At 69.3% G+C, this 57,671-nt stretch carries 53 protein-coding genes and 1 tRNA gene (1 of these 54 running past the window's edge); 5 read left to right on the top strand and 49 right to left on the bottom strand.

Translation table 11 applies throughout. The features are described from left to right. Nucleotides 1-261: 261 nt before the first annotated feature. From tuf to QYS60_RS14660, 15 genes are all read right to left on the bottom strand, one after another. On the bottom strand, nt 262-1,452 hold the full coding sequence (tuf, locus tag QYS60_RS14730) for an elongation factor Tu (RefSeq protein WP_003937665.1): 1,191 nt from the start codon (nt 1,450-1,452) through the stop codon (nt 262-264). A gap of 95 nt (nt 1,453-1,547) precedes the next feature. Beyond that, entirely contained in the window at nt 1,548-3,650 is a 2,103-nt protein-coding gene (gene fusA / locus QYS60_RS14725) for an elongation factor G (RefSeq protein ID WP_003937664.1), read from the bottom strand. Between the two features lie 147 nt (nt 3,651-3,797). Next, nucleotides 3,798-4,268, bottom strand: coding sequence for a 30S ribosomal protein S7 (gene rpsG / locus QYS60_RS14720; protein WP_003937663.1), 471 nt, complete (start codon nt 4,266-4,268; stop codon nt 3,798-3,800). Beyond that, nucleotides 4,268-4,642: a 30S ribosomal protein S12 gene (gene rpsL, locus QYS60_RS14715; protein WP_003937662.1), complete on the bottom strand. Its 375-nt coding sequence runs from the start codon at nt 4,640-4,642 to the stop codon at nt 4,268-4,270. Before rpsL ends, rpsG begins: the two co-directional genes overlap by 1 nt. A gap of 310 nt (nt 4,643-4,952) precedes the next feature. Further along, a complete protein-coding gene (locus QYS60_RS14710) occupies nt 4,953-5,477 on the bottom strand; it encodes a DUF3558 domain-containing protein (RefSeq protein ID WP_371383513.1) in 525 nt (174 codons plus the stop codon). Between the two features lie 8 nt (nt 5,478-5,485). After that, nucleotides 5,486-6,028 carry a DUF3558 domain-containing protein gene (locus QYS60_RS14705; protein WP_003937660.1) on the bottom strand — a complete coding sequence of 181 codons (543 nt, stop codon included), beginning with the start codon at nt 6,026-6,028 and terminating at the stop codon, nt 5,486-5,488. A gap of 9 nt (nt 6,029-6,037) precedes the next feature. Beyond that, nucleotides 6,038-6,667, bottom strand: a complete 630-nt coding sequence (locus QYS60_RS14700; RefSeq protein ID WP_371383501.1) for a TetR/AcrR family transcriptional regulator — start codon at nt 6,665-6,667, stop codon at nt 6,038-6,040. Beyond that, nucleotides 6,664-7,320: a TetR/AcrR family transcriptional regulator gene (locus QYS60_RS14695; protein WP_003937658.1), complete on the bottom strand. Its 657-nt coding sequence runs from the start codon at nt 7,318-7,320 to the stop codon at nt 6,664-6,666. The genes QYS60_RS14700 and QYS60_RS14695 overlap by 4 nt, the downstream gene beginning before the upstream one ends. Before the next feature lie 162 nt (nt 7,321-7,482). After that, complete coding sequence (locus QYS60_RS14690; protein WP_371383500.1) at nt 7,483-8,262, bottom strand: enoyl-CoA hydratase family protein; 780 nt, start codon at nt 8,260-8,262, stop codon at nt 7,483-7,485. A gap of 10 nt (nt 8,263-8,272) precedes the next feature. Then, nucleotides 8,273-9,433, bottom strand: a complete 1,161-nt coding sequence (locus tag QYS60_RS14685; RefSeq protein WP_054373963.1) for an acyl-CoA dehydrogenase family protein — start codon at nt 9,431-9,433, stop codon at nt 8,273-8,275. A gap of 2 nt (nt 9,434-9,435) precedes the next feature. Next, nucleotides 9,436-11,571 (bottom strand): biotin carboxylase N-terminal domain-containing protein, encoded by a 2,136-nt coding sequence (locus tag QYS60_RS14680; RefSeq protein ID WP_371383499.1) that lies wholly within the window; start codon nt 11,569-11,571, stop codon nt 9,436-9,438. 7 nt (nt 11,572-11,578) lie between these two features. Beyond that, the gene (locus QYS60_RS14675) at nt 11,579-13,177 is read right to left on the bottom strand and encodes an acyl-CoA carboxylase subunit beta (RefSeq protein ID WP_371383498.1); all 1,599 of its coding nucleotides are present in this window, start codon (nt 13,175-13,177) and stop codon (nt 11,579-11,581) included. Continuing rightward, entirely contained in the window at nt 13,174-14,322 is a 1,149-nt protein-coding gene (locus tag QYS60_RS14670) for an acyl-CoA dehydrogenase family protein (RefSeq protein ID WP_003937653.1), read from the bottom strand. The genes QYS60_RS14675 and QYS60_RS14670 overlap by 4 nt, the downstream gene beginning before the upstream one ends. Beyond that, complete coding sequence (locus QYS60_RS14665; RefSeq protein WP_371383497.1) at nt 14,319-16,079, bottom strand: acyclic terpene utilization AtuA family protein; 1,761 nt, start codon at nt 16,077-16,079, stop codon at nt 14,319-14,321. Before QYS60_RS14665 ends, QYS60_RS14670 begins: the two co-directional genes overlap by 4 nt. Next, nucleotides 16,076-16,867 carry a TIGR03084 family metal-binding protein gene (locus QYS60_RS14660; protein WP_289381284.1) on the bottom strand — a complete coding sequence of 264 codons (792 nt, stop codon included), beginning with the start codon at nt 16,865-16,867 and terminating at the stop codon, nt 16,076-16,078. Before QYS60_RS14660 ends, QYS60_RS14665 begins: the two co-directional genes overlap by 4 nt. A gap of 146 nt (nt 16,868-17,013) precedes the next feature. On the opposite strand from QYS60_RS14660, the gene QYS60_RS14655 reads away from it, so the two are divergent. Next, nucleotides 17,014-17,895, top strand: coding sequence for a DMT family transporter (locus tag QYS60_RS14655; protein WP_040783030.1), 882 nt, complete (start codon nt 17,014-17,016; stop codon nt 17,893-17,895). A gap of 25 nt (nt 17,896-17,920) precedes the next feature. On the opposite strand, the gene QYS60_RS14650 is transcribed toward QYS60_RS14655, so the two are convergent. Then, nucleotides 17,921-19,567, bottom strand: a complete 1,647-nt coding sequence (locus tag QYS60_RS14650) for an MFS transporter (protein ID WP_371383512.1) — start codon at nt 19,565-19,567, stop codon at nt 17,921-17,923. A gap of 118 nt (nt 19,568-19,685) precedes the next feature. After that, nucleotides 19,686-20,603, bottom strand: coding sequence for a LysR family transcriptional regulator (locus tag QYS60_RS14645; protein WP_289381279.1), 918 nt, complete (start codon nt 20,601-20,603; stop codon nt 19,686-19,688). A 63-nt stretch (nt 20,604-20,666) separates the two neighbouring features. Here QYS60_RS14645 and QYS60_RS14640 point away from each other — a divergent pair, with 63 nt between their 5' ends. Both QYS60_RS14640 and QYS60_RS14635 read left to right on the top strand, forming a co-directional pair. Then, the gene (locus QYS60_RS14640; protein ID WP_003937647.1) at nt 20,667-21,104 is read left to right on the top strand and encodes a PaaI family thioesterase; all 438 of its coding nucleotides are present in this window, start codon (nt 20,667-20,669) and stop codon (nt 21,102-21,104) included. 56 nt (nt 21,105-21,160) lie between these two features. Continuing rightward, the gene (locus QYS60_RS14635) at nt 21,161-21,967 is read left to right on the top strand and encodes a class I SAM-dependent methyltransferase (RefSeq protein ID WP_371383496.1); all 807 of its coding nucleotides are present in this window, start codon (nt 21,161-21,163) and stop codon (nt 21,965-21,967) included. A gap of 32 nt (nt 21,968-21,999) precedes the next feature. Here QYS60_RS14635 and QYS60_RS14630 read toward each other — a convergent pair whose 3' ends face one another. The 9 genes from QYS60_RS14630 to QYS60_RS14590 form a co-directional block, all read right to left on the bottom strand. Then, nucleotides 22,000-23,304, bottom strand: coding sequence for an amidohydrolase family protein (locus tag QYS60_RS14630; protein WP_371383495.1), 1,305 nt, complete (start codon nt 23,302-23,304; stop codon nt 22,000-22,002). Between the two features lie 80 nt (nt 23,305-23,384). Then, entirely contained in the window at nt 23,385-23,705 is a 321-nt protein-coding gene (locus QYS60_RS14625) for a DUF202 domain-containing protein (RefSeq protein ID WP_371383494.1), read from the bottom strand. A 25-nt stretch (nt 23,706-23,730) separates the two neighbouring features. Then, nucleotides 23,731-24,099 carry a YidH family protein gene (locus tag QYS60_RS14620; protein WP_003937644.1) on the bottom strand — a complete coding sequence of 123 codons (369 nt, stop codon included), beginning with the start codon at nt 24,097-24,099 and terminating at the stop codon, nt 23,731-23,733. 59 nt (nt 24,100-24,158) lie between these two features. Continuing rightward, nucleotides 24,159-24,611 carry a ubiquinol-cytochrome c reductase iron-sulfur subunit gene (locus QYS60_RS14615; RefSeq protein ID WP_003937643.1) on the bottom strand — a complete coding sequence of 151 codons (453 nt, stop codon included), beginning with the start codon at nt 24,609-24,611 and terminating at the stop codon, nt 24,159-24,161. 41 nt (nt 24,612-24,652) lie between these two features. Next, nucleotides 24,653-25,216, bottom strand: coding sequence for a DUF6529 family protein (locus QYS60_RS14610; RefSeq protein ID WP_371383493.1), 564 nt, complete (start codon nt 25,214-25,216; stop codon nt 24,653-24,655). Between the two features lie 36 nt (nt 25,217-25,252). After that, entirely contained in the window at nt 25,253-25,897 is a 645-nt protein-coding gene (locus QYS60_RS14605; protein WP_371383492.1) for a hypothetical protein, read from the bottom strand. A gap of 88 nt (nt 25,898-25,985) precedes the next feature. Continuing rightward, entirely contained in the window at nt 25,986-26,459 is a 474-nt protein-coding gene (locus QYS60_RS14600) for a ubiquinol-cytochrome c reductase iron-sulfur subunit (protein ID WP_289381265.1), read from the bottom strand. A 100-nt stretch (nt 26,460-26,559) separates the two neighbouring features. Then, entirely contained in the window at nt 26,560-28,089 is a 1,530-nt protein-coding gene (locus tag QYS60_RS14595) for a DHA2 family efflux MFS transporter permease subunit (RefSeq protein ID WP_289381263.1), read from the bottom strand. Nucleotides 28,090-28,363: 274 nt separating this feature from the next. Then, nucleotides 28,364-30,058, bottom strand: a complete 1,695-nt coding sequence (locus QYS60_RS14590; RefSeq protein WP_371383491.1) for an FAD-dependent oxidoreductase — start codon at nt 30,056-30,058, stop codon at nt 28,364-28,366. A gap of 154 nt (nt 30,059-30,212) precedes the next feature. Here QYS60_RS14590 and QYS60_RS14585 point away from each other — a divergent pair, with 154 nt between their 5' ends. After that, nucleotides 30,213-31,040: an acyl-[acyl-carrier-protein] thioesterase gene (locus QYS60_RS14585; RefSeq protein ID WP_371383490.1), complete on the top strand. Its 828-nt coding sequence runs from the start codon at nt 30,213-30,215 to the stop codon at nt 31,038-31,040. Between the two features lie 23 nt (nt 31,041-31,063). Further along, on the top strand, nt 31,064-31,555 hold the full coding sequence (locus tag QYS60_RS14580; protein WP_003937636.1) for a histidine phosphatase family protein: 492 nt from the start codon (nt 31,064-31,066) through the stop codon (nt 31,553-31,555). 10 nt (nt 31,556-31,565) lie between these two features. Here QYS60_RS14580 and QYS60_RS14575 read toward each other — a convergent pair whose 3' ends face one another. From QYS60_RS14575 to hadA, 23 genes are all read right to left on the bottom strand, one after another. Continuing rightward, entirely contained in the window at nt 31,566-32,579 is a 1,014-nt protein-coding gene (locus QYS60_RS14575; protein ID WP_371383489.1) for an iron-siderophore ABC transporter substrate-binding protein, read from the bottom strand. Between the two features lie 173 nt (nt 32,580-32,752). Then, nucleotides 32,753-36,724 (bottom strand): DNA-directed RNA polymerase subunit beta', encoded by a 3,972-nt coding sequence (locus tag QYS60_RS14570; RefSeq protein ID WP_003937634.1) that lies wholly within the window; start codon nt 36,722-36,724, stop codon nt 32,753-32,755. Between the two features lie 111 nt (nt 36,725-36,835). Next, the gene (locus QYS60_RS14565; RefSeq protein WP_003937633.1) at nt 36,836-40,342 is read right to left on the bottom strand and encodes a DNA-directed RNA polymerase subunit beta; all 3,507 of its coding nucleotides are present in this window, start codon (nt 40,340-40,342) and stop codon (nt 36,836-36,838) included. 340 nt (nt 40,343-40,682) lie between these two features. Further along, entirely contained in the window at nt 40,683-41,573 is an 891-nt protein-coding gene (locus QYS60_RS14560) for a hypothetical protein (RefSeq protein WP_371383488.1), read from the bottom strand. Nucleotides 41,574-41,594: 21 nt separating this feature from the next. Then, entirely contained in the window at nt 41,595-42,167 is a 573-nt protein-coding gene (locus QYS60_RS14555) for a hypothetical protein (RefSeq protein WP_371383511.1), read from the bottom strand. Between the two features lie 95 nt (nt 42,168-42,262). Beyond that, nucleotides 42,263-43,510 (bottom strand): MCE family protein, encoded by a 1,248-nt coding sequence (locus QYS60_RS14550; RefSeq protein WP_371383510.1) that lies wholly within the window; start codon nt 43,508-43,510, stop codon nt 42,263-42,265. After that, nucleotides 43,510-44,784, bottom strand: a complete 1,275-nt coding sequence (locus QYS60_RS14545; RefSeq protein WP_289381910.1) for an MCE family protein — start codon at nt 44,782-44,784, stop codon at nt 43,510-43,512. Before QYS60_RS14545 ends, QYS60_RS14550 begins: the two co-directional genes overlap by 1 nt. Then, complete coding sequence (locus QYS60_RS14540; protein WP_003937628.1) at nt 44,781-46,028, bottom strand: MCE family protein; 1,248 nt, start codon at nt 46,026-46,028, stop codon at nt 44,781-44,783. The genes QYS60_RS14545 and QYS60_RS14540 overlap by 4 nt, the downstream gene beginning before the upstream one ends. After that, on the bottom strand, nt 46,028-47,023 hold the full coding sequence (locus QYS60_RS14535; RefSeq protein ID WP_371383487.1) for an MCE family protein: 996 nt from the start codon (nt 47,021-47,023) through the stop codon (nt 46,028-46,030). Before QYS60_RS14535 ends, QYS60_RS14540 begins: the two co-directional genes overlap by 1 nt. After that, complete coding sequence (locus QYS60_RS14530; RefSeq protein ID WP_003937626.1) at nt 47,020-48,099, bottom strand: MCE family protein; 1,080 nt, start codon at nt 48,097-48,099, stop codon at nt 47,020-47,022. Before QYS60_RS14530 ends, QYS60_RS14535 begins: the two co-directional genes overlap by 4 nt. Continuing rightward, the gene (locus QYS60_RS14525) at nt 48,096-49,463 is read right to left on the bottom strand and encodes an MCE family protein (RefSeq protein ID WP_289381911.1); all 1,368 of its coding nucleotides are present in this window, start codon (nt 49,461-49,463) and stop codon (nt 48,096-48,098) included. Before QYS60_RS14525 ends, QYS60_RS14530 begins: the two co-directional genes overlap by 4 nt. After that, the gene (locus QYS60_RS14520; RefSeq protein WP_040783020.1) at nt 49,460-50,320 is read right to left on the bottom strand and encodes an ABC transporter permease; all 861 of its coding nucleotides are present in this window, start codon (nt 50,318-50,320) and stop codon (nt 49,460-49,462) included. Before QYS60_RS14520 ends, QYS60_RS14525 begins: the two co-directional genes overlap by 4 nt. 4 nt (nt 50,321-50,324) lie before the next feature. Beyond that, nucleotides 50,325-51,125 (bottom strand): ABC transporter permease, encoded by an 801-nt coding sequence (locus QYS60_RS14515; protein ID WP_003937623.1) that lies wholly within the window; start codon nt 51,123-51,125, stop codon nt 50,325-50,327. Nucleotides 51,126-51,133: 8 nt separating this feature from the next. After that, on the bottom strand, nt 51,134-52,234 hold the full coding sequence (locus tag QYS60_RS14510) for an ABC transporter ATP-binding protein (protein WP_289381913.1): 1,101 nt from the start codon (nt 52,232-52,234) through the stop codon (nt 51,134-51,136). Nucleotides 52,235-52,551: 317 nt separating this feature from the next. Next, on the bottom strand, nt 52,552-52,938 hold the full coding sequence (gene rplL / locus QYS60_RS14505) for a 50S ribosomal protein L7/L12 (protein ID WP_003937621.1): 387 nt from the start codon (nt 52,936-52,938) through the stop codon (nt 52,552-52,554). A 105-nt stretch (nt 52,939-53,043) separates the two neighbouring features. Continuing rightward, complete coding sequence (gene rplJ / locus QYS60_RS14500) at nt 53,044-53,577, bottom strand: 50S ribosomal protein L10 (protein WP_003937620.1); 534 nt, start codon at nt 53,575-53,577, stop codon at nt 53,044-53,046. A 373-nt stretch (nt 53,578-53,950) separates the two neighbouring features. Beyond that, nucleotides 53,951-54,664, bottom strand: coding sequence for a 50S ribosomal protein L1 (gene rplA / locus QYS60_RS14495; RefSeq protein WP_003937619.1), 714 nt, complete (start codon nt 54,662-54,664; stop codon nt 53,951-53,953). Between the two features lie 123 nt (nt 54,665-54,787). Beyond that, on the bottom strand, nt 54,788-55,222 hold the full coding sequence (rplK, locus tag QYS60_RS14490; RefSeq protein WP_003937618.1) for a 50S ribosomal protein L11: 435 nt from the start codon (nt 55,220-55,222) through the stop codon (nt 54,788-54,790). Nucleotides 55,223-55,292: 70 nt separating this feature from the next. Further along, nucleotides 55,293-56,135, bottom strand: coding sequence for a transcription termination/antitermination protein NusG (gene nusG, locus QYS60_RS14485; RefSeq protein WP_003937617.1), 843 nt, complete (start codon nt 56,133-56,135; stop codon nt 55,293-55,295). A 46-nt stretch (nt 56,136-56,181) separates the two neighbouring features. Beyond that, on the bottom strand, nt 56,182-56,604 hold the full coding sequence (gene secE, locus QYS60_RS14480) for a preprotein translocase subunit SecE (RefSeq protein ID WP_289379482.1): 423 nt from the start codon (nt 56,602-56,604) through the stop codon (nt 56,182-56,184). A 32-nt stretch (nt 56,605-56,636) separates the two neighbouring features. After that, nucleotides 56,637-56,709, bottom strand: a tRNA-Trp gene (locus tag QYS60_RS14475). 173 nt (nt 56,710-56,882) lie between these two features. Then, nucleotides 56,883-57,308 (bottom strand): (3R)-hydroxyacyl-ACP dehydratase subunit HadB, encoded by a 426-nt coding sequence (gene hadB, locus QYS60_RS14470; protein WP_003937615.1) that lies wholly within the window; start codon nt 57,306-57,308, stop codon nt 56,883-56,885. Further along, nucleotides 57,295-57,671 carry the 3' portion of a (3R)-hydroxyacyl-ACP dehydratase subunit HadA gene (gene hadA / locus QYS60_RS14465; protein ID WP_003937614.1) on the bottom strand. It continues 199 nt past the right edge of the window, so 377 of the gene's 576 nt are visible here — the last part of the coding sequence; its start codon lies beyond the right edge, outside the window; its stop codon occupies nt 57,295-57,297. Before hadA ends, hadB begins: the two co-directional genes overlap by 14 nt.

Below are 57,671 nucleotides of genomic sequence, written 5' to 3'. Positions count from 1 at the left end.
CTCCCCCACTGCCCGAGCCCACTGCCCGAGCCCCCTCTGCCCGAGCCCCCTCTGCCCGAGCCCACTGCCGGAGCCGCCGCCGGCCGAGCTGAGCGAATGTCTCGCGTACCGCGGCTTATCGGCTCGGCGATCTGTTCGCTCGACGCCGGAAACGCCGAACGGCGCCCACCCCGAAGGATGGACGCCGTTCGACGTCAGCGAGAACCAGCTCACTCGATGATCGCGTAGGCGGTGCCTACTTGATGATCGCGTAGGCGGTGCCTACTTGATGATCTTCGTGACGCGACCGGCGCCGACGGTGCGGCCACCCTCGCGGATCGCGAAGCGCAGGCCCTCGTCCATGGCGACCGGCTGGATCAGAACGACCGACATCTCGGTGTTGTCGCCCGGCATGACCATCTCGGTGCCCTCGGGAAGGGTCACAACGCCCGTCACGTCCGTAGTACGGAAGTAGAACTGCGGACGGTAGTTGTTGAAGAACGGCGTGTGGCGGCCGCCCTCCTCCTTGTTGAGGATGTAGGCCTGGCCCTCGAACTCCGTGTGCGGAGTGGTGGTGCCCGGCTTCACGACGACCTGGCCGCGCTCGACGTCCTCGCGCTTGATGCCGCGGACCAGCAGACCGACGTTGTCGCCGGCCTGGCCCTGGTCGAGCAGCTTGCGGAACATCTCGATGCCCGTGACCGTGGTCTTGGTCGAGGTCGGACGGATACCGACGATCTCGACCTCCTCGTTCACGTTGATGACACCGCGCTCGATGCGGCCGGTGACGACCGTGCCACGACCGGTGATGGTGAAGACGTCCTCGACGGGCATGAGGAACGGCTTGTCGGTCTCACGAACCGGATCCGGGATGGACTCGTCGACGGCGTCCATCAGGTCCTCGATGGACTTGACCCACTTCTCGTCGCCCTCGAGCGCCTTGAGCGCCGAGATCGGGATGACCGGGGCGTTCTCGTCGAACTCCTGGGCGGCCAGCAGCTCGCGGACCTCCATCTCGACGAGCTCGAGGATTTCCTCGTCGTCGACCATGTCGGCCTTGTTCAGGGCGACCAGGATGTAGGGCACACCGACCTGACGGGCGAGCAGCACGTGCTCGCGAGTCTGCGGCATCGGGCCGTCGGTGGCGGCCACGACCAGGATCGCGCCGTCCATCTGAGCCGCACCGGTGATCATGTTCTTGATGTAGTCGGCGTGACCCGGGGCGTCGACGTGCGCGTAGTGGCGCTTCTCGGTCTGGTACTCGACGTGGGAGATGTTGATCGTGATACCACGAGCCTTCTCCTCCGGAGCCTTGTCGATCTGGTCGAACGCGAAGCTCTCGTTCAGGTCCGGGTACTTGTCGGCGAGCACCTTGGTGATGGCAGCCGTGGTGGTGGTCTTGCCGTGGTCGACGTGACCGATGGTGCCGATGTTCACGTGCGGCTTGGTCCGCTCGAACTTCGCCTTCGCCACTTGAGGGTCCTCCTGGACTGTTGTTGCTTGCAGTATGCAGCAGTGCGGTTTTGTTACTTACTTGGTCGTGCAGCCGACCGGTTCTGCAACCGAGGTTACTCGCCGGTCGCCTTGGCGATGATTTCCTTCGAGACGTTCGACGGAACCTCAGCGTAGGAATCGAACACCATGGAGAAGTTCGCGCGACCCTGGGTCTTCGACCGCAGGTCACCGATGTAACCGAACATCTCCGAGAGCGGAACCAGCGCCTTCACGACACGGGCACCACTGCGTTCCTCCATGGCCTGGATCTGGCCACGGCGGGAGTTGAGGTCGCCGATCACTTCACCCATGTAGTCCTCGGGGGTGGTGACCTCGACAGCCATGAGCGGCTCGAGGATGACCGGCGCGGCCTTGCGCGCAGCCTCCTTCAGAGCCTGCGAACCGGCGATCTTGAACGCCATTTCCGACGAGTCCACGTCGTGGTAGGCGCCGTCGAGCAGGGTGACCTTGACGTTCACCAGCGGGTACCCGGCGAGCACGCCGTACTGCATCGCGTCCTGCGCACCGGCGTCGACCGACGGGATGTACTCGCGGGGCACGCGACCACCGGTGACCTTGTTCTCGAACTCGTAGGTCGCGCCGTCCTCGCCCACGAACGGCTCGAGGGCGATGATGACCTTCGCGAACTGGCCGGAACCGCCGGTCTGCTTCTTGTGCGTGAACTCGAGCTTCTCGACCGGCTTGGTGATGGTCTCGCGGTACGCCACCTGCGGCTTGCCGACGTTGGCCTCGACCTTGAACTCGCGACGCATCCGGTCGACGAGGATGTCGAGGTGGAGCTCGCCCATGCCGCCGATGACGGTCTGGCCGGTCTCCTCGTCGAGCTCGACGGAGAAGGTGGGATCCTCCTCGGCCAGCTTCTGGATCGCGGTGCCCAGCTTCTCCTGGTCGGACTTGGTCTTCGGCTCGATGGAGACCTGGATGACCGGGTCCGGGAAGGTCATGGACTCGAGCACGATCGGGGCGTCCTGCGCGCACAGGGTGTCGCCGGTCGTGGTGTCCTTCAGGCCGATCATCGCGTAGATGTGGCCGGCCACCGCCTCGTCGACCGGGTTCTCCTTGTTGGCGTGCATCTGGAACAGCTTGCCGATGCGCTCCTTCTTGCCCTTGGTGGCGTTGAGCACCTGGGCGCCGGGCTCGATGCGACCGGAGTACACGCGCACGAAGGTCAGCTTGCCGAAGAACGGGTGCGCGGCGATCTTGAACGCCAGCGCGGAGAAGGGCTCGTCCTTGCTCGGCTTGCGAGTGAGGGTCTCCTCCTCGTCGCCGAGCTTGTGTCCCTCGACCTCGCCGATGTCGAGCGGGTTCGGCAGGTAGTCGATGACCGCGTCGAGCATGGGCTGGATGCCCTTGTTCTTGAACGCGGACCCGCACAGCACCGGGTACAGCTCGGAGGCGACGGTCAGCTTCCGGATGGCGCCCTTGATCTCGGCGACGGTCAGTTCCTCGCCACCGAAGTACTTCTCCATGAGCTCTTCGTCGCTCTCGGCGACCGTCTCGAGCAGCTTCTCGCGGTACTCGGCGGCCTTGTCGGCCAGGTCCGCGGGGATCTCCTCGACGGTCGGCTCGGCGCCGATCTCGACGGTGCCACGCCAGGTGTAGGCCTTCATCTCGACCAGGTCGACGACGCCGTCGAACGCGTCCTCGGCACCGATCGGCAGCTGCAGGACGAGCGGCTTGGCGCCGAGGCGGTCGATGATGGTCTGGACCGTGAAGTAGAAGTCCGCGCCCATCTTGTCCATCTTGTTGACGAAGCAGATGCGCGGAACGTCGTACTTGGCAGCCTGCCGCCAGACCTGCTCGGACTGCGGCTCGACGCCCTCCTTGCCGTCGAACACGGCGACCGCGCCGTCGAGGACGCGCAGCGACCGCTCGACCTCGACCGTGAAGTCGACGTGGCCGGGGGTGTCGATGATGTTGATCTGGTTCTTGTTCCAGAAGCAGGTCACCGCGGCGGAGGTGATGGTGATGCCGCGTTCCTTCTCCTGCTCCATCCAGTCGGTGGTCGACGCACCGTCGTGGGTCTCACCGATCTTGTAGTTCACACCGGTGTAGAAGAGGATGCGCTCGGTCGTCGTGGTCTTGCCGGCATCGATGTGCGCCATGATGCCGATGTTGCGGACCTTGTTCAGGTCGGTCAGCACTTCCTGTGCCACAGGTAACCCCGCTCGTAGCTCGTGTCGGTCCTAGGGTGCGGACCAGTGTTCTCGGATGTTCAGCCGGCCTTGAGGGACCGACACAGTTGTGCGAGCGGCCGGCCGGGAGGATGTCGGTAGCACCGGACCCTCCCGACCGGCAGCGACTCACCAGCGGTAGTGCGCGAACGCCTTGTTGGCCTCGGCCATCTTGTGGGTGTCCTCGCGACGCTTCACGGACGCACCCAGACCGTTGCTGGCGTCGAGGAGCTCGTTCGCGAGACGCTCGACCATCGTCTTCTCACGACGCTGACGCGAGAAGGTGACCAGCCACCGCAGCGCGAGGGTGGTCGAACGGCCGGGACGAACCTCGACCGGCACCTGGTAGGTGGCGCCACCGACACGGCGGCTGCGCACCTCGAGGGCGGGCTTGACGTTGTCCAGCGCGCGCTTGAGGGTGACGACCGGATCGGTGCCGGTCTTCTCGCGCGCCCGCTCGAGTGCCTCGTAGACGATGCGCTCGGCGGTGGACTTCTTGCCGTCCAGCAGGATCTTGTTGACCAGCTGGGTGACCAGCGGCGACCCGTAGACCGGGTCGGCGATCAGGGGACGCTTCGGAGCGGGACCCTTACGTGGCATCAGCCCTTCTCCTTCTTCGCGCCGTAGCGGCTGCGCGCCTGCTTGCGGTTCTTGACACCCTGGGTGTCGAGCGAACCGCGGATGATCTTGTAGCGGACACCGGGGAGGTCCTTCACACGACCACCGCGCACGAGCACCATCGAGTGCTCCTGCAGGTTGTGACCCTCACCCGGGATGTACGCGGTGACCTCGACGGAGCTGGTCAGACGCACGCGGGCGACCTTCCGGAGCGCCGAGTTCGGCTTCTTCGGGGTGGTGGTGTACACGCGAGTGCACACGCCGCGACGCTGCGGGCTGCCCTTGAGGGCCGCGGTCTTGACCTTGGCGGCCTTGTCGCGGCGGCCCTTGCGGACCAGCTGATTGATGGTTGGCATCTACCGGCTTTCTCGTTGTCTGAAGACTGCTCGCACGAGCAACCTTGGCTGTTCTGAAATTAGGGATCCATCGGTTGGGGCAAGAGAGCTGCTGCCCCGCACCCACCCCTCGTGTGCACACGAGGTCGGGCGTGTCGCGTACCCCCACACAGGCAGCCGGGGGCTCGCTCCTGCGGAGATTCCACAGACCGCGCGCACGGCACTACCTCGCATAGGCACACAGATCGGCCCGGGCATGCCGGACACGACCCACAACGATACCCGGCGGCGCGGCGCGAGGTCAAAGCGAGTCGCGGGGGTCCGCCGGCGCTCAACTGCTGAGGTCGAGGGTCAGTCGGGCCAGCGTGACGGCCGCCGCACACGGATCCGGGGACTGCGGGCCGGGGGCGTACTGGACCCACCAGCCGAAGATCCCTGTCGTGGACGCTCCCGCCGAGATCCCGCAGGACGCCGGGTCGTCGGGCGGGCGCATCAGCACGGCCCGCCGGCCCTCCACGGTCGTGTTCTCCACCGCGTACCCCAGCCGTTGCGCCGTCCCCCGCTCGGTGTCCAGCGAACCCGTCTCGAACCAGTTGAAGGTGATCTTCGCCGCCCCGCCCGCAGTGTCCCACCGGCAGATCGCCCCGAAGAAGCCCCGCTCGACCGCCTCCACGCCGACCGCCTCGGCGATCTGCTCGTCGGTGACGGCGTCGCACTCAGTGAGCAGGCGGGTGAACTCGGCGGAGGCGCCACCCGATCCGGCCCCCTGCGGCACCGCCTGCCCCTCGATCGTGCTGCCGCATCCGGCGAGCGTCGCAGCCAGGACCAGCACCGCCGGCAGGGCCGCCGCCCGCATCGTCCGCGTCACTCCTGTGCCCTTTCCGCGCTGAGCTCGGCCAGGTCGCGGGCCACCACGCACGCGTCCGCGGCCGGGGTGAAGGACCCGTACGTCACGGACCAGTGCACGAAGTCGCCGCCGAACTGCACGCCGATCTCGCACAGCACGGTCTGCCCGACGTCGTTCTGTGCCGAGCCCTGGAAGCCGGGTCTGCCGTCGATCTCCACGTCGATCGCGGGCCGGCCGATCAGGTCGGAACCGGCTCGTTCGCGGCCGATCGGGCTGCCGCGGTACCAGGAGAACGTCACGCTCGGGCCGCCCGCCCCGACCAGCTCCCATTCGCACCCCACCGAGTTGCGGGTGATCTGTGCGAACGACCCCAACCCGAAGGCCCGGGCCACCTCGTCGTCGGTGACCGACCCGCACGCACCGAAGAACGGGCCCGGCTCGGTCACCGCCAGCGTGGGCGCCGCGCCCGGAGCCGGGGTCTCGGCCGCATCCGAACCGCACCCGGCGACGACGGCACCGACGAGCCCGAGGACCGCGACCGTGGCCGGCTTGGGAAGCATGACACCAACCTAACCGGCCGGGTGCTGCGCCGCCGCACGCTGCCGGGCCGCGTCGAGCACCGTGTCGAGCTGCGCGGCCCAGTGCTTCACGATCTCGGCCCGACGCCGCGAGTCGTCGGTGAGGACGTCGGCGAGGCCGAGGCCGCGCGCGAGGTCGAGGGTCGCCTGCACCATGCGGTGCACCGTCGGGTCGACCTCGTCCACGCCGAGCTGCTCGACGGCGACCCGGTGGGCGACGCGGCCGAAGTGTTCCTCGAGCGGGACGATGCGGGCCCGCAGTTCGGGATCGGCGGCCGCGGCCGTCCACACCTGCAGCGCCGCCTTGAACAGGCTGCCGGTGTAGTAGTCGACGAGCCGGCGCACCACCGCCTCGGTACGGGCGACGCCGACGGGCATGTCGACGGGCTCGCGGCGGGCGAGGTCCATCCGGCTGTCGAACATGAACTCGAGCGCCGCGGTGATCAGGTCCTCCCGGGTCGGGAAGTGGTGCTGCGCGGCGCCCCGGGAGACCCCCGCCCGTTCGGCGACGACGCCCACGGTGGTCGCGCCCCACCCCAGCTCCGCGAGGCATTCGATGCTCGCCTCGAGCAGCCGGCGGCGGGTGACCCGGCTCCGATCCTGTTTGGGCTGGCGGGTCATCGCGGCGCGTCCTCGCCGGTGGCGGCCGTGGGTTCGTCGTCCACGAGGACCTGTTCGAGCTGACGGCGCCACACCGCCAGCTGAGGTTCGGTCAGCGGGTCGCGCGGGTCGATGGCGTAGCCGAGGGCCGCCCCGCGCATCGCCTGGTAGATCAGGTCACGCACCTCCACGAACCGGGGGCGGTTCGCGATCTCGGGACCGAAGTTCGCCGTCGTCTGCTCCTTGATCATCCGCCCCAGGATGCGTTCGAGCGGCAGCAACTCGGCCCGGAGTTCCTCGTGGCCGCGGGCGGCGAGCCACAGTTCCATCGAGGCCCAGAAGTACGGCTGCCGGAAGTGCCACCACATCCGGTCGACCGCGGCGGCGATCCGTGCGATCGGGTCGGTGGGCCAGGGGCGGTCTCGGTCGAGCCCCTGAACCCCCTGGGCGGCGAGGTGATGCACGGCGGCGACGAGCAGCGCGTCCCGCGACGGGTAGTGGTGCAGCAGCCGTCCGCGGGACACGCCGGCTGCCTGCTGGATGCGCACCGTGGTGGCGTTGGAGTAGCCGTGCTCGACCAGCACGGCCACCGCCGCATCGAGGATCCGCTTGCGGGTGGCGCGGCTGCGTTCCTGCTCGCCGCGACGGCGGGTGTCCGGGGACGGGCTGCTCATGGCGATCAGATTAGGCAGACCGCCGCGCCGGCTCGCGGAGGGTGACCGTCCACGTGAGGCACCCGGGACGGGTGCCGCCGACGACCGCCCGCACGTGCGCGCCCGACCCGGCCGATCTCGACCACGTCCCGGTCGGGTCCGGCCGGGACGACGGACCGTCCCTCACGGACGGCTCCACGCCGGTGGCCGCTTCTGCAGGAACGCGGTCATCCCCTCGACGGCCTCCGGCGAGCCGAACAGCCGCGCCGACTGCTCCGCCAGCTCCTCCCCGTACCGGTCGAAGTCGGCGAGCATCCGCATCGTGGTCAGCCTCTTGGATTCGCCCAGCCCCTGCGGGGAACACTCGCGCAGCTGGGCGAGGATCTCTGCCACCGCGGCCCGCGGCTCGTCGGTGTCGACGGTGACCAGGCCGATCGCCGCCGCGACCTCCGGCCCGAACCGCTCCCCGGTGAGGAAGTAGCGGCTCGCGGCGCGGGAGGTGAGCCGAGGCAGCACCGTCAGCGAGATGATCGACGCGGCCAACCCCAGCCGGGCCTCGGTCAACGCGAACGTCGACCGCGGCCCGGCGACGGCGAGATCGCACGCGCCGACCAACCCCATGCCGCCGGCGCGCACGTGCCCGTCGATCCGCCCGATCACCGGTTTGGGCAGCTCCAGGATCGAGCGCAGCACCGCCGTCATCTCCCGGGTCCGGGCGGCGGCCGCCGCCGCGGCGCCACCCTCCGCGGCGCTCGCCTCGCTCAGGTCGGCCCCGGCACAGAAGGTGCCGCCCTCGTGGGTGAGCACGACGGCGCGGACCCCGTCGTCGGCGGCCGCGTCGGCAAGTCCCTGCCGGAGCTGCGCGACGAGCCTGGCGGAGATCGCGTTGCGGTTGTGCGGCGAGTCGAGAGTGAGGGTGGCGAAACCCTCGCTCACCTCGTACCGGACGAATGTCTCGGACACCGGCGCTCCCTCAGTACGACCGCGGCAGACCCAGCGAGTGCTGGGACACGAAGTTGAGGATCATTTCCCGGCTGACCGGCGCCACCCGTGCGATACGCGCGGCGCCGAGCATCGCGGCCAGCCCGTACTCCCGCGTGAGCCCGCCCCCGCCGTGGGTCTGGATCGCCTGGTCGAGCGATTTGATGCTGGCTTCGGCCGCGGCGTACTTGGCCATGTTCGCGGCTTCGGCGGCACCGAAGTCGTCACCGCTGTCGTACAGCACCGCCGCCTTCTGCATCATCAGCTTCGCCAGCTCGAGCTCGATCTTGCACTGGGCGAGCGGGTGTGCGATGCCCTGGTGTGCCCCGATCGGCGACTTCCACACGGTGCGTTCGTTGGCGTACCGCACCGCGGCGTCCAGGGCGTAGCGGCCCATCCCGACGGCCATCGCCGCGCCGAGGATCCGCTCGGGATTCAGACCGGCGAACAACTGCATCAGCGCCGCGTCCGGCTCTCCCACCAGCGCGTCCGCCGGCAGTCGCACGTCGTCGAGGAACAGGGTGAACTGGTGGTCCGGCTCGACGATGTCCATCTCCATCGGCGTCTTGACGAAGTTCTCGGCATCGGTCGGGACGATGAACAGGGCCGGCCGCAACTTGCCGCTCTTCGCGTCCTCGGTGCGGGCGACGACGAGCACCGCGTCGGCCTGGTCCACGCCGGAGATGTAGATCTTGCTGCCGTGCAGGATCCAGTCCTCGCCGTCGCGGCGTGCGACGGTGGTGATCTGGTGCGAGTTGGACCCGGCGTCGGGCTCGGTGATGCCGAACGCCATGATCTTCGAGCCGTCGGCGAGCCCGGGCAGCCAGCGCTGCTTCTGCTCGTCGGTGCCGAACTTGGCGATGATGGTGCCGCAGATGGCGGGTGAGACGACCACCAGCAGCAGCCCGCAGCCCTGCGCGGCGAGTTCCTCCTGCACCAGGGCGAGTTCGTAGATGCCGGCCCCACCGCCGCCGAATTCCTCCGGCAGGTTCACACCCAGGAACCCCAGAGCGGCGGCCTCGCGCCACAGCTCGGTCAACGGTTCGCCCTTGCGGGCCTTCGGCAGCACGTAGTCGGTGTAGTTGTAGCGCTTGGCCAGGCCCGCGACCGCGGCCCGCAGTTGCTTCTGCTCGTCGGTTTCGATGACGCTCATGGTTACTCCTCGATGTCGGCCGGGGCGGACGGTTCGCCGGACTCGGCGGGGGTGACGACGGCCAGCACGGCGCCCAGTTCGACCTGGGTGCCGACGGCGACGGGCAGTTCGGTGAGCACGCCCGCGGTGGGGGCCTTGACGATGTGTTCCATCTTCATCGCCTCGAGCCACAGGACCGGTTGCCCCGCGTCGACCGCGTCGCCGACCGCGGCCCCGATCCGGATCACCGACCCGGGCATCGGCGCGAGCAGCGATCCCGCGGCGACGTGGGCCGAGGGTTCGACGAACCGCGGGATCGCGCGCAGCCGTACCGGACCGAGCGAGGAGTCCACGTGCACCGCGTCGTTGTAGCGCGCGACGTGGAACTGCCGCTGCACGCCGTCGATCGCAAGCACCACCCGGCGCGCACCGTGCGCGACGAGGACGACGCCCGTATGGCCGTCGGCGACCAGACCGTACCGGGTGAGCCGGTACCGCACCTCGTGTTCACCGTGGTCACCGTCGTACCGCTTGACCTGGGGCTGCGACGGCAGGTTGCGCCAGCCGCTCGGCAGGCCGCGGGCGACCGTTGCCGCCGCACGACGAGCGGCGGCGTCGGCCAGGGCGGCGGCGAGCGCGGACAGCGACTCGGCGGCGGCGTCGGCGAGCGGCGCGGCGAGCGTGGCGAGCCCGTGGGTGTCGAAGAAGGCGGTGTCGGTGTTTCCGGCCAGGAACCCGGGATGCCGGAGCACGTTCACGAGCAGGTCCCGGTTGGTGCGCAGACCGTGCACCTCGGCGCGGGCCAGCGACGTCTCGAGCATGCGGGCCGCGCGGTCCCGGGTCGGGGCGTAGGCGATCACCTTCGCGAGCATCGGGTCGTAGTGCACGCCCACCACCGAGCCGTCCTGCACGCCGGCGTCCAGCCGCAGCCCGGGTCCGGTCAGCACCTCGAACTCGGCGACACGACCGGGCAGGGCGAGGCGGTGCACCGTGCCGGACTGCGGCCGCCAGTCCTGAGCGGGATCCTCCGCGTAGAGCCGCACCTCGATCGAATGTCCGCTCGCCTGCGGCGGTTCGGGATCGAGACGGCCGCCGGCAGCAATCTGCAGCTGCAGGTCGACGAGGTCGAGCCCGGTGGTGCACTCGGTGACCGGGTGCTCGACCTGCAGCCGGGTGTTCATCTCGAGGAAGAAGAACTCACCCTCCGCGGTGACATCCCCCGTCGCTCCGCTCGCCCCGGTGACACCCCCCGTCGCTCCGCTCGCCCCGGTGACACCCCCCGTCGCTCCGCTCGCCCCGGTGACATCCCCCGTCGCTCCGCTCGCCCCGGTCGCGAGGAACTCGACCGTCCCGGCGCCCTCGTAGTCGATGGCGTGCGCGGCGCGCCGGGCTGCCTCGAACAGCCGCTCCCGCATGCCGGGCGTGGCGTCGACGAGCGGCGACGGGGCCTCCTCGACCACCTTCTGATGGCGGCGCTGGATCGAGCATTCGCGCTCCCCCACCGCCCACACGGTGCCGTGCCGGTCCGCGAGAACCTGCACTTCGATGTGCCGGCCCGTTTCGAGGTAGCGCTCACAGAACACCGTCGGGTCGCCGAACGCGGACTGCGCCTCGCGTCGCGCCGCCGCGAGCTGGTCGGACAGTTCGGCCAGGTCGCGGACGATCCGCATGCCGCGGCCGCCGCCGCCGGCGGAAGCCTTGATCAGCACGGGCAGGTCGGCCTCGGTCACCGCGGCCGGGTCCAGCTCGGCCAGCACCGGCACGCCGGCGTCGGCCATGATCTTCTTGGCCTCGACCTTCGAACCCATCCGGGCGATGGAGTCCGGGTCCGGCCCGATCCAGGTCAGTCCCGCGTCGAGGACCGCTCTCGCGAATTCGGCGTTCTCCGAGAGGAACCCGTATCCGGGGTGGATCGCGTCGGCCCCCGCCGCGCGGGCGGCGGCGATGATCGCCTCGCCGTGGAGGTAGGTGTCGGCGGGGGCGGTGCCGGGCAGGTGCACCGCGACGTCCGCCTCCGTGACGTGCGGACTGTCGGCGTCCGCGTCGGAGAACACGGCGACGGTGCCGAGGCCGGCGCGCCGGCAGGAGGCGAACACGCGGCGGGCGATCTCGCCGCGATTGGCGACGAGCACGGTGGTGACGGTGTCGGAACGGTTCACTGCTGCCTCACATCCGGAAGACACCGAAGCTGTCGGTGCCCTCGATCGGCGCGTTGGCGATGGCCGACAGGCACATCCCCACCACGGTGCGGGTGTCGCGCGGGTCGATGACCCCGTCGTCGTAGAGCCGGCCGGACAGGAACATCGGCAGCGACTCCGCCTCGATCTGGTTCTCGATCGCCGCGCGCATCGCCTCGTCGGCGGCCTCGTCGAACGCCTGTCCGCGCGCCTCGGCAGCGGCCCGTCCGACGATGGAGATGACGCCCGCGAGCTGTGCGCCGCCCATCACCGCGGACTTGGCGCTGGGCCAGGCGAACAGGAACCGCGGGTCGAAGGCACGACCGCACATCCCGTAGTGGCCGGCACCGTAGGAGGCGCCGAGCAGGATCGAGATGTGCGGCACCGTCGAGTTGGAGACCGCGTTGATCATCATCGAGCCGTGCTTGATCATGCCGCGTTCCTCGTACTCGCGGCCGACCATGTAGCCGGTGGTGTTGTGCAGGAACAGCAGCGGGGTGTTCGCACGGTTCGCGAGCTGGATGAACTGGGTGGCCTTCTGGGATTCCTCGCTGAACAGCACGCCGCGGGCGTTGGCGAGGATTCCCACCGGGTAGCCGTGCAGACGAGCCCAGCCGGTGACGAGCGACGAACCGTAGAGCGGTTTGAACTCGTCGAAGTCGGAATCGTCGACGATACGGGCGATCACCTCGCGCGGGTCGAACGGCACCTTGAGGTCGGCGGGCACGATGCCGAGCAGTTCCTCGGGATCGTGCCGGGGTTCGCGCACCTCCGGGTGGGGTTCGGGGCCCTGCTTGCGCCAGTTCAGACGACGGACGATGCCCCGGCCGATCCGGATCGCGTCGGGTTCGTCGACCGCGTAGTAGTCGGCCAGCCCGGAGGTGCGGGCGTGCATCTCCGCTCCGCCGAGGGATTCGTCGTCGGATTCCTCGCCGGTGGCCATCTTCACCAGGGGCGGCCCGGCGAGGAACACCTTCGACCGCTTCTCGATCATCACCACGTGGTCCGACATGCCGGGTATGTACGCGCCGCCCGCGGTGGAATTGCCGAATACCAGGGCAATGGTCGGGATTCCGGCGGCGGACAGCTGCGTCAGGTCGCGGAACATGCGCCCGCCGGGGATGAACACCTCCTTCTGGGTGGGCAGGTCGGCACCACCCGACTCGACGAGGGAGATGACCGGCAGCCGGTTCTGCATCGCGATGTCGTTGGCGCGGAACCCTTTCCGCAGAGTCCAGGGATTGCTCGTACCGCCGCGGACGGTGGGGTCGTTGGCGACGATCAGGCATTCGACGCCCTCGACGACGCCGATTCCGGTGACGGTACTGCCGCCGACCGGGAACTCGGTGCCCCAGGCGGCGAGCGGGGAGAGCTCGAGGAACGGCGAGTCGGGGTCGAGGAGCAGTTCGATCCGTTCGCGCGGCAGCAGCTTGCCGCGTTCGTGATGCCGCCGGACGTACTTCTCCCCGCCGCCGGCAAGGGCCTTGGCGTGTTCGGCTTCGAGTTCTGCCAGCTGGGCGGTCATCGCCTCGGCCGCGGCGGCGTACTCCGCCGAGGACGGGTCGACGGTCGTCTGCAGGACGCTCACGCGGTGTACCCCAATCGTTTCGCGGCAAGTTCGGTGAGGATCTCGGTGGTACCGCCGCCGATACCGAGGATGCGCATGTCGCGGTACTGTCGTTCGACCTCGGACTCGGCCATGTAGCCCAGGCCGCCGAAGAGCTGCACGGCCTGGTGCGCGACCCACTCCCCGGCCTCGACGGCGGTGTTCTTGGCGAAGCACACCTCGGCGACGAGGTCGCCGTCACCGACGAGGGACCGCTCGACGACGCGCCGGCCGTACACCCGCGCGACGTCGATCCGCCGGGCCATCTCGGCGAGGGTGCGCTGTACCGACTGCCGGGAGATCAGGGGCCGGCCGAACGTCTCGCGGTCCCGGCACCAGGCCACGGTCAGGTCCAGGCACCGCTGCGCGCTCGAGTAGGCCTGCGCGGCGAGGGCGATCCTCTCGGAGACGAAGGCCTGCGCGATCTGCGCGAAGCCGCTGTTCTCGGCTCCGACGAGATTGGCGACCGGCACGCGCACACCGGCGAACGACAGTTCCGCGGTGTCGGAGGCACGCCAGCCCATCTTGTCCAGTTTGCGCGAGACGGTGAATCCCGGTGTGCCCTTTTCGATCACGAGCAACGAGACGCCACCGGCGCCGGGGCCGCCGGTGCGCACAGCGGTGACGACGAAGTCGGCGCGGCAGCCGGAGGTGATGTAGGTCTTGGCGCCGTCGACGATGTAGTGATCGCCGTCGCGGACGGCGGTGGTGGTCAGGTGCCCGACGTCGGAGCCGCCGCCGGGTTCGGTGATCGCGAGGGAACCGACGAGCTCACCGGCGAGAGTCGGCGCGACCCACTTGCCGATCTGCGCCTCGTCGCCGGCGGCGACGAGGTGCGGCAGGGCGATGCCGCAGGTGAACAGGGAGGCGAACGCCCCGCCGGAGGCGCCGGCCTCGTGGAAGGCCTCGCACACGGTGAGGCTGTCCGCCGCGTCGCCCCCGGCGCCGCCGACGGCCTCGGGGAATCCGGCGCCGAGCAGGCCGAGCGCAGCAGCCTTCTTGTGCAGTTCGCGGGGCAGTTCGCCGTCGCGCTCCCACGCGGCGAGATGCGGCAGGATCTCGCGCCGGACGAAGGAATGGACCGTCGAGCGCAGCTCGCGGCGTTCGGGTGTGTCCCAGATGCTCACTCGGTGTTCTTCCTCTCGGGGTTCTCCGTCCCGTCGCCGTCCAGGAGGGTCTCGGGGATGTAGAGGTATCGGCTGCGCAGCCACTCGCCGAGGCCCTTCGCCTGCGGGTCGAAGCGGGCCTGCGAGGCGACGCCGCGGCCGAGGATGCCCTCGACCACGAAGTTCACCGCCCGCAGGTTCGGCAGCACATGACGCGTCACGGTCAGGTTCTTCGCTTCGGGCAGCAGTGTTTTCAGCGTGTCGACGGTGAGGGTGTGCACCAGCCACCGCCACTGGTCGCCGGTGCGCACCCACACCCCCACGTTCGCGTCGCCACCCTTGTCGCCGCTGCGGGCGCCGGCGACGAGCCCGAGCGGCGCGTGCCGTACGGGCCCGGGTGGTAGCGGATCGGGAAGTTCGGGTTCGCCGACAGGTTCGAGTGCACGCGTCGGGGTGACGCACGCAATCGGGATTCGGCCGCCGTCCGGCAGCACCGCGGTGTGCGGCACTTCGGCGGCATCGACGTAGCCGGGGGTGAACACCGCGTACGGCTGCCCGTTGCCGGGCGGGGCGGTCAGCGAGAAACCGGGGTAGCTGGCGAGCGCGTACTCGACGGCGACCGACGAGAAGGCGCGGCCGACGACCTTCGGGTCGCGGTCGCGCACGGTGCAGCGCAGCAGGGCGCTGGCCGCCTCCTCGGTGTCGGCGTCCGGATGGTCGGTGCGGGCGAGGGTCCACTCGAGCTCGGCAGGCCGGGTGGTCAGGTCCGCCTCCACCTGCCATCGCACCAGCGCGGCCTTGGCCTCGATGTCGAGGCCGGTGAGGACGAACACCGCTTCGTTCCGGAAGCCGGCGAGGGCGTTGAGGGAGACCTTCAGCGTGGGTGGCGGCGCCTCGCCGCGGACGCCGCTGATCCGGACCCGGTCCGGCCCGTCCTGGGTGAGCCGGACGGTGTCGAGGCGGGTGGTGACGTCGGGACCGGCGTAGCGGCCACCGGTCACCTCGTACAACAGCTGGGCGGTCACGGTGCCGACGGTGACGGCGCCGCCGGTGCCGGGATGCTTGGTGATCGTGGAACTTCCGTCGGCCTCGATCTCGGCGATCGGGAAGCCCGGCCGGTCGAGATCGGCGATCTCGGTGAAGAAGGCGTAGTTGCCGCCGGTCGCCTGGGCGCCGCACTCGATCACGTGCCCAGCCGCCACCGCGCCCGCGAGAGCGTCGAAATCGTCCCGGGCCCAACCGAAATGGGCCGCCGCGGGCCCGACGATCACCGAGGCGTCGGTGACCCGGCCGGTGACGACGAGGTCGGCGCCGGCGTTCAGGCATTCCGCGATACCCCAGGCGCCGAGGTAGGCGTTGGCAGTCAGCGGCGGTGGATCGGCGGCCAGACCGAGTTCGGCGGCCCGGGCGATGAGGTCGTCGCCCTCGACGTGGGCGACGGCGACGTCGAGTCCGAGCCGGCCGGCGAGGTCGCGCACGGCCGTCGCCAGCCCGGCGGGGTTGAGCCCCCCGGCATTGGCGACGATCTTCACTCCCTTGTCGACGGCGAGCCCGAGACAATCCTCGAGTTGCCGCAGGAACGTCTTGGCATAACCGAGCTCCGGGTCCTTCATCCGGTCCCGGCCGAGGATGAGCATGGTCAGCTCGGCGAGATAATCGCCGGTCAGGTAGTCGAGTTCGCCGCCCTCGAGCATCTCCCGCATGGCCCTGAGCCGGTCACCGTAGAAGCCGGAACAGTTTCCGATGCGCACCGCACGGCCCGCCGGCTGCGCGTTCACGCGTTCGCTCCGTCCGGGGTGCGACCGGCGCCGGGCGGCCCGGCGAATGCCTGAGCGAGGTCGAGCCACGCATCCGCGTCCGGTCCGGTGGCGACGAGGTCGGTGTCGGCGCGGTGGACCCGCTGGGTCACCAGGCGGCAGAAGTCGAGGGCGGATCCCGTGACGGTCTGGGTGGCGCCCTCGGGACCCCAGGTCCATTCCTGCCCGTCGGGGGCGGTGAGCCGGACGTGGAACGACCCGGCCGGCGGGGTGCGCCCGTGCACGGTGAACGCGAAGTCGCGGGTGCGGACACCGAGATGGGCGATGTGGCGCAGCCGGTGCGTGGGCGTGCGGGTGACGCCCAGCGCGTCGGCCACGTCGGAGCCGTGCGCCCAGGTCTCCATCAACCGCGCGGTGGCCATCGAGGCCGCACTCATGGGCGGGCCGTACCAGACGATCTTGGTCCCGGTGGGGACGGCCGCGAGGGCGTCGGCGAGGGCGCGCCGCGCCGCACGCCAGTCGGCGAGCAGTTCGGCCGGCGGCCGACGGGCCTGTTCCCGCGCCCCGTCGTCGACGAAGCGGTCCGGGTCGGTGATCTCGCCGAGCCCGGCGACGAACGCCTCCGGGTCTTCGACGGCGGTGAGGGCGGCGCGGTCGGTCCACAGCAGGTGTCCGACCTGGTGGGCGATGGTCCAGCCCTCGGCGGGCGTCGAGGTCGTCCAGCGCTCGTCCGGAAGGTCGGCGACGAGGGCGTCGAGGTCGTCGCCCTCGGCACGCAGGTCGTCGAGAAGCGGTTGCAGCTCCGTCATGCGACCAGAGTCACACCCCCGGCAGCAAAAATCAAGCTCTCATGATTGTTTTTTGGTCGGCGTCGCCCCTGCTGCCGATCGTGCTGCCGTGCGGCAACATTCGTCGCACGCGGGACGACGGATCCCCCAGACCTTCCGGAGGATGCATGAGCGGCACGGCATGGACGCCACGAGGCGGCAGCCGGACCGTGCCCGTCGCGGCCGTGCTCGGCTCGGTGCTCTCCCTGCAGTTCGGTGCGGCCTTCGCCAGCACCCTGTTCGACGACGTCGGCGCCCTCGGCACGGTCACGCTGCGGCTGACGCTCGCCGCGGTGATCCTGTGGGCGGTGGTACGGCCGTCGGTGCGGCACTGGGGCCGGGCGCAGTGGCGGGGCGCGGTCGCCCTCGGAGTGAGTCTGGCCGCGATGAACGGCTTCTTCTATGTGGCGATCGCGCGACTCCCGCTCGCGGCGGCGGTCACGATCGAGTTCCTCGGACCACTCACCCTCGCCGCGGTGCTCTCCCGCCGCCCACGGGACGCGCTGTGGGTGGCACTCGCGCTGGCCGGGGTGGCCCTCCTCGGGGCGCGCGGCCTCGGCGGGGACGGCGGCGCTCTCGACCCGGTGGGGGTCGGATTCGCGCTGCTCGCCGCGGCCGGCTGGGCCTGGTACATCGTCGCGGGCTCGCACGTGGCCGCCACCGTATCCGGCGCGGCGGGCCTGACCGTCGCCACCACCGTCGCTGCGGTGCTCGTCCTTCCCTTCGGTCTCGGGACCGCGGGCGCCGGCCTGGCCGACCCTGCGATCCTCGCCGCCGGAGCGGTGGTGGCCCTACTGTCCTCCGTGATCCCCTACAGCCTGGAAATGCGGGCGCTGCGCGATCTGCCGAGAAACGTGTTCGCCATCCTCATCGCTCTCGAACCGGCCGCGGCGGCCCTGGCGGGCGCGCTGGTGCTCGGCCAGTGGGTCCAGCCCATCGCGGCGGCAGGCATCGCGCTGGTGGTCGTCGCCGGAATCGGCGCCCTGCACGGCAGCGGGGAGCCGCGCTGACCCGGCACGGCAGCAGCGAGCCGCGCTAACGGTCCACGTCGCCGGGCTGGGCCTCCGACCGGCCGTCCGCCGCCGGCTCGGCGCGTTCGTCCGCCGCCGGCTCGGCGCCTTCGTCCTGAGCGCGGTACGACGCGAGCAGCCGTCTTTCGGTGTCGCGCTTCGGGAAGGCGAAGAACACCAGGACGGCACCGGCGGCGACGACGAGAAGAGCGGCGGTGTACGCCTTCGTGTCCCCGGCCAGGAACGCTGCGCGCGCCGCAGCCATGATGGCGTCGGCGTACTGCGGATACCGCTCGGCGAGATCGGCGGCACTCGCGAACGACTTGGTCAGCGCAGCCTGTGTCTGGCTGCTGATCTCGTCCGCGTCCGGTGACGACGAGATCGCCGCCGAGATCGACGACACGTACCCGGCGGTGAGCAACGCCCCGAGGACCGACTGCATCACGGCCCCGCCCAGATCCCGCTGCAGGTCGGCGGTCGCCGACGCCATCCCGGCGCGGGTCACCGGTACCGAGCCGGTGAGCGAGCGCGAGGCGGGCGTGCCGGCGAGACCCACCCCGACCCCGACGAAGGCGTACGCGAGGGCGATCTGCCAGTAGCTGGAGGTCTCGTCCCACATCGTCAGTGCGACGGCGAGCCCGAGGAGGATGAACGCGTAGCCGAGCAGCAATGTGGTGCGGGCACCCCGGCTCTCGACCAGACGGGCCGAGTACGGAGCCACGACGAGCATGCACGCTGCGGCGGGGAGGATCGTCGACCCGGCGGCGAGCGTGGAGTAACCGAGGACGTTCTGCAGGAACTGCTGTCCGACGAACATCACCCCCATCAGGGTTCCGAACACGATGATGCCTGCCACCGCAGCCACCCAGAACGTCGGCCGCGCGGCCACCTTCAGGTCGAACAGCGGCTCGGGGACCCGCCGCTGCCGCCACACGAACACCGCGCCCGCGACGGCGGTGACGGCCGCGCCGACCAGAGCCGCCGTGCCGCTGCCGCTCTCGGGTGCGAGGTTGACCGTTATCACGAGCGCCGCCACGAACAGCACCGACACGACTCCGCCGACATGGTCGACCGGGCCGGTGGTCTCGTTGACGTGGGCGGGAATCAGCACAGCCGCCGCCACGAGGGCGACGACGGCGAGCGGCAGGGTGATCAGGAAGGCCGAGCCCCAGTAGAAGTACTCGAGGAGCAGTCCGGACAACAGCGGTCCGAGCGCGGCGATCGCCCCGCCGGTCGCCGACCACAACGCGATCGCGCGGGTCCGTGAGGCTCCGGACCACAAGGCGGTGATCAGCGCCAGAGTCGTGGGATACGCCAGTCCCGCGGCGAGGCCGCCGGCCAGCCGGGCCGCGAACAGCACCTCGACGTTCGGCGCGAAGGCCGCCAGCAGACACGCGGGTATCGACAGGGCGACACCGAGCACGAGCAACTGCTTGCGGCCGTAGCGGTCCCCGAGCGCCCCCAGGTACAGCACCGACGCGGCCAGACCCAGCGAATACCCGACCGCGACCAGGTTCAGTTCCGTCTGGCTCGCGTCGAAGGCCCGGCCGATCGCGGGCAGCGCGATGTTGGCCACCGAGAGATTGAGGTTGGCGACGGTGGCGACGAGGATCAGCGTCGCGAGAACCGCACCCGCTCGCTGCGGGCGACGATCGATCTCGGCGACCGTCACAGCCTCGGCCCGCGCGATGCGTCCATGTCTCACTCCCGATGGCAGCGTCCCCGTCTGGCAGCGTCCCCGTCGATCATGATGACGCATCCGGACGCCGGACCAGGGGCGATCGGGGCGATCAGGCGCCGCGGACGATCATCCGCACCAGTTCTCCGGCCGGCCCGGCGAGCTTGCGAGGGGGGCGCCACACCGCGCGCAGGGTGCGGGCCAGATCGAGGCCTTCGACGTCGACGGCCCGCAGTTCCCCGGCCGCGACATGGTCGGCCACGGCCAAGGTGCTCAGCACGGCCGGGCCCACGCCCCCGAGCGCCGCGGTGCGTACCGCGGCGCCGCTGCCGAGTTCGAGCAGCGGTGCCGGCCGATCGAACTCGCGCAGGGCAAGGTCCAGCGTGTGCCGCGTCCCCGAGCCCTCCTCGCGCACGACGAGCGGTGTCGCGGCCAGTTCGGCGACGGTGAGCGGTCGCCGGCGTCGTGCCCAGGGATGAGCCGGCGTGACGACCACCACGAGCCGATCCTGCGCCACCGGCGTGCTGTGCAGTCCCGGTGGGACGGCGGGAGCTTCGACGAATCCGACGTGGCAGCGGCCCGCCGCGACCGCGTCGCACACCTGCCGCGAGTTGTGGACCTGCAACTGGATGTGCACGTCGTCGCGGAGACCGCGGAAGCGGCCCAGCCAGCGCGGGATGAGGTGTTCGGCGACGGTCATGCTGGCCGCCACGGTCAGTTCGGCCTGCCGGTCGCTGCGCAACGCCGCCGCGGCGTCGAGTAGTCGACGGGCGTCGGTGAGGGTCTGTCGCGCCCAGTGCGCGACGACGGTGCCCTCCGGGGTGAGCGCAGAGCCGGCGCGTCCCCGGCGCACGAGCACGGCCCCGAGCTGCTTCTCGAGGCGGCGTACCGCACGGCTGGCATTGGGTTGCGCGACACCGGCGGCGCGGGCAGCCGCCCCGAGCCCGCCGTGGTCGTCGATGCCGACGAGCAGTTCGAGGGCGGCGAGGTCCGGCCAGCGGACCGTAGGCGACGGAGGTGGCTGCGTCATGCGCGAATGATATGGCCGTTCCCGGCAGGGTGGGGCAGACTGCAGTCCGTGGAACTTCGCGGAGTGGACGACGCGGCGGCCGTGCTCGCAGCGCAACCGTTCAGCGTCCTGGTCGGCGCCCGGGTCGTCGGGTACGAGCCGGGACGTGCGGTGCTCGAGATCCCCCTGCGCCCGGAATTGCTGCAGCAGTTCGGGTTCGTCCACGGTGGAGTGCTGGCCTATGCGGCGGACAATTCCCTGACGTTCGCAGCGGGAACCGTGCTCGGATCGTCCATCGTGACGACCGGGTTCACGATCGACTACCTGCGCCCGGGTCGTGGCACGCTGCTGCGGGCCGAGGCGGCGGTCGTCGACTCGAGCCGGCGGCAGGCGCTGTGCCGGTGCGAGATCGTCGCCGTGACCGAGGACGGCACCGAGACCAAGGTGGCCGCGGCGCAAGGCGGCGCCCGGGTGATCGAGCTCGACCGCCGTTCGGGCGGGACGCCCGGATCCGGTTCGTAGGAAGCGGGGACGGTCCGCGCAGGTCGGCTCCGGAGGTCGGAGAGAGGAAGACAGCGATGACGGATCACGCCGCCGACGCCTGGGAGATCGCCGAGGCATACGAGCGCTATGTAGGCCGCTGGAGCCGCCCGGTCGCTTCGAAGTTCCTGCAATGGCTGCCCCCTGGCGGCGCGGGCGCGGCGTGGTGCGACGTGGGATGCGGGACCGGCGCCCTTGCGCACGCCGTCCTTGTCGCCGCGGAACCGGCCCGAGTCGTCGGGGTCGAGCCGTCCGAGGGCTTCGCCACGGCGGCCCGCACAGCGGTCGACGATCCCCGCTTCGAGGTCCGGCCGGGTACCGCTGCGGCGCTCCCGGCCGGGGACGGCGAGTTCGACCACGTCGTGTCCGGATTGGTGCTCAACTTCCTTCCCGATCCGCTCGAGGGTCTTGCCGAGATGCGTCGCGTCACCCGATCGGGCGGGACGATCGGCGGCTACGTGTGGGATTACGCCGAGGGCATGGAGATGATTCGCGCCTTCTGGGATGCGGCCGTCGACCTGGACGAGACGGCACGGGACCTGGACGAGGGCGTCCGTTTCCCGCTCTGCCGTCCCGGTCCCCTCCACGACCTGCTGGCGTCCGCAGGTCTCACCGGGGTGCGGATCGAGTCCCTCGAGGTTCCCACCGTGTTCGCCGACTTCGACGATTTCTGGGCACCGTTCCTCGGCGGTCAGGGACCCGCCCCCGGATATTGCCTGTCACTGCCGGCCGGGCGCCGAGCCGAGCTGCGGGCGGCACTCGATGCCCGCCTGCGCCGCGACGGAGCCGGCCGGATCGCGCTGACCGCCCGGTCGTGGGCCTTCCACGGCTCCGTGCCCGGGTGATACGGGCGTAGATCGTCCAGGCATGCCTCGCGCTATCGCGTTGTGGCGGCGAGCGTGCCGTGGAGGTAGACGGCACGGATGCGTTGCAGCGCGCGGATGTCGACGGTCACGTCGCCGTCGACGACAAGCAGGTCGGCGTCGTACCCGGTTCGGAGAGCACCTTTGCGGTCGCTGAGACCGCAGGCACGTGCTGCCCGGGAGGTCGCGGTGGCGAGAGCCGTGGTGACGTCGGCGCCGCCGACGACCAAGTCGGCGACGGCGAGCGCCAGGATGCCGTGGGCCTTCCCGTCGCTGATGCCGGCGTCGACCCCGGAAACGACATCGACCCCGGCGTGACAGAGCCGAACTGCCAACTCCTGCCGGGCTTCCCACGTCGTGCCGGTCTTCTGCAGCACGGCAAGGACACCGGGCGGCAGCGTCACGTCGGGTCGTCTTCCCAGGGTTGGGCAGACGACAATTCGGCTCTCGGCGAGGTGCCGAAGCACCGATTCGGGAAGATCGATTCCGTGCTCGGTGAGGCAGCTGCAGTGCTCGATTCCGTCGACACCGGCCGCGAGTGCCTGCCGGACGGCGGGCAGCCCGTGGGCATGGGCGGTGACAGGCAGTCCGGCGGCGTGAGATTCGTCGACCACGAGCCGAAGCTGACCGAGACGGTATTGGCAGGTCAGGACGTCGGTACCGGCGGTCATGGCTCCACCGCTCGCCATGACCTTGACGATGTCGACACGGCGATCTGCGCGTTCACGAACCGCAGCGCGGATCTCGTCGGATCGTTCGGCGGCGCCGCCCATGTGCCAGCAGTGGCCCTGGTGGGTGGTGATCGGGGGGCCGGCCGCCACGATGGTCGGACAACGCGCAGGTGATTCGTGCGCGAGGCGGTCCCGCCGGTCGACGACGGCCCAGTGTCGGTCGCCGAGGTCCCGCACGGTCGTGACACCGGCTGCGAGCTGATCGGCGAGACTGCGGTCGATGATCGCGTCGAGTTCGTCGTCGGTGAGGCCGGGGAGGCGATCGAGGGCGCCGTTGCGGGAGTCTCCGCAGAGATGGACGTGGCAGTCGACGAGCCCCGGCAGGATCGTGGCGTCGGGATAGTCGTGCAGTTGCCAGCCCGCCGGCGGCGCGCATGTGGCGGATTCCATTCCGATGATGCGGCCGTCCCGGCAGAGCACCAGGGCTCCGCCGGGAAGTGTCCGCTCACCGTCGAATGCGCAGTGCGCCCGAACCGCCAGCAGGCCCTCTGCCGGTGCTGCCGGTTCCGCCGGGGCAGACTGCGGGCGCGGCGCGTGACGGCCGGTGTCGGTGGCACCCGTGGCCGTGTCGACGGCTGGTGGACGCACATGTCCACGGTAGTCTCCGGCGCTGCCGCTGTCGTCGGCTTCCGGCACCGGACCCGGGACGGCGCGCATCGGCGCGGCGCTCACACCTGCGACGTGACGATGAGCGTGGCGGCGGCGAGCGCGAGGACCACGACGGTGACGGTCAGGACGATGTTGCGCCACCAGTGGTGCCTCGCCCGTCCCTCGATGAAGCGGCTCACCCGGGCGCGGTGCTCGCGTCCGCTCGTCACGAGCAGCACGAGCGCCGGGACCAGGCACAGCAGGCCGATCGTCACCACCACGGGGGCGGGGCCGGGGGCCAGGCGCAGAAACAGCAGGACCACCGCTCCCAGCCCGGTCGCCGTGCGCAGCCACGCGAGAGTGGTGCGCTCGGGCTGCAACCCGGGGTCGTCGTGTCTCATCGTCGGCCGGACCGCGGCGGCGCGCTCATACCAGGAGAGCCACGGTGAGGGCCAGAGCCCCGACCGCCAGCATCGCCGCCAGCAGGAAGGCGATCCGCGGCGGCGGCAGGGGGCGTTCGGTGCGCATCGCGGCCTCGATCTGCAGCCAGCGCCGCAGGGCGGCGATCACCAGGACCGCAGAGAACACGAGCAACGCACACGACAGTGTGGTCCGCACCACCGGTCCCACGACGTCGCCGGCGAAGGTCTCGAGCGCGACGGCCGCCGCGATGACGCCGAGCGCGGTGCGGATCCACGCGAGGAACGTGCGTTCGTTGGCGAGAGTGAAGCGGGCGTCGGGTTCGCCGCCTTCACGCAACGCCCGCGGCCGCCAGTCGCGCAGAGGTCCGATCACGCAATCGACCCTATCCCGGTGCCGCCCCGGGCGATCCGGCGGCCGGACGGCGGACCCGATTACGCGAGCGTGATCTCGCCGTTGTCGACGGTGACGGCCCTGCTCTCGAGGGGACGCGCGGCAGGGCCGTTCGCGACGGTGCCGTCGAGGTTGAACCGGCTGCCGTGGCAGGGACAGTTGATCGTGCCGTCCTGCACGGCCGCGACCGTGCAACCCTGATGAGTGCAGATCGCGCTGAAGGCGAGTACCTCGCCCGCGACCGGCTGGGTCACCACGACCTTCTGATCGGGGAAGACCTGTCCCCCGCCGACGGGGATGTCGGCGACAGCCGCAAGCGGTTGTCCTGCGGACGCGCCGGCCGGGGTCCCGCTGCCGGCATCCTGCGCTGCGGAGGTCTGCCCCGAGGCGGGCTCGTCGCCGTAGGTACTGCAGGCCGCGGTGGCAGCGACGGCGGCCACCCCGGCCCCCAGCAGCACCGAACGGCGGCTGACGGGAAACTGCTCGAGATCCATTTCCGGCTCCGATCGTGGGAGGGACACAGTGGGTTGGGGCGTCAGAACGTGATGCCCGTCGTGCGGAAGAAGTACAGCGCCGAGGTCGTCCACACGACCACGATCGCCGTGAACAGGACACCGCCGGCCAGGGGAACCGCCCATCCCGGCAGGCCCCGCCGGCTGAGGAGCAGCATCTTGGTCACGAACGCCCCGTAGAGGAGGCAACCGGCCAGCGAGTGCCACAGCACCCGCGGCTCACCGGTGCGGAAACCGAGCGCATACAGGCAGTGCACGGCGACGGGGACGGTGGCCAGCACGGCGAGGCGACCCGACCACACGTGCAGGGTCCCGATCCAGCTCGGCGCGCGCAGTCCCGGCAACCGTCCGTACATCCCGGCCGCCGAGACGAGTTGCACCAGTGCCAGCACACCGGCGAGGGTCGCCAGCCACGTCTTGACGGCGGTCGGGCTGGAGAACCCGGCGACGTTGATCGAGAAGAAGGTGGGCTCGTGCACGCTGCCGTAGACACCGAGGCCGACCGCGACGAGGGCGCCCACCAGGAATGCGACGATCACCGGGGTCGTTCGCGGCGGCGCGGTGGGATGGACCTGCGGTGTGCTCATCCGTCCTCCTCTCGGCGTCACCGCCCGGTGGCACCGTCAGAATGTGTCGCTGCCGGACACCAGGTCCGCGGTCACGGTCTCCCCGTCGACGACCGCCGTCCCGTCCGGCGCGAGGGCAGGGGCGGGTGTGGTGCCGCCGTCGCCGCCGCGGAGCACACCGGTGACGGTTCCGTCCTGCGTGACGATCCAGCTCGCCCGGACATCGCCGACGTTCGCGAGGTAGAGGCCGGCCGGAGGTTCGGCCGGCGCGGCGTCGAAGGTCCAGTTGCGGTCACCGAGCCAGAGGGTGCCGCGCACCGTCTCGCCGTCGAACTCGCCGTCGAGGCGGGCTCCTTCCCGGCCCTCGAGGTCGAGCTGGCCGGCGTCTGCGTCGCCGGCCAGCCACGATTCGATCGCGCTGCCGTCGCACGCGTACGCGACGGCGTCCCCGCCCTCGACGGCGATCGCGAGCGTGAGCGTTCCGGTCGCGACGGGGATCCGTCCGACGTAGGTGGCCTGCGCCGGGAATTCCACTGCGGCCGGGGTCGCTGTCGTCGTGGTGGTGGGGTCCGGCGCCGCCGTCGCGGCGGGACCCGGGGCCGGCGTCGCGCCGTCGTCCTCCTTGGAGACATTCACCGCGAGCAGCACGGCGGCGAGGACCACCACCGCCGCCAAGGTGATCAACGGCCCCCTGCGCACCATGGGTCCCCTTTGCCGGTCAGCACTTCAGGGATGATGTCGCGGTCGAATCTACTCCGGCCTCCCCCGTCCGCTCAGCGGATCGCGCGGATCAATCGACGACGACGTCCGCACCGCGGGCCCCGGCCGGCCGCGCCTTCAACGGCTTGCGGGCGGGACCTCTGCTCACGGTCCCGTCCAAGCGGAACCGGCTGCCGTGGCAGTCGCAGACGATCTCGTCGGCCACGACACCGGTGATGTTGCACCCCGAATGCGTGCACAATGCGACGAACGCCCGGTAGTCCCCGGCGACGGGTTGCGTCACCACCAGACGCCGGTCGGCGAACAGGACGCCGCTGCCCACCGGGATGTCCGCCGTGGCGGCGACGACCGCGGCGTCCGGACCGGGCTCCGGCGGAGTGGTCGGCGCGGCGGGGGTGCTGTCGGTTTCCTCGGTCTCGCCGCCGCACGCGGACAGGACCGCGGCAGCGGCGACGGCACCGGCCCCGCCGAACAGGGCGCGCCGGCACAGGTGCGGCTGTCCGCCTGTCGGCGCGGGGCGTCGGTCGGTGGGGTCGATGCTCATGAAATCGTCCGTTCGGGTCGCCGTCGTGGTGCCGGTACGAGGCTAGCCGCAGACACGCGGAGGGGCCGCGACGTACGTCACGGCCCCTCCGACGGGTGGTTCAGTGGACGACGACCGGCTGCAGTCCCTCCCCTGCCGGATACTTCGCGCGTGTGCGCGGCAGGAACAGCGCGGGGATCACCGCGAGCGCCATGAGAACCGTCGCGACGAGGAACGTGGTCGCGAAGGCGTCGGCGAGCGAGGTGAGAATCGACTCCTGGACCGGTGCGGGCATCTGGTCGAGCGCCGCCGGGTCCATCTGCCCGCCGCCCTCGGGTGCCCCCGCCGGGGTCGCGAGGCGGCTGCTCAGGATCACCGACATGGTCGCGGTGCCCACGGAACCGGCGGCCTGCTGGACGATGTTCATCAGCGTCGACCCGCGGGCCACGCTCTGATGGGTCAGCGTCTGCAGGGCGGCCGTCATCGTCGGCATCATCGTGGCGCCCATTCCCATGCCCATGACGAACAGCGCGCCGAGGAGCAGGACATAGGAAGTGTCCGTGCCCACCTGCGTGAAAACCGCCATGCCGAGCGTGACGAGGGTCAGGCCGACGAGCACGATCTTCCCGGGACCCATCCGGTCGACGAGCCGGCCGGCGATCGGCATGGTGAGCATGGCGCCGAGGCCCTGTGGTGCCAGCAGGATGCCCGCCGCCAGGGTCGACTCGCCCCGCACCTGGAGGAAGTAGCTGGGGAACAGCAGACCTGCGCCGAAGAACGCGATCGCGAACACCGACATGGTGAGTACCGCGAACGTCAGTTGGCGGTTGCGGAACAGGTACAGGTCGATCAGCGGGTTCCGGGCGCGCAAGGCGTGGAACACGAAGGCGACGATCAGCGCGACGCCGATCACGCCCGGAACGAGGACCCGCGTCGCGGCGACGGTGCCGACCTCCGGAATGGAGGAGACACCGAACAGGAACAGCGCCAGCCCCGGCGACAGGAGCGCCATGCCCACGAAGTCGAAGGACTCGGACCGGCTCGGGCGGTCCTTGGGCAGGATCACCACGGCGGCGACGAGCGCCACGACACCGATAGGCAGGTTGATCAGGAAGATCCAGTGCCAGCTGGCGGTGTCGATCAGCCACCCGCCGAGAATCGGGCCGCCGATCGGGCCCAGCAGCATCGGGATGCCGAGCACCGCCATCACGCGGCCGACCCGGTGCGGGCCCGCCGCGTGGGTCATGATCGTCATGCCCAACGGCATGAGCATGCCGCCCCCGAGGCCCTGCACGACCCGGAATGCGATGAGCGAGGTGATGTCCCACGCCATGCTGCACAGCACGGAGCCGGCGACGAACAGGACGAGTGCGGCGAGGTAGAGGCGCTTGGTGCCGAACCGGTCCGCGGCCCAGCCCGTGAGCGGAATCACGCTGGCGAGGGCCAGCGTGTAGGCGGTCATCGTCCACGCGACGGTCGCGTAGCTGGAGTCGAACTCCTTCATGAACGTCGGCACGGCGACGGAGACCACGGTCACGTCGAGGATCGACATGATGGCGCCGAGCACCACCACCGAGGCGATCTTCAGAACTGCCGCGTCGAGCTTGTCGCTCACCGGCGCGGCGGCCGGGCCCGCATGGGGGGCTGTCATGGGTAGGTCCTCTCGAGGCGCGAGGGCAGGCGGACCTGCCGGAACGGAGTCGAGGGCCGGGCAGTGCCGGACGGCGACGACCGTCTCGGCACGAGCCGCGTGTCACCGCCGGCGTGGACTGCGTGTCACCCTCGACGTGCCCGGCGACCAGCGCGCGCCCCGACAGCGCGGCGGATCGACCTCCCGGCCTGCGCTCCCCCGGCGGACGTCGCCGCGGGCGGTGCCGGGCACCGTCGGACGATTCTAGTGCCGGTGCAGGCGAAGCCCCAACCGGTTATCGGCGGACCAGACGCAGCAGGCCGCGCCCCGACCGCGGGCGGCCGGCCGCCGTCGTCGTCAGGCGTGCGCGATCGGTCAGCTTGACCCGTGGCCGGCCGGCCGCACGGCCGGCCGCGCGCTCGGCCTCGTCGATCTCGTGCCATCCGCTCAGTCCCACGCGGCTCGGGCGGCGCTGCCCGAGCAGGCGATCGAGTTCCCGCCGGCCGTACGCCGGCCGCGTGAGCCGACCGGCGTCGAAGTCGGCGAGCAGAGCCGCGACGGTTTCCTTGGCGCATGCCTTGTTGGTTCCGATCACGCCGCTCGGTCCGCGCTTGATCCACCCGGTGACGTACACACCCGGTCCGGCCCCGGTGACCCGCCCGTTCTCGTTGGGGACGATCGCGCGCCGCTCGTCGAACGGCACCCCCGGGAGCGGAACCCCGCGGTAGCCGATCGAGCGCAGCACCAGCTGCGCGTCGAGATGCAGAGCCTGCTCGGTGGGGCGGGCGACGAGCGCACCGTCGTCGCCGGGGATCAGTTCGTTGCGCACCGCCCGCAGGCCCGCGACCCGGTCGGTGCCCTCGATCTCGGTGGGTGACACGAGGTAACGGAACACGATGCGCTTGTTTCCCGGCCGGGGTTCGCGGCGCGCGTATTCGCGGGCGAGCCGCATCCGCATGGCGACCGCCGGGTCCGCCGCGGCGAGCTGCGCGCTGGCGGGGTCGAGGTCGAGCTCGGACTCGTCGACGACGACGTCGACCCCGTTCAGATCACCGAGGGCGAGGAATTCCGGATTGCTGTAGGCCGCCTGGGCCGGTCCGCGGCGGCCCAGCAGGACGACCTCGCGGATGTTGCTCCGGCGCAGCGCCTCGAGGGCGTGGTCGGCGATGTCGGTCCGGGCCAGTTCGTCGACATCCATGGTGAGGATGCGGGCGACGTCGAGTGCGACGTTGCCGTTGCCGACGAGGACCGCGCGTTCACCGGAGAGGTCGAAGGCCCGGTCGGCGTAGTCGGGGTGGCCGTTGTACCAGGCGACGAACTCGGTGGCGGCGTGGCTGCCGGGCAGGTCCTCGCCGGGAATGCCGAGGCTGCGGTCGGCGGATGCGCCGGTGGCGTAGACGACGGCGTGGTGATGGGCGAGCAGCTCGTCGTGGTCGAGGTCGCGGCCCACCTCGACGTCGAGGTGCAGGGCGAACGCGTCGCGACGGAACGACCATTCGAACGACTCGGTGACGGCCTTGGTCCCGGGGTGGTCGGGCGCGACGCCGCTACGGACCAGGCCCCAGGGGGTCGGCAGCCGGTCGAACATCTCCACCTCGACGTTCGAGCGCTCGAGCAGTTCCTGCGCGGCGTAGCACGCCGCGGGGCCGGCTCCGACGACCGCGACCCGCAGGGTCTCCTGCCCCCGGGGCGGGGCGGGGGTCGGGGTGAGCGGGTTCCAGTTCTCGGGCATCGGGTGCGCCGTGTAGTAGTCGGCGTTGATGTCCTTGAACCGGGCCTGGGTCTCGGTGAGCCGGTCCTCGGGGAAGATCGCCTCGACCGGGCAGGCGTCCGCGCACGCGCCGCAGTCGATGCAGGTCTGCGGATCGATGTGCAGCATCTCGGTCTGCGCGAACTCGCGCTCCTCCGGGGTGGGATGGATGCAGTTCACCGGGCACACGGCGACGCAGCTCGCATCGTTGCAGCATGTCTGGGTGATCACGTAGGCCATGTCGCGTCCTCGAAGAGCCGGGACCGGATTTCATGTGACATCCGGTAACAGTTACATCGACTGTAGCCTCGGGGTTCGCCCCTCGCAAGATTCGCTGCGGCCCAGCCCCGCAACTGTCAGAATCGGCGGGGCCCGACGAAGACCAGGGGGACGCATGGGTTCGGACACCTCCGCGGCAGCGGCAACCGCGGACACCGCCGCGGCAGCGGCACCGGGAAAGCCCGCACCGGAGGACGCGTGGGCGCAGCCCCTCGACACCACTCCCCCGCCCGACGACGCGTTCCGGTCCACGCGCACGGTGCGCACCGGCGACGTCGACAGCCGGGAACGGCTCCGGCTCGACGGGGTTGCCCGCTACCTGCAGGACATCGGCACCGACAACCTCGACGCCGTCGATGCCACCGACACCGATCCGCTGTGGATCGTGCGCCGCACCGTCGTCGACGTGCACCGGCCGGCCCGCTTCCGGGAACAGCTCGAACTGCGCCGGTGGTGTGATGCCCTGTCCACCCGGTGGGCCAACGTCCGTGTCAGCTTCGAAGGCACCGGCGGCGCCGCGATGGACACCTCGGCGTTCTGGATCAACATCGGGCCCACCAACGGCATGCCGGCTCGGATCAGCGACCGGCTCTGGGAACACATGGCTCGCCACGCCGCGGACACCCGCCTGCGGTGGCGGGCGTGGTTGCCGCCCACACCGTCCGCCGACGCCGACGCCGGCACGCACTTCCCGCTGCGGGCCACCGACATCGATCCGTTCGACCACGTCAACAACGCCGCCTACTGGCACGGCATCGAGGAGCACCTGGCCGGACGGCCGGAGTTGCAGACCGCCCCGTATCGTGCGGCGATCGAGCACCTTCGACCGGTCGTCGCCGGCGACACGCTCGTTCTGCGGGCCCGGCACGACGCCGACTCGCTGACCCTGTGGTTCACGGTCGACGACGAGGTGCGGGCGGTGGCACGCGTCGGCCGCCGGTGAACGTCACCGCCTAGGGTGAACCCATGACCCGCACCCTGATCCTGTTGCGGCACGGGAAGTCCGCGTACCCGGACGGCGTCGCCGATCACGAGCGCCCGCTCGCCCCCCGAGGGCGGCGTGAGGCCGGTCTCGCCGGGCGCTGGCTGCGGGCCCACCAGCCCCCCGTCGACGCCGTGCTGTGTTCGACCGCGACGCGGGCCCGCAAGACGCTCGCAGAGGCCGCCGTCGAGGCGGCCACAGACTTCCTCGACGATCTCTACGAGGCCACGCCGAAGCGGATCGTCGACGCGATCCGCCGGGTTCCGGACGACGTGTCCACGCTGCTCGTCGTGGGACACGAACCCGTCCTGTCGGCGACGACGCTGCTGCTCTCAGCCGACCACGACTCCGACGCGGCCCGTCAGATCCTCGAGAAGTTCCCGACTTCCGCCGTGGCGGTGCTCGAGGTGCGCGGGACGTGGCACGACCTCGGCGCCCGTGGGGCCACCCTGGTCGATTTCCACATCCCGCGCTGACCGGGAGCCGCTACTTCACCGCCGCGGCGAGCGCCTCCAGATAGGCGTCGATCCCCCAGGTCAGGGACAGGACCGTGGGGGGCGACACCGCGGCGATCAGTTCGGTGCCGTTCACCGTCGCCACCCTGCCCTCGGTGACCTGCTGCATGGTCTGTGCCCACGGCTGGGCGAGCGTGCGTTCCTGCGCTGCGGCGTCGTCGGCGTAGGAGAGGAGAATGTCGCTGGTGAGCTTGCCGGCCTCTTCGAAGCTCATCGTGAAGTAGAAACTGGACTCGTCCGTGCTCAGTTCGGTCACGCTCGGGGCGCTGACGAGACCGAGGTCGGTGAGGAACTCCACGCGCGAATCGGCGGGCTTGTAGACGTAGAACGTGTCGCCCGTGTCCCACACCGCGGCGACAGTGCGGCCCTGCAGCTGCGGATACTCCGCGGCCTTGTCGGCGATGATCGCCTCGGTGTCGGCGATCAGGCGCTCTGCGTCGTCGGAGCGGCCCAGCGCCTGCCCGACCGTGGAGACGACGTCGCGCCACGGGGTGGCCCACGGCTCACCGGGGTACGCGACCGTGGGAGCGATCCGGCTGAGGGTGTCGTACTGGTCCTGGGTGAGCCCGGAGTAGTTGGCGAGGATGACGTCCGGGCGGGCCGCCGCGATCTGCTCGACCGGCACGTCCGTGCCGTCGTTCTGCAGGATTGTCGGTGTCTCGGCGTTGAGTTCGGTGAGCTCGTCTCCGATCCACGGCAGGACGCCCTGCTCGTCACCGCCGTACGACTGTGCCGGCATGGCGACGGGGACGACCCCGAGGGCGAGGGCGGCATCGGTGCTCCCGAAGCCCCAGGTGACCACCCGTTCGGGCTCGGACTCGATCGTGGTGTCACCGAGGGCGTGCTCGATCGTCACAGGGAAAGCGCCCCCGCCCGGGCCGGACGCCTCGGCGGGGTCGTCGCCGCCCGACGAGCACGCGGTCAAGGCGAACGTGAGAGCGAAACCGGCTGCGGCAAGCAACCTCGGGATTCGGGTCGACGGCACTGGCGTTCCCTTCGAAGAATTAGGAGTGCCTACCCAAACTATCGGATCGACCCTGCTGCCGCGCGGGTACCCCCGGAACCCAGAAGGCCCCGCCCCCGAAGAGAAGAGGGCGGGACCTTCGTGGCTACGGCAGGTGCCTGACCGCGGCCGGCGGACCGGCTGCGGCGACGGCTCTACCGGTAGTCGCTGGAGTAACCGTAGTCGTCGAGCGGGACCGCGGCGCCGGTGTTCTGGCCGAAGCCCTCCGGCGAGTAGTACTGATCCTCGTACGACGGGATCGCGTACGCGGCCGCGCGGGCCTCCTCGGTCGGCTGCACCTGGATGTTCCGGTACCGGTTGATGCCGGTGCCGGCCGGGATCAGCTTGCCGATGATCACGTTCTCCTTCAGACCGATCAGCTTGTCCGAGCGGCAGTTGATCGCCGCGTCGGTCAGCACGCGAGTGGTCTCCTGGAACGACGCCGCCGACAGCCACGAATCGGTGGCCAGCGACGCCTTCGTGATGCCCATGAGCACGGGACGGCCGGCAGCCGGCTCCCCGCCCTCGGCGACGACGCGCCGGTTCGAGGCCTCGAACTCGCTGCGCTCGACCAGCGATCCGGGGAGGAACTCCGTCGACCCCGAGTCGATGATCGTCACGCGGCGCAGCATCTGGCGCACGATGACCTCGATGTGCTTGTCGTGGATCGACACACCCTGGCTGCGGTACACCTCCTGGACCTCGTTGACGAGGTGGACCTGCACCTGGCGCGGTCCCATGACCCGCAGCACCTCGTGCGGATCGGCCGCACCCTCGAGCAGCTGCTGACCGACCTCCACGTGGTCGCCGTCCGTCAGGACACCTTCGGTCCCGTCCGCCTTACGGATGACGTGCAGACGCTGACGCTTCGACAGCTTGTCGTACACGACCTCCTCGCCACCGTCGTCCGGGACGATGGTGATCTTGTAGAAGCGGTCGTCGTCCTCGAGTCGCACGCGACCGGAGACGTCGGCGATGGGCGCCTTGCCCTTCGGGACACGGGCCTCGAACAGTTCCTGCACACGGGGCAGACCGCCGGTGATGTCCTCACCGACGCCACCCTGGTGGAACGTACGCATCGTCAGCTGCGTACCGGGCTCACCGATGGACTGGGCGGCGACGATACCGACGGCCTCGCCGATGTCGACGAGCTTGCCGGTCGCCATCGAGCGGCCGTAGCAGGTGGCGCACACGCCGGTACCGGTGTCGCAGGTCAGCACGGAGCGGACCTTGACCTTCCGGATGCCGGCGGCCAGCAGCGCCTCGATCGCCGGGTCGCCGAGGTCGCTGCCCCGGGTGACGACGACGTTGCCGCCCGCGTCGACCGCATCGGTGGCCAGCGTACGGGCGTACGTGCTGGTCTCGATGTGGGCGTCGCGCACCAGGCGACCGGTCTCGGCGCCCGTCCCGTCCCGCTCGGGCTCGGCGATGATCATCTCGATACCGCGCGGCGTGCCGCAGTCGGTCTCGCGGACGATGACGTCCTGCGACACGTCCACCAGACGACGGGTCAGGTAACCCGAGTCGGCGGTACGCAGCGCGGTGTCGGCAAGACCCTTACGCGCACCGTGGGTGTTGATGAAGTACTCGAGCACGGTCAGGCCCTCGCGGAACGAGGACTTGATCGGGCGCGGGATGAACTCGCCCTTCGGGTTCGTCACCAGACCCTTCATGCCCGCGAGCGAGCGGATCTGGGTCATGTTGCCCGCGGCGCCGGACTTCACGATCGTCGGGATCGGGTTGTCGTCCGGGTAGTGGGCCTCCATGGCCTGACCGACCTCTTCGGTCGCCTCCTGCCACAGCTTGACGAGCGAGTCGCGCCGCTCCTCCTTCGAGAGGGCACCACGAGCGAACTTGCGCTCGAGCTGATCCGCCGACGCCTCGTAGCGCTCGAGGATGTCCTTCTTCTCCGGCGGCACCAGCACGTCGGCCATCGACACGGTCACACCCGAACGGGTGGCCCAGTAGAAGCCGGCGTCCTTGAGCTTGTCGACGGTCTGCGCGACGACGATCATCGGGTAGCGCTCGGCGAGATCGTTGATGATCGCGGCCTGACGCTTCTTCGGCATGACGTCGTTGACGAAGCCGTAGTTCACCGGCAGCAGCTCGTTGAACAGCACGCGACCGAGCGTGGTCTGCACGGTCCAGCCGTCGCCGAAGTTCCAGCCGTCGGGGAACAGTTCCGTCTCGATGTCCCGTGACGGACGCTGCTGCTCCAGGCGCACCTTGATGGGGGCCTGCACCGACAGCACGCCGCGGTCCACGGCCATGATCGCCTCGGCGGGAGACGAGTACACGCCCTGCTCCGGCTCACCGTCGGTGGCCGGCCGGTACGCACCCGGCGCGTCCTCGACCAGACGGGTCAGGTGGAACAGACCCGTCACCATGTCCAGACGCGGCATGGCGAGCGGACGGCCCGATGCCGGCGACAGGATGTTGTTCGACGACAGCATCAGCACGCGGGCCTCGGCCTGCGCCTCCGCCGACAGCGGCAGATGCACGGCCATCTGGTCGCCGTCGAAGTCGGCGTTGAAGGCCTCACACACGAGCGGGTGCAGCTGGATGGCCTTGCCCTCGACGAGCTGCGGCTCGAACGCCTGGATGCCGAGACGGTGCAGCGTGGGAGCACGGTTGAGCAGCACGGGGTGCTCGTTGATGACCTCTTCGAGGACGTCCCACACCTGCGGACGCTGCCGCTCGACCATCCGCTTGGCGGACTTGATGTTCTGCGCGTGGTTCAGATCGACCAGACGCTTCATCACGAACGGCTTGAACAGCTCGAGAGCCATCAGCTTCGGCAGACCGCACTGGTGCAGCTTGAGCTGCGGGCCGACGACGATGACCGAACGGCCCGAGTAGTCGACACGCTTGCCGAGCAGGTTCTGACGGAACCGGCCCTGCTTGCCCTTGAGCAGGTCGGACAGCGACTTGAGCGGACGGTTGCCCGGACCGGTGACCGGCCGGCCGCGACGGCCGTTGTCGAACAGCGCGTCCACGGACTCCTGCAGCATCCGCTTCTCGTTGTTGACGATGATCTCGGGGGCACCGAGGTCGATCAGTCGCTTGAGGCGGTTGTTGCGGTTGATGACACGGCGGTACAGATCGTTGAGATCGGAGGTCGCGAAGCGGCCACCGTCGAGCTGCACCATCGGGCGCAGCTCCGGCGGGATCACCGGCACCGCGTCGAGGACCATGCCCATGGGCGAGTTGCCGGACTGCTGGAACGCCGCGACGACCTTCAGTCGCTTGAGGGCGCGCAGCTTCTTCTGGCCCTTGCCGCTGCGGATGGTCTCGCGCAGCGACTCGGCCTCGGCGTCGATGTCGAAGTTCTCGATGAGCTTCTGGATCGACTCGGCGCCCATCGCGCCGGTGAAGTACTCGCCGTAACGGTCCTGCAGCTCGCGGTAGAGCAGCTCGTCGACGATCAGGTCCTTCGGCTTGAGCTTGGTGAAGGTGTTCCAGATCTCCTCGAGCCGGTCCAGCTCACGCTGGGCACGGTCGCGCAGCTGACGCATCTCGCGCTCGCCGCCGTCCTTGACCTTGCGGCGGACGTCGGACTTGGCACCCTCGGCCTCGAGCTCGGCCAGGTCGGCTTCCAGCTTCTGCGCGCGAGCCTCGAGGTCGGCGTCGCGCTGGTCGGCGACGGACTTCTTCTCGACCTCCATCTCGGCCTCGAGGGTCGAGAGCTCGTTGTGGCGCAGCTCGTCGTCCACGGCCGTGATGACGTACGCGGCGAAGTAGATGATCTTCTCGAGATCCTTCGGCGCCAGGTCGAGCAGGTAACCGAGGCGGCTCGGCACACCCTTGAAGTACCAGATGTGTGTGACCGGCGCGGCGAGCTCGATGTGGCCCATGCGCTCGCGGCGCACCTTGGCGCGAGTCACCTCGACGCCGCAGCGCTCACAGATGATGCCCTTGAAGCGGACACGCTTGTACTTGCCGCAGTAGCACTCCCAGTCCCGGGTGGGGCCGAAGATCTTCTCGCAGAAGAGGCCGTCCTTCTCGGGCTTGAGCGTGCGGTAGTTGATGGTCTCCGGCTTCTTGACCTCACCGTACGACCAGTTGCGGATGTCCTCCGCGGTGGCCAAGCCGATGCGGAGTTCATCGAAGAAGTTGACGTCGAGCACGTAACTTCCTTTCCCCTTCACGGGTTTTGTTGCTGCTAGTTGTCGCTGTTGCTGCCGGGGCCCGACGAGATGCAGTCCGCCGTGCGGAGGTGCATCTCATCGGGTCGGCTCCTAGTTCGCGAGGTCGTCGACCGTGGCCGACTCGTTGCGGGAAAGGTTGATGCCCAGGTTGGCCGCCGCCCGCTCGAGGTCCTCGTCGTCGCCGTCGGCCATCGCGATGGCCGCGCCGTCGCTGGAGAGCACCTCCACGTTCAGGCACAGCGACTGGAGTTCCTTGAGGAGCACCTTGAAGGACTCGGGGATACCCGGCTCCGGGATGTTCTCGCCCTTGACGATGGCCTCGTAGACCTTCACGCGACCCACCACGTCGTCCGACTTGATGGTGAGCAGCTCCTGCAGCGTGTACGCCGCACCGTAGGCCTGCATGGCCCAGCACTCCATCTCGCCGAACCGCTGGCCACCGAACTGCGCCTTACCACCGAGCGGCTGCTGGGTGATCATCGAGTACGGGCCGGTCGAACGGGCGTGGATCTTGTCGTCGACCAGGTGGTGCAGCTTGATGATGTACATGTAGCCGACCGACACCGGGTACGGGAACGGCTCGCCGGAACGTCCGTCGAACAGCGTCGCCTTGCCGTCGGCGCCGACCATGACCTCGCCGTCACGGTTCGGCAGCGTCGAGCCGAGCAGACCCGTCAGCTCGTCCTCGCGGGCACCGTCGAACACCGGGGTGGCGATGTTGGTGTCCGGATCGGCGGCGAGCATGTCGTCGGACAGGTTCTTCGCCCACTCGGGACGCTCACCGTCGCCGGCGACCTGGACATTCCAGCCGGCCTTGCCGATCCAGCCGAGGTGCGTCTCGAGAATCTGGCCGATGTTCATACGACGCGGGACACCGTGCGTGTTGAGGATGATGTCCACCGGAGTGCCGTCGGGCAGGAACGGCATGTCCTCCTGCGGGAGGATCTTGCCGATGACGCCCTTGTTGCCGTGCCGGCCGGCGAGCTTGTCGCCGTCCTGGATCTTGCGCTTCTGCGCCACGTACACGCGGACGAGCTCGTTGACACCCGGGGGCAGATCGTCGTCGTCCTCGCGCGAGAACACGCGGACGCCGATGACCTTGCCGGTCTCACCGTGCGGCACCTTCAGCGACGTGTCACGCACCTCGCGGGCCTTCTCACCGAAGATCGCGCGCAGCAGCCGCTCCTCGGGGGTCAGCTCGGTCTCGCCCTTCGGGGTGACCTTGCCGACGAGGATGTCGCCGTCGCGCACCTCGGCGCCGATGCGCACGATGCCACGCTCGTCCAGGTCCGCGAGGACCTCGTCCGAGACGTTCGGGATGTCGCGGGTGATCTCCTCGGCACCGAGCTTGGTGTCGCGGGCGTCGATCTCGTGCTCCTCGATGTGGATCGAGGTGAGCACGTCCTCCTCGACGAGGCGCTGCGACAGGATGATCGCGTCCTCGTAGTTGTGGCCTTCCCACGGCATGATCGCCACGAGCAGGTTCTTGCCGAGTGCCATCTCACCGTTCTCGGTGCAGGGGCCGTCGGCGAGGACCTGGCCGGACTCGACGCGCTGCCCCTCGTCCACGATCGGCCGCTGGTTCGAGCAGGTGCCCTGGTTCGAGCGGTCGAACTTGCGCAGACGGTAGGTGCGGCGGGTGCCGTCGTCCGCCATCACGGTGATGAAGTCGGCCGAGACCTCCTCGATCACGCCGGACTTCTCGGTGACGACGACGTCGCCCGCATCGACGGCGGCACGCAGTTCCATGCCGGTACCGACGACAGGAGCCTCGTTGCGCACCAGCGGCACGGCCTGACGCTGCATGTTCGCACCCATGAGGGCACGGTTGGCGTCGTCGTGCTCGAGGAACGGGATCATGGCCGTGGCCACGGACACCATCTGCCGCGGCGAGACGTCCATGTAGTCAACCTCGGTCGCCGCGACGAATTCGACCTCGCCGCCCTTCTTGCGGACGAGGACGCGCTCCTCGCTGAAGCGGCCGTCGGCGTCGACCGGCGAGTTGGCCTGCGCCACGACGTGGCGGTCCTCCTCGTCGGCGGTGAGGTAGTCGACCTGATCGGTGACGATGCCGTCCTCGACCTTGCGGTACGGGGTCTCGATGAAGCCGAACGGGTTGACCCGCGCGTACACCGACAGGGAGCCGATCAGGCCGATGTTCGGGCCTTCCGGGGTCTCGATCGGGCACATGCGGCCGTAGTGCGAGTGGTGGACGTCGCGGACCTCGAGGCCGGCGCGCTCACGGGACAGACCACCCGGGCCGAGCGCCGAGAGGCGGCGCTTGTGGGTCAGACCCGACAGCGGGTTGTTCTGGTCCATGAACTGCGACAGCTGGGAGGTTCCGAAGAACTCCTTGATCGCAGCCACGACGGGACGGATGTTGATCAGCGTCTGCGGCGTGATGGCCTCGACGTCCTGGGTGGTCATCCGCTCACGGACGACGCGCTCCATGCGGGACAGGCCGACGCGGATCTGGTTCTGGATGAGCTCGCCGACGGTACGCAGGCGACGGTTGCCGAAGTGGTCGATGTCGTCGACCTCGACGGGAACCTCGACGCCGCCCGGCGCCGTCATGGTGTTCTCACCGGCGTGCAGGCGCACCAGGTACTCGATGGTGGCGACGATGTCTTCCTCGGTGAGGGTCGACGCCTCGATCGGCTGGCCGGCGTTCAGGCCCAGCTTCTTGTTGATCTTGTAACGTCCCACGCGCGCCAGGTCGTAGCGCTTGTCCTTGAAGAAGAGGTTCTCCAGCAGGGTCTGCGCGCTCTCCTTGGTGGGCGGCTCGCCCGGGCGCAGCTTGCGGTAGATGTCCAGCAGAGCCTCGTCGGTACCGGCCGTGTTGTCCTTCTCGAGGGTGGACATCATGATCTCGGAGAAACCGAAGCGCTCGACGATCTGCTCGTTGGTCCAGCCGAGCGCCTTGAGCAGCACCGTGACCGGCTGGCGGCGCTTGCGGTCGATCCGCACGCCGACGGTGTCGCGCTTGTCGACGTCGAACTCGAGCCACGCGCCGCGGCCCGGGATCACCTTGACGCTGTGCAGGTCCTTCTCGGTGCTCTTGTCGACCGTGCGGTCGAAGTACACGCCCGGCGAACGCACCAGCTGCGAGACGACGACGCGCTCGGTGCCGTTGATGATGAAGGTGCCCTTGTCGGTCATCATCGGGAAGTCACCCATGAAGACCGTCTGGCTCTTGATCTCGCCGGTGTTGTTGTTGATGAACTCGGCAGTGACGAACAGCGGCGCCGCGTACGTCATGTCCTTGTCCTTGCACTCCTCGACCGAGGCCTTGACCTCGTCGAAGCGCGGGTCGGAGAAGGACAGGGACATCGACCCGGAGAAATCCTCGATCGGAGAGAGCTCCGCGAGGATCTCCTCGAGCCCGCCGACGACGGGACCGTCACCGCGTTCGGCGGCGAGCGCGCGCCAGCGCTCGGAGCCGATCAGCCATTCGAAGGAATCTGTCTGTAGATCGAGGAGCCCGGGAACTTCGAGAGGTTCGCGAATCTTCGCGAACGAGACCCTCTTCGGGGCTCCGGGGATTCCGGCAACTGCCTTGGTCTGGCTAGAGACTGCCAAGATGCGTCCTTCCAGCACCTCACGCGGGCCGCTCCAACCGGTGCGACCGCCGCTGTACCTGCTTCTTCATGTGGGGCGTTATCGCTGGTTGCAACCCGAAAGACAACCCCACCGCGAAGTCGGCGGAACGAACCCCGGAGGGCAACGCTCCCCGCGATGCGGTCGAGAGATGGACAGGAGGCAGCCAGCGCAAAGTCCGAACTTACACCCAAAAGTCGCAGATGTCGAGCGACGGCACGAAAAGAAGCGCCCGACCCCGGGCGCCCAGGACGCATATTCGTGCGTGCGTACCGATAGAGTGACCGCTCACGCCGTCCGCGTCAAGAGCAACCGCGCCGATCCCCGGTCACCGCGCTCGTCAGCGGTCCCGGATCTCGGAGACCAGCCACGTGCCGTCGATCTTCTCCATCCGCACCAGCAGCGGCGCCGACGCACTGCCCTGGGCGACCGCGTCGCCGGTCGCGCTGACGCTGATGAACGCCGCGACCTCGGCCCGGTCGTCGTCGAGCATCGACGCACCGATGTGGTCGATGCGCACCTCCGTCGCGGTGTGTGTCTGCACCGCGGCCTGCTTGGTGACATCCGCGGTCAGATCGAACTCCTCCCGCATCGGCGGGGTGAGGACCTCTCGGATCGCGGCGAAGTCCTCGTCGATCGTCTCGTGGTTGTAGCCGTGCATCGTCTCGATCGCATTACCGGCGGCGGCGGTGACCTCGGACGTCGCGGCGCTGTCGACCCATGCCTCGTTGGTCACCGTCGCTCCGGGACGGGCGGCGGCGACCGCGGCGAACGCACCGAGCGCAAGCGCGGCACCGCCGACGATCGCCACCGGACGCCAGCTGCCGCGCGAGACGGTGCCGCCGGCCTGCGCTGCCGGTTCCGCCACGTCCCCACCGTCGTCGACGGACGCCGGTTCACGAGACTCGGGGGCGCTCTCGAGGTCGGAGTCCTGCCCCACCGGGGCCGTCGAAGGCTCGGACCCGGCTGCTTCGGGGGCCGCCGTTCCCGCCCGGGCCGTCGGAGACGGGGTGGGCTCGGGCGGGGTGGGCTCGGGCGAGGTGGACGCGGTCGGGGCGATCTCGGTCGAGGTCGGCTCGGTCGGGTTCGGCTCGGTCGGGGTCGGCTCGGTCGGGGTCGGCTCGGGGCGGGCGGCACCGCCCGCACCCGGGGTCCGGCCCGTCCCCGCGATCTTGGGCCGTCGGCCCCTCGGAGGACCGGCCGGATTGGGCTTGCGACGCTGCGGGGGCACTACACATTCTCCTTCATCGGCTCACTCGCCTGCGGCGGGTCCGGGTTCGGCCGGGGGCACGGGGGTGGGTTCGGGCGGCGCGGGTTGCTGCGCTCCCTCCGCCGGCCCGGCACCGAGCTGCACGGAGTCCAGCGGCTGGATCGTCTCCGCCTTCCACACGTCGCCGTCCTTGCGCATCGCCACGTTCACGGTGACCTTGTTCTCGACGAAGTTGTCGGGCCAGGTGGTCTTCACCGCCAGGACGACCAGGGCCTGCGCCGTGTCGGCGTCCGTGTCGAGCGCCGTCAGCGAACCGAACAGCACGTCTGCCGACATGCCCGTGCCCGTCTGGGCCACCTGTTCCCGGATCTGCTGCTCCGTCGCGGCCAGATCGTTGTTCAGGGCCTCGCCGGTGATCGAGGACCGCATGTTCTCGATCGACGTGTCGACATCGGCGGCGTCGACGCTGTTGAGATTGATCGCGGCCTGCATCGCCCCGGACAGGGCGGCGTCCCGCGCCTCGGCGGCCGGACGGTCCACGAGCAGGGTCCGCCCCCATCCGAAGCCGAACCAGGCGGCCGCGGCGAGCGCGACCACCGCCAGCACGCTCACCACTACCAGAACGATCCTGCGCATCTTGTCGCCGCCCGCCCCCGCCGTCTGCGGGGGACGGGACGTCGTGTCTGAACTCACTACACCAACCTACTTACCTACTTCGGGGTGACTCCGAGCAGCGGCGCGAGCTGCGTCGCGATCGGATTCAGATTGAGCTTGTCCGGGTCCTTCTTCGGTGTGAAGTCCCACGGCTGGATCGTGGCCGGGTCGGCGAACACGATCCGGTTCGCGCTGCGCACGCCGGTGACGCTGCCCTGCGGAACCTCGCAGGACGCCTCCGTGTTGAACGGGAAGTCCTGCTGGGTGTCGTCGAAGTTGGGGTCACGGCGCTGCATCTCGTCGAGGATCGCCTGGGTGCCCTCGTACCCGATGGTGCACGACGGCGGGTTGTTCGTCTCGAACAGGATGCCCTGCCGGACCGTTCCGTCGCCGGGCGCGACGGTCCCGGCGCTGGCCGCGACGGCCGGCAGGAACGCGAGCAGCGGCTGCAGGGCTACGGCCTGCGGGCCGAGCTTGTCGCCGAGCAACGCCAGGTTCGTCAGGTTCGCCGTCAGACCGGGGCCCGAGTCCGCGACCAGCTGCGTGAGTTCCTCGCTCGCCGCGGTCCCGGTCTCGAGGAGGCGCCGGACGTCCGGGTCGCTGTCGCGCAGCTGCGCGGTCACCAGGTCCAGGTCCGCACTGAACTGCCGGATCGCCGACGCCTGCACCGACTGGGTGTCGAGCACGGTCTGGCTGTCGCGGATCAGCGACACCGTCTGAGGCAGGTACTGCACTCCGGCATCGCTGAGCTGGGCCAGGGAGTCCACGAGGGTCTGCAGCTGGCCGCCGCGGCCGTCGAACGCGGCCCCCAGTTCGGTCACCACCGTGCGCAGCGAGTCCACCGGCACCGAGCGGACGAGCGCGTTCGTGCTCACCAGGAGGTCCTGCACCGGCACCGGCACATCGGTGGCGTCCTGTCCGATCACCGATCCTTCCTCGAGGTACGGACCCTCGTCGGTGTCCGGTAACAGGTCGACGTACTGCTCACCGATCGCCGAGCGGTTCGCCACCACGGCACGGGTCGACGCCGGGATCTGCGGCCCGCCGTTGTCGAGGAGGAGGGTGACGTCGATGCCGTCCTCGGTCAGACCGAGTTCTCCCACCCGCCCGACCGGCACACCCCGGTAGGTGACCTCGGCGTTGGTGAAGATGCCACCCGAATCGGCGAACCGGGCGTGGACGGTGTACTGCCCGAACCCGAGCAGGTTGTCGAGGCGCACGTACCGCGCACCGACGAACACCACGCCGAGCAGCGCGATCACCACGAACGCGACGATCTGTACCCGCAGCAACCGCGATCTCATCATCGCCCTCCCCCGACTCCGAGCTGATCGAGCAGGCCTTCCAGCGGATTGGCCGGCGCCGCACCGGAGTCCGGCGCCGCGGCGGGCAGGCCGGGCAGCGTCACCCCCGGCGGCAGTTCGAGTCCCGCCGGCAGCCTCGGCTCCGGGAGTTCCGGCAGCAGCGAGACCGTGGGCCAGCCCCGTCTCGGCCCGTTGCCGTTGTAGTACGGATTCGACGGATCCACGACGGGCTTGGGCTCACCGAACTTCGGCTGCCGGTAGACCGGATCACCCTGTCCGACGCCGAGCGAAGCCAGCGCGTCCCCGATCTGCAGGTCCACAGCGAGGAACAGGTTGACCGAGCCGCCGAGGGCGATCCTCTCGACCCCGTCCGGGAAGGGCACCGTCGGGATGAACGGCAGCGCCTTCACCAGGTCGTCCCCGGACGCGGCGAGCTGCTGCAGGGTGGGGCGCAGGGCCAGCAGATCGGCGATCAGGTTCTCCTTGGACTGGTCGAGCACGTCGGTGCCCACGGTTCCCAGTCGGTCGAGCTGGACGAGCAGCTCCGTCAGCTGGGGACGCTGCTGCTCGAGCACCGCCGTGGCCACCGGAAGGTCGTCGAGGATCGCCGCGACACGCTCGTTCTGTTCCGCGACCCGGACGGTGAGCACGTCGAGGCCGTCGAGGGCGCGGGTGATGTCGTTGCGTTGCTGATCGAGACCGTCGATGAGCCGATCCGCCTGCTGCAGAAGGCTTTTCGTGGTGCCTTCGCGTCCCTCGAACGCGGTGGACAGCTCCTCGACGACCGGCTGCAACTGGCCGACGCCGCCACCGTTGAGCAGCAGCGAGAGGGCACCGAGTACGGGTTCGAGTTCCGTGGCGTGCCGGGTCCGGTCCAGCGGAATGACGTCGCCGTCGGCGAGCAGTTCGCTCGACGGGTCGCTCGGCGGCGGAGTGAGCTGGACGAACTTCTCGCCCAGCAGGCTGGTCTGTTCCACCGCCGCATACGCGTTGGCCGGCAACTCCACCGCCGAGTCCACCACGATCCCGACGTCCGCGGTCCACCCGTCGGGTCCCACGGAGACCGTCTCCACCCGGCCGACGGGCACGCCGTCCACCTTGACGGTCGACTGCGGCACGAGGTCGAGCACGTCGTCGAACTGCACGGTCACGTGGATGGGGTCCGAGCCGACGTCCGCGCCACCGGGCAGGGGCAGGCTCTCGGCGCCACCGCACGCAGACACCGTGAGGGCCGTCGCGCATGCTCCGGCACCGAGAATCACCGAGCGTCTCACTGTCCGCCCTCCTCGAGGTTCAGGCGCTGGGATTCGACGCCGGGCACCGTGCCGGGCACCACCTGACGCTGGATGTTCTCGCCGCTGAGGACACCGAACGGCAGGATCAGATCCGGGGTCCGGATGTCGTTGGTGATCTGTTCGGCGAGGCCGGAGCACTGGTCGATCAGCGGCTGCATCTGCCGGCCCAGCTGCTCGAACCTCGGGTCGCCCGGCACGAGCCGACCCAGATCGATGAGCTTGCACATCACGCCGGCCGGGTCCTGCAGATCGGTCACCACCAGGCGGGAGGCGAGCGACCCGGACTCCGCGTCGTACGAGTTGACGAGGTTGCTCACCGCCAGGGGCAGCAGGGTCAGCGAGTTCACCAGTGAATCCCGGTTTGCGGCGAGGTTGTTCGTCACCGGGACCAGGGCGTCCACGTTGTCCTTCAGCGCCGCCTGGTTGTCGTTCACGAACTGCGCGACCACCCCGAGCGACTCCGACAGCTGATTCAGCGCCAGCCCGAGGTTCTCCCGCTCACCGGCCAGATAGCCGGACAGGTCCGACAGCTGGGTATTGAACTCGCGCACCTGCTGATCGTTCGCCGCCAGTGCGGACACGAAGATCTGCAGGTTCTCGATGGTGCCGAACAGGTCACCCCGCGACTCGTTGAGCGTGCGCGACGCAGCGGAGAGCTGCTCGATGGTCTGGCCGAGCGCAGCACCGTTGCCCTCGAGGTTCTCGGCGCCGGTCTCCACGAAGCGGGTCAGTGCCCCGTCCTTGTTCGCGCCCTCCGGGCCGAGAGCCCGCGACAGCTCGTCGACGCTGGCGTACAGCTCGTCCACCTCGACCGGGGTGGCGGTCCGTTCCCGCGGGATGACGGCGCCGTCGGTCATCGTCTCGCCACCGGTGTACGCGGGGGCGAGCTGCACGTAGCGGTCCGCGACGACCGACGGGGTGATCTGCACGGCTTTGGCATCGGCGGGGATGTCGACGCCACGGTCGACACGCATGTCCACCCGCACCTGGTCCCCTTCCGGGACGACCGCGGTGACCTTACCGACCTCCACGCCGAGGACCCGGACGTCGGACCCCTCGTACACGCCGACGGCCTTGTCGAAGTACGCGGTGATCTCGGTGGTGCCCATGCGGTTGAAGACCCACCACAGCACGCCCGCGATCAGCACCACGGCCGCGACGATCGCGGCGATCAGCACGATCGGGCCGCGCCGGGAGCCGCCACCGGACTCGGCATGCGACATCAGTTCTCTCCCAACGTGCGAACCGGATCGCGGTATCCGGGGATCTCGGGCAATCCGGGCGGAATGAGGTTGACGACGACCTGGTCGAACCAGCGGCCGTTGCCGACGACGTTCGAGTACAGCCGGACGAACGGCTCGTACAGCTTCATCGCCCGGTCCAGGTCGTCGTTCCGGTCCTGCAGGATCTGGACGACACCCCGCAGCTGATCGAGCGCCGGACCGATCGTCGCCTCGTTGTCGCGAACCAGGCCGGTCAGCTCCGCCGACAGACGCTGCGTCCCCGTCAGCAGCTGTGAGATAGCCTGCTGGCGATTGTTGAGTTCGGCGATCAGCAGTGCTCCGTCGCTGATCAGTCGATTGAACTCCGCGTTGCGGTCCGCAAGGATCTGCGACGTCCGGCCGGTCGCCTCAAGCAGCCGCTTCAGTTCCTGGTCCCGGCTCGCCACGGTCTGCGAGAGCCTGGTGACCCCGTCCAGCGAGGCCCGGATGTCGTCCGGTGTCTGGGAGAACGCCTCCGAGAGGGTGTCGAAGCTCATGGCCAACTGCTCGGAGTCGATCTCGCCCAGGGTGGTGGCCGCCGACGAGAACGCCTCGATCACGTCGTACGGGGCGACGGTGCGCGACAACGGGATCCGGTCGTCCGGATCGAGCACCTCGGTGCCCCGAGGTTCGAGGGCGAGGTACTTCTGGCCGAGGATGGTCTTGATCTGGATCGAGGCGGAGGTGTCGTTGCCGAGCCAGGCGTCCTTGACCTTGAACGACACGAGCACCCGGTCACCGTCGAGTTCGATGTCGGTGACCTGGCCGACCTTGACGCCGGCGATGCGCACCTCGTTGGTGGGCTTGAGGCCGGCCGCCTCGGTGAACTCCGCGCGGTAGGTGGCGCCCGCCCCGATGATCGGCAGCGAATCCAGGAAGAAGGCCGACAGGGTGGCCAGCAGGACCACGAGAATTCCGAGGGCGCCGGACACGGCCGGACTGCGACGTCTGCTCATCGTCCCTGCAACTCCTGCATCCCGTCCTGCGTACAGCGCTTCGCGGCGTTGGTGTAGATCGGCTGGTTCACCGTGGGCAGACCGGTCGGCAGATTCAGGTACGGAACCGAACCCGGCCCGGCGATCACGTCGATGCCGCACAGGTAGAACTGGAACCACGACCCGTAGCTCGCGACCCGGCCCAGCTTCTCGAGCTTGACCGGAAGGGTCGCGAGGACCTCGTCGACCGCGTCGCGGTTGTTGTTCAGGTTCGCCCCGAGCTGCTCGACCGCCGTGATCGAACCGGCGATCGCCGGCCGGGTCGGCTCGAGCAGATCGGCCGTCGCGTCCGTCAGCCCGGCCAGCGACTGTACGGCCGCACCCACCGTGTCGCGGTCGGCGGCCAGCCCGCTGACCAGCGCCTGGGTGTTGACGAGCAGCGAGTCGAGCTGCTCGTCCCGCTCGTTGATGTTGGTGAGCACCGAGTTCAGGTTGTCGATGACCGCACCGATCACCCGGTCCTTGTCGGCGATCGTGTTGGTCAGGCTCGCCGTCGTGCGCACCAGGTCGTCGACGGTCCCGGATTCGCCCTGGAACACCTGGACGATCTGGGACGAGAGTCGGTTGACGTCGTCGGCGCTGAGGGTCTGGAACAGGGGGCGGAAACCGTTGAACAGGGTGGTCAGGTTCACGGCCGGCTTGGTGCGTTCGAGCGGGATGGTGTCGCCGTCGGTCAGCTTCATCCCCTGCATGCCCTCGCCCTGGTCGAGAGCGATGTACCGCTGGCCGACGAGCGTGCGGTAGCGGATCGTCGCCGTGGTCGCGGCGGGCAGCCAGTCCCGATCGGACACCGAGAACGTCACGCGCGCCTCGCTGCGGTCCACGATCTCGATCTTCTCGACCTGGCCGACCCGGACGCCGGCGATCCGGATGTCGTCACCCTCGTTGAGCGAGGTCACGTCCGAGAAGATGGCGTGGAACTTCGTCCCGCCCCCACCGCCGAGGCTCGCGATGGTCGCCGCGAGCATTCCGGTGGCGAAGATCGTCACCACGGCGAAGACGATCAACTTGATCAGCGGTGCTGCCAGGCCTCTCATCGGAAGCTCACCTCCGTTCCACGCAGCGCGGGCGCGCCCAGGCGGGTCGTCCAGGTCGGCACGTCCTCGGGCGCGATGCCCGTCGCCTCCGCATACACGACGTCGAGGGCGTCCTGCTCGGCACGGGACCCGGAGTACGAGACCTGCGTCGTCGCCGGGGTCGTCCCGGTCAGCTCGCCGACGTCGTCCGGCACCCCGGACCCCTCGGGCGCCGGGAAGAAGGACATGGACTCCGGTCCCGGATTCCGGGACGGCACCTGGTAGGAGCCGTCGTTGATGGAGCCGCCGGGGTACTGCGGGAAGAACCGTCCCGGGGCCGTGACGTTGTCGTAGCAGGTGGGGCCACGAGTATCGAGCAGGCGCGGCTCGTCCTGGTTCGGCAGGTACCGGCCCTTCGGGTTGACGAACTGGATGCTCGCCCGGACGCCGGGGAACGGGTCGTCGGCCGCGAGCACGCCGGCAGCCGCGGGCGCCGCGTCGGCGAAGCCCTTCAGCATGCACGGGTACGACGGCGAGTACCGCGCCAGCAACTGCAGGGCCTGCTTGGAGTCGGCGGCGATGTTGATGATCGAGGCGGCGTTCTGTTCGAGCAGCCCGGCGGTCGCCGACGACGCTCCTGTCGCCGTGACGAGCAACGTCTCGAGCTGGTTCTCCTGCTCGACCACCGTGTTGCCGGTGGTGCGCAGGTTGTCGAGGGCACTGATCAGATCGGGCGCGGCGTCGGAGTAGGTCTGGGAGAAGTCCGCGAGTCCGCGCAGGTCCTCCTGCACGGCCGGGAGTTCCACATTGACCTCACGGAACACCTGTTCGAGCCGGTCCACGGTCTGTCCGAGGGTCTCGCCGCGGCCGCTCAGGCCCTGAGCCAGGGCGCCGAGGGTGTTCGCGAGGTCCTGCGGCGGGATGGCCTCCAGGAGGGGCAGCAGCCCGTCGAGCACCTGGCCGAGTTCGACGGTTTCGGCACTCGTGTCCTGCACCAGGGTGTCCCCTGCCTGGACCGGGCGCGCCGGCTGGTCCGGCAGGATCAGCGAGACGTACCGTTCGCCGAACAACGTCTTCGGCAGCAGTTGGGCGGTCGCGTTCGCGGGGATCAGGGCGGCCTTGTCCGGTTCGAGCGCGAGATGCGCGGTCACCGTCCCGCCCTCGGCCGTCGTGCCGCGAACCTCGCCGACGATCAGTCCCCGCACCTTGACGTCCGCGTTCAGCGGCAGCGCGTTACCGACCTCGTCGGTCACGAGATCCACCTCGACGACCTTCTTGAAGGTCTTGTTGTACATCGCAATCGTGACGAACAGGAACAGTCCCAGCACGACGAAGAACATGAGGCCGAGGACCCTCCGCTTGAGGGTCGAGGGGGTCGAGTTCATCCGGCCACCCTCACGGTCGTGGTCGTACCCCAGATGGCGAGGCTGAGGAAGAAGTCGAGCACTGCGATCGTGACGATCGCGGTGCGCACGGCACGGCCGACAGCCACGCCGACGCCGGCGGGACCACCGCTGGCGTTGAAGCCGTAGTAGCAGTGGATGAGGATCAGGAAGAACGCGAAGACGAGAACCTTCGCGAAGGAATACAGCACGTCCTCCGGTGGGAGGAACAGGTTGAAGTAGTGGTCGTACGAACCCGACGACTGCCCGTTGAACATCGTGCTGATCACGCGTGTCGCGAGGTACGCGGCGAGCAGGCCGATGATGTACAGCGGGATGACGGCGACGAAACCGGCGATCATCCGGGCGGTGACGAGGAACGGCACCGACGGCACCGCCATCACCTCGAGCGCATCGATCTCCTCACTGATCCGCATAGCACCGAGCTGGGCGGTGAAGCCACAGCCCACCGTCGCCGACAGTGCCAGCGCCGCCACGATCGGCGCGAGTTCGCGCGTGTTGACGTATGCCGACAGGAAGCCGGTGAGCACCGAGGAGCCGAGTTGCTCGAGGGCGGCGTAGCCCTGCAGGCCCACGACGACGCCGGTGAATCCCGACATCATCGCGATCACGCCGATGGTGCCGCCGATGACGGCGAGCGCGCCGCTGCCGAAGGTGACCTCGGCGAGCAGCCGCAGCACCTCCTTGCGGTAGTGGACGAGGGTGCGTGGGGTCCAGGCGATGGCCCGCGCGTAGAACGACATCTGGTCGCCTGCCCGATCCAGCATGTCGAGAGGAGCGCGCACGATTCTGCGCCCGCGGAGCCAGATGACATCTCCGCGGCCCTTTGCGATTGTCATCGAGTCAGGATCCCTTCGCCGGAACGATCTGCAGGTACACCATCGTCAGGATCAGGTTCGCGAAGAACAAAAGCAGGAAGGTGATGACGACGGTCTGGTTGACGGCCTCACCGACCCCCTTCGGCCCGGCACCGGGGTGCAGGCCCTTGTAGGCCGCGACGACGCCGGCGATGACACCGAAGATCGCCGCCTTGATCTCGGCCACGTAGAGGTCGGGCAGCTGGGCCAGCGCCGAGAAGGAGGCCAGGTAGGCGCCCGGAGTTCCGCCCTGCAGGATCACATTGAAGAAGTAGCCGCCGGCGATGCCGACCACGGACACCAGTCCGTTGAGCAGCAGCGCGACGAGAACCATCGCGAGCACGCGCGGGACCACGAGGCGCTGCACGGGGTTGATGCCGAGCACCTCCATCGCGTCGATCTCCTCGCGAATCGTGCGCGACCCGAGGTCGGCGGTGACCGCGGAGCCGGCCGCACCGGCGATCAGCAGCGCGGTCACGATCGGACTGCCCTGCTGGATCACCGCCAGGACGCTGGCGGCACCGGTGAACGACTCCGCGCCGAGCTGCTTGATCAACGACCCGGTCTGCAGCGAGACGACGGCGCCGAACGGAATCGCCACGAGGGCAGTGGGCAGGATCGTCACGCTCGCGATGAACCACGCCTGCTCGATGAACTCGCGGAACTGGAACGGCCGGCGGAACATGTTGCGCACGACGTCGACGAACAACTCGACGATGTTTCCGGCCTGGGTGAGTGCACCGTGTATCGGACGCACGAACGAGCTGGTGCCCGAACCGACCCCCATGTGTTCTCCTAGCTGGTGTGGTGGCGGGCGGACTCGTCGTACCCGTCAGCGGGGTACGCCGGAATGACCTGTGTGTCGTCGTCGCGGTAGGAATGGTCCTGATACGCCGGTGCGGCGTGCGATCCGTTGTTCTCCTCGAAGGACTCGAGGATGGCATGCTGGGCGGGCTCGGGCAGGGTGTGGAGGATGTGCCGCACCCGGTCCTGCCGGCGGCGCACCGCCTGACGCTCGGGCATCCCCGGGGTGGCCTTCATCTGCGGGACGATGCCCTCGATGTCGTCCACGCCACCGGCGTGGTGCCCGGCCTCGACGAGCGCCTGTTCCTGCGCCATCGTGGCCTCGTCCTTCTCTTCCGACATCCCGATCGGGCCGATCATCGTGCCGTTGAGGAACTGCTTGACCACCGGCTCGTCGCTGGTGAGCAGCACCTCACGCGGACCGAACATCACCAGCTCGCGGCGGAACAGCATGCCGATGTTGTCCGGCACCGTCCGCGCCAGGTTGATGTTGTGCGAGACGATCAGGATCGTCGCGTCGATCTCGGCGTTGATGTCGATCAGCGTCTGGGAGATGTAGGTGGTGCGCACGGGGTCCAGACCCGAGTCCGGCTCGTCGACCAGGATGATCTGCGGATCGAGCACCAGGGCGCGCGCCAGTCCCGCACGCTTGCGCATGCCGCCGGAGATCTCGCCCGGCAGCTTGTCCTCGGCGCCGAGCAGACCGACGAGCTCGAGCTTGTCCATCACGATCTTGCGGATGTCGGATTCGGACTTCTTGGTGTGCTCCCGCAGCGGGAACGCCACGTTGTCGTAGAGGTTCATCGACCCGAACAGCGCGCCGTCCTGGAACAGCACCCCGAACAGCTTGCGGATCTCGTAGAGCTCCTTGCTCGAGCACTGCAGGATGTCGGTGCCGTCGATGACGATCGAGCCCTGCTCCGGCCGCAGCAGACCGATCAGCGACTTGAGGAACACCGACTTGCCCGTGCCGGACGGGCCCAGCAGGGCACTCACCTCGCCCGCCGGGAGGGTCAACGTCACGTCCTGCCAGATCCGCTGAGACCCGAAGGACTTCGTCAAGCCCTCGACAGCTACTTCGACTCCCACCATTACCTCCGCACGGCTCGATGCTGTTCCCCACTGTGGATTGCGTCACTGTAGCGCATCGAAGTGTTACCTGTGACACGGGATCCTACTAGCGAGTAAGAACACAGGTCAACTCGGGCATAACACCCGTCGATCAGGGTGATGACCTGCGTCTTTGCCGTCCCCGTGCGGCATCGACTCAACCTATCGCGGATGGAATCCGCGTGCCTGCCGAACCGGTCACGAATAGGCGAAAAGGCCGCTGCCCACGGACGTGAATCCGTGGGCAGCGGCCTTGCCGAATCGCTCGACCGGGATGCGGTCGGGCAGCCTCGTACGTCTTACTTGACGGTGACCTTGGCGCCGGCCTCTTCGAGCTTCGCCTTGGCGGCGTCGGCAGCGTCCTTGGCGACCTTCTCCAGGATCGGCTTCGGAGCACCCTCGACGAGGTCCTTGGCCTCCTTCAGGCCGAGGCCCGAGACGATCTCGCGGACGACCTTGATGACCTGGATCTTCTTGTCGCCGGCACCCTCGAGGATGACGTCGAACTCGTCCTGCTCGGACTCGGCCTCGGCGGCGGCGGCCGGGGCACCGGCAGCAGCGACGGCGACCGGAGCGGCAGCGGTGACCTCGAAGGTCTCCTCGAAGGCCTTCACGAACTCCGAGAGCTCGAGGAGGGTCAGTTCCTTGAACGCGTCGAGCAGCTCTTCGGTGGTGAGCTTCGCCATGGTGGCGGTCCTTCCTTGTGGATCCCATGTCGCTGATCCGCGACCGGATGGGATACGCGCCGGAGCGCGCGGGGTGGGTGGGTCAGTGATTCGCGATGGTGCGGATCAGCTTGCGGCAGACTCCTGGTCCGCCTTCTTCTCCTGCAGAGCGGCCGCGAGACGGGCCACCTGCGAGGCAGGAGCGTTGAACAGGCCGGCGGCCTTTGCCAAGTTGCCCTTCATCGCGCCGGCGAGCTTGGCCAACAGCACCTCGCGGGACTCGAGGTCCGCGATCTGGTTGACCTGTTCCACGGACAGCGCAGCGCCGTCCATGTAGCCGCCCTTGATGACGAGCGCCTTGTTGTCCTTCGCGAAGGTCTTCAGGGCCTTCGCAGCGTCGACCGGCTCGCCCTTGATGAACGCAATGGCGGTCGGTCCGACGAACAGGTCGTCAAGGCCCTCGACGCCCGCCTCCGCGGCGGCACGCTTGACCAGGGTGTTCTTGGCGACGGAGTAGGTGGCACCCTCTCCGAGAGCGCGTCGCAGCTGCGTCAGACTGGTCACCGACAGACCACGGAACTCCGTGATCACGGCGGCAGTCGAGTCCTTGAACTGCTCGGTGATCTCCGCAACCGCGGAAACCTTCTCAGGCTTTGCCATACTTCGCCTCCTCTCAGTAACAGTCGTTTTCCCGCTCGGGAAGTTCCACTCGAAATCCGCAAAATGCAAAACGCCCCGGTGCAGGGCACACGGGGCGTACAGAGAGAAGGACGGCATCGCGAGCGATGTCGTATCTCCCCTACCTCGTCCTCCTGCGTGGGCCGCCGGGCAATCCCGGACCTTCAACCGAATCCGCACGCGGACCCGGTGACCAACGGTCTTGGGTAGAACATGATCGGGGTGAAGATCGGCACGCGCCGAACTCCGCGAGCCAGCGTACCGGACGAGGCGCACGGACGCAAAACGGCCGGCACGGAGCAGTTCCGTGCCGGCCGTTCGGTGCGTTGCCTGCGAAGACCGGGTACCGGTCTCCTTACTCGGCGTCCTCGAGGAGGTTCCGGGTGCGCGACGGGTCCACCGGGATGCCCGGGCCGGTGGTGGTCGCGATCGTGACCTTCTTGACGTAACGCCCCTTCGCGGTGGACGGCTTCGCACGCAGGACCTCGTCCAGCGCGGCAGCGTAGTTCTCCACCAGCTTCGCGTCGTCGAACGACGCCTTGCCGATCACGAAGTGCAGGTTCGAGTTCTTGTCGACGCGGAAGTTGATCTTGCCGCCCTTGATGTCCGCGACAGCCTTCGTGACGTCCGGGGTGACCGTGCCCGTCTTCGGGTTCGGCATCAGGCCGCGCGGGCCGAGGACACGCGCGATGCGGCCGACCTTGGCCATCTGGTCCGGGGTCGCGATTGCGGCGTCGAAGTCCAGCCAACCGCCCTGGATCCGCTCGATGAGGTCCTCGGCGCCGACGGCGTCCGCACCGGCGGCCTCGGCCTCGGCGGCCTTCTCGCCCACCGCGAACACGATGACGCGGGCGGTCTTACCGGTGCCGTGCGGCAGGTTGACCGTGCCGCGGACCATCTGGTCCGCCTTGCGGGGGTCCACACCGAGGCGCATGGCGACCTCGACGGTGGCGTCGTAGTTCTTCGACGAGGTCTCCTTCGCGAGCCGAGCGGCCGCGAGGGGGCTGTAGAGCGTCGAGGCGTCGATCTTCTCAGCGGCGGCGAGGTACGCCTTGCTGCGCTTTGCCATTGTTCTGTCCTAACTTGTCACCGGAAGGTGAACGGTTCGGTCGTGGTTGTCGAGCCTGGCCGGCCCTCCCACGGATTACTGCTGCCGGGCACTCGGCCCTGCGGGTTCCGAGCGGCGCTGCGCTCAGCCCTCGACCGTGATGCCCATCGAACGCGCGGTACCGGCGATGATCTTCGCGGCGGCCTCGACGTCGTTGGCGTTCAGGTCTTCCTGCTTGGTCTTGGCGATCTCGCGCACCTGGTCCATGGTGACCTTGGCGACCTTGGTCTTGTGCGGCTCGCCGGAGCCCTTCTGCACACCCGCGGCCTTCAGCAGCAGCTTGGCAGCCGGCGGGGTCTTGAGCTTGAAGTCGAACGAGCGGTCCTCGTAGACCGTGATCTCGACCGGCACGACGTTGCCGCGCTGCGACTCGGTCGCCGCGTTGTACGCCTTGCAGAACTCCATGATGTTGACGCCGTGCTGACCCAGCGCGGGGCCGACCGGCGGAGCCGGGTTGGCCTGACCTGCCTGGATCTGGAGCTTGATGAGCCCGGCAATCTTCTTCTTCTTCGGGGGCATCTCTATTCCTAGTTTCTTGCTCGGTGTGGTTCTTGCGTACTGCTATCGCAAGTTTGAGTGGGTCGGACCGTCAGATCTTCGACACCTGGTTGAAGGACAGCTCCACCGGGGTCTCGCGACCGAAGATCGACACCAGGACCTTGAGCTTCTGCTGCTCGGCGTTGACCTCGCTGATCGACGCGGGCAGCGTCGCGAACGGCCCGTCCATGACGGTGACGGACTCGCCGACCTCGAAGTCCACCTCGATGGTGGGCTTGGCAGCGGTCGCAGCGCCTTCGGCGGCAGCGGCAGCGGCGGCGGGCTTCTTCTTCGCCTGCTGCGGCAGGAGGAACTTCACGACCTCCTTGATCGTCAGCGGCGACGGGCGCGAGGTGGCACCCACGAATCCGGTGACTCCGGGAGTGTTGCGCACCGCGCCCCACGATTCGTCGTTCAGTTCCATCCGAACCAGGATGTAGCCCGGCAGAACCTTGCGGTTGACCTGCTTGCGCTGGCCGTTCTTGATCTCGGTGACCTCTTCGGTGGGCACCTCGACCTGGAAGATGTACTCCCCGAGGTCCAGGTTCTGCACACGGGTCTCGAGGTTGGCCTTGACCTTGTTCTCGTAACCGGCGTAGGAGTGCACGACGTACCAGTCGCCGGGCTCGAGCCGCAGCTGCTTCTCGAGGGCCTCCGCGGGATCGATCTCCTCCGCCGGGGCCTCCGCGGGCGCCTCGGACTCGTCACCGGCCGTCTCGTCGGTCTCGATGCCCGCCACCGCCGACTCGTCGGCCGCTTCCACCGCCGACTCGTCGGCCGGCTCTACTGCCGACTCGTCGGCCGGCTCGGCCGTCACGGAGTCGTCGACAAAGACCTCGTCCGAAACGCGCTCTTCGGCCGAGGGCTCGTACGAGTCGTTCTCGGGGGTGCTCACCGGGCACTTTCCTCTCGTCGATCACATTTGCCGGCACGCTGACGCGCTAGCCGAACAACCAGCTGACGCCCTTCACGAACGCCAGATCCAATCCAAAGATGAGCGCGGTCATGACCGCCACGAAGACCACGACGACCGTCGTGTACGTGACCAGCTGCTTGCGATTCGGCCAGATCACCTTGCGCAGCTCGGCGAGGACCTCGCGGAAGAAGCGCCGCAGGCGCTTGAAGATGTTCTCCGTGCCCTGGGCACCGGAGCGAGAAGCGGACTTGGCCGGCTGCGATTCGGCCCGCCGAGCGGGCGCCACCGCGGTCGACGCCGGAGCGGCGGAACGTCGCGGGGACTTCTTGCCGGTGGGGGCAGCGGATGCGGAGGAAGCGCCGGGGGTCGCGTCGGTCGCCGATCCGGCGTCCTCAGGGCTGGAAGTCCCTGCGGTACCGCCGTCGCGCTTACCGCGCTCCTCGCTCACATCGTTCCTCTCGGTCGCTGGCAGTCCGGGGGCAGGGGCGACAGGACTTGAACCTGCAACCTGCGGTTTTGGAGACCGCTGCTCTGCCAATTGAGCTACGCCCCTCTGGTCGATGCCTCCGCCGGAAACCGGCGTCTCGATCGACCCATCTGCGACCACATGACATGCGCGCCACTCCGTGGGCCGTTACGGCCTTCGAGAGCAGCGCGCTGCGCTATGCGATCCCAGAAGTCTTAGTGTACTTCATAGCCCCGGGACAAACCCAATCCGCCGGCCGGTCAGGCCAGACGGACCGTTGCCGTGGCTCGCCCGAAGATCTTACGTCCTTCGGACTTCGCCACGATCGCGACCACTGCTGTCTTGCTGTCCGCGTCCACCGACTTGACCTTGCCGGAGAACTCCACCTCGGCGGCCCGATGGGCCTCGACGTAGACCGGACTGGTGAACCGAACGTTGTACTCGGTCACCGCTCCTGGGTCACCGAGCCAGTCGGTGACGAAACCGGCCGCGATGCCCATGGAGAGCATGCCGTGGCCGACCACGTCGCGCAAGCCGGCGAGCTTGGCGACCTCGTCGCTCCAGTGGATCGGATTGGGATCACCCGACACACCTGCGTAGTTCACGAGGTTGCCACGGGTGAGCGTCACCACCCGTACGGGCAGCTCCTCACCGACCGAGACGTCCTCGAACCTACGGCGCGACATGCATCATCACATCCTTGACTGCGTGGGCGATGTTCTCGTCCACCTCGCCACCGGTGCGGCCCACCAGGGTGGTCCACGTGGTCATCACGACGTTGTCGTGCTGATCGGTGATGATGTTCTTGGTGGTGATGATGTCGCTGCCGGCGGCCTGACGGAAATCGTCGAGGTACACATCGCAGAACAGTCGATCGCCCACCTGGATCGGCCGGTGGAACACCAGCCGCTGGTCCGTCTGCATGATCTGACTGAGGTCGTATCCGGTGACGACCTCGTCGAACAGCTTGCGCTGGGCGATCATGCCGACGATGGAGATGAAAGTGAGCGGCGCGACGAGGCCGTCGTAGCCGAGGCCCTTCGCCGCTT

It is taken from the genome of Rhodococcus sp. GXMU-t2271 (assembly GCF_041414735.1).
Taxonomy (GTDB): Bacteria; Actinomycetota; Actinomycetes; order Mycobacteriales; family Mycobacteriaceae; genus Rhodococcus; species Rhodococcus indonesiensis.
Note: the sequence above shows the minus strand (reverse complement) of the source record. Positions and strands in the feature narration are given on the sequence as shown.

Coding starts and splice junctions, on each gene's coding strand:
- rpsG (WP_003937663.1), bottom strand. CDS start 4,268: ATGCCACGTAAGGGTCCCGCTCCGAAGCGTCCCCTGATCGCCGACCCG.
- rpsL (WP_003937662.1), bottom strand. CDS start 4,642: ATGCCAACCATCAATCAGCTGGTCCGCAAGGGCCGCCGCGACAAGGCC.
- QYS60_RS14710 (WP_371383513.1), bottom strand. CDS start 5,477: ATGCGGGCGGCGGCCCTGCCGGCGGTGCTGGTCCTGGCTGCGACGCTC.
- QYS60_RS14705 (WP_003937660.1), bottom strand. CDS start 6,028: ATGCTTCCCAAGCCGGCCACGGTCGCGGTCCTCGGGCTCGTCGGTGCC.
- QYS60_RS14700 (WP_371383501.1), bottom strand. CDS start 6,667: ATGACCCGCCAGCCCAAACAGGATCGGAGCCGGGTCACCCGCCGCCGG.
- QYS60_RS14695 (WP_003937658.1), bottom strand. CDS start 7,320: ATGAGCAGCCCGTCCCCGGACACCCGCCGTCGCGGCGAGCAGGAACGC.
- QYS60_RS14685 (WP_054373963.1), bottom strand. CDS start 9,433: ATGAGCGTCATCGAAACCGACGAGCAGAAGCAACTGCGGGCCGCGGTC.
- QYS60_RS14660 (WP_289381284.1), bottom strand. CDS start 16,867: ATGACGGAGCTGCAACCGCTTCTCGACGACCTGCGTGCCGAGGGCGAC.
- QYS60_RS14655 (WP_040783030.1), top strand. CDS start 17,014: ATGAGCGGCACGGCATGGACGCCACGAGGCGGCAGCCGGACCGTGCCC.
- QYS60_RS14645 (WP_289381279.1), bottom strand. CDS start 20,603: ATGACGCAGCCACCTCCGTCGCCTACGGTCCGCTGGCCGGACCTCGCC.
- QYS60_RS14635 (WP_371383496.1), top strand. CDS start 21,161: ATGACGGATCACGCCGCCGACGCCTGGGAGATCGCCGAGGCATACGAG.
- QYS60_RS14625 (WP_371383494.1), bottom strand. CDS start 23,705: ATGAGACACGACGACCCCGGGTTGCAGCCCGAGCGCACCACTCTCGCG.
- QYS60_RS14615 (WP_003937643.1), bottom strand. CDS start 24,611: ATGGATCTCGAGCAGTTTCCCGTCAGCCGCCGTTCGGTGCTGCTGGGG.
- QYS60_RS14610 (WP_371383493.1), bottom strand. CDS start 25,216: ATGAGCACACCGCAGGTCCATCCCACCGCGCCGCCGCGAACGACCCCG.
- QYS60_RS14605 (WP_371383492.1), bottom strand. CDS start 25,897: ATGGTGCGCAGGGGGCCGTTGATCACCTTGGCGGCGGTGGTGGTCCTC.
- QYS60_RS14600 (WP_289381265.1), bottom strand. CDS start 26,459: ATGAGCATCGACCCCACCGACCGACGCCCCGCGCCGACAGGCGGACAG.
- QYS60_RS14595 (WP_289381263.1), bottom strand. CDS start 28,089: ATGACAGCCCCCCATGCGGGCCCGGCCGCCGCGCCGGTGAGCGACAAG.
- QYS60_RS14590 (WP_371383491.1), bottom strand. CDS start 30,058: ATGGCCTACGTGATCACCCAGACATGCTGCAACGATGCGAGCTGCGTC.
- QYS60_RS14585 (WP_371383490.1), top strand. CDS start 30,213: ATGGGTTCGGACACCTCCGCGGCAGCGGCAACCGCGGACACCGCCGCG.
- QYS60_RS14580 (WP_003937636.1), top strand. CDS start 31,064: ATGACCCGCACCCTGATCCTGTTGCGGCACGGGAAGTCCGCGTACCCG.
- QYS60_RS14550 (WP_371383510.1), bottom strand. CDS start 43,510: ATGAGATCGCGGTTGCTGCGGGTACAGATCGTCGCGTTCGTGGTGATC.
- QYS60_RS14540 (WP_003937628.1), bottom strand. CDS start 46,028: ATGTCGCATGCCGAGTCCGGTGGCGGCTCCCGGCGCGGCCCGATCGTG.
- QYS60_RS14535 (WP_371383487.1), bottom strand. CDS start 47,023: ATGAGCAGACGTCGCAGTCCGGCCGTGTCCGGCGCCCTCGGAATTCTC.
- QYS60_RS14530 (WP_003937626.1), bottom strand. CDS start 48,099: ATGAGAGGCCTGGCAGCACCGCTGATCAAGTTGATCGTCTTCGCCGTG.
- QYS60_RS14525 (WP_289381911.1), bottom strand. CDS start 49,463: ATGAACTCGACCCCCTCGACCCTCAAGCGGAGGGTCCTCGGCCTCATG.
- QYS60_RS14520 (WP_040783020.1), bottom strand. CDS start 50,320: ATGACAATCGCAAAGGGCCGCGGAGATGTCATCTGGCTCCGCGGGCGC.
- QYS60_RS14515 (WP_003937623.1), bottom strand. CDS start 51,125: ATGGGGGTCGGTTCGGGCACCAGCTCGTTCGTGCGTCCGATACACGGT.
- QYS60_RS14510 (WP_289381913.1), bottom strand. CDS start 52,234: ATGGTGGGAGTCGAAGTAGCTGTCGAGGGCTTGACGAAGTCCTTCGGG.
- rplL (WP_003937621.1), bottom strand. CDS start 52,938: ATGGCGAAGCTCACCACCGAAGAGCTGCTCGACGCGTTCAAGGAACTG.
- rplJ (WP_003937620.1), bottom strand. CDS start 53,577: ATGGCAAAGCCTGAGAAGGTTTCCGCGGTTGCGGAGATCACCGAGCAG.
- rplA (WP_003937619.1), bottom strand. CDS start 54,664: ATGGCAAAGCGCAGCAAGGCGTACCTCGCCGCCGCTGAGAAGATCGAC.
- rplK (WP_003937618.1), bottom strand. CDS start 55,222: ATGCCCCCGAAGAAGAAGAAGATTGCCGGGCTCATCAAGCTCCAGATC.
- hadB (WP_003937615.1), bottom strand. CDS start 57,308: ATGTCGCGCCGTAGGTTCGAGGACGTCTCGGTCGGTGAGGAGCTGCCC.